Source organism: Cupriavidus sp. GW823-FHT07A04, from assembly GCF_058794615.1.
Genome location: NZ_JBXAHA010000010.1, coordinates 185,737 through 241,274 on the forward strand (window position 1 = coordinate 185,737; position 55,538 = coordinate 241,274).

A 55,538-nucleotide genomic window follows, 5' to 3' on the forward strand; every position below is an offset into this window, starting at 1 on the left:
GGATTCGCGTGACGCGAATCCGGGCCCGGCGTCTATCACGATGCGCAGCGCACTGCGGGGCATGGCAAAGCTGCTCTCCGCGCCCAATGCCCAATGCATGCAGGAGGGGTGATCATGAATATTTCGCTTCCCCAGCTCAAGGCCTTCGCGGCTGTCGCGCGACAGAAGAGCTTCACCCGCGCCGCGGCTGAGCTCGGGCTGACGCAGTCCGCCATCAGCCGCAGCGTGCGCGAGCTGGAGGACGAGATCGACCAGCGGCTGTTTGACCGCACCACGCGCCAGGTCGAGCTCACCGACGCCGGCGAGCACCTGTCGCAGCGCATCTGCCACCTGATCGAGGAAGTCGAGCAGACGCTGCGCGAGAGCCAGGGCGCGGCCAGGCCGTGCCAGGGCGCGGTGCAGATCGCGTCCGATCCGGTGCTGTCGTCGATGTCGCTGCCGGGCTGGCTCGCGGGTTGCCGTGCGGCCTGGCCGGGCATCGGCATCAGCCTGAAAGACCGCTCGCATGAGGCGGTGCTGCAGTGCGTGCGCAGCGGCGAGGTGGACTTCGGCATCGCTACGAACCCGCAATCCGGGGACGATCTCTACTGCGAGGGCCTGTGCGTCGATCCGTTCCATGCCGTGTTGCCATCGCAGCATCCGCTGGCCACGCGCGAGACGGTAGGGTGGGGCGACCTGAACGATGCCAATGTGCTGATGCTGGACCAGCACTCGGGCATCCAGCCGGCCGTAGAGCAGGCCTTTGGCGTGTATCACGTGCGCGCCGGCTCGCTGCAGGTGCTTGGCCACTTCGCCGCGATCTTCGGCATGGTGGCGCTGGGGCTGGGCATCGGCATCGTGCCATCGCGCGCCCAGGCAGCCGGGCTGGGCCCCGCCGCCGTCATGCGGCCATTGCGGCCACAGGTCACGTCCTCGGTGATGCTGGTACGGCGCAAGAGCCGGTCGCTCAAGCCCAATGCTGCTGCCATCTGGGACGCGCTGCGCGGCATGGAGCCGGACCAGACGTTGCTGGCGCGCGTAGGGTAGGGGAATGGCGTTGCGAACGACTGTTGCGTCAGCGCCCAAAATCTCATGATATATTACATACAGGATATTTACACATAGTGCGCCGCAGCATATAATGAAAACTCCTACTCACCATCCCTACCGGAGTTTTCTGATGGACAGCGCACTTCTTCTCGGTCTTGCCTTTGGTCTGATTGCCCTCGGCGTTGGTGTTACCTTCCTGATTGCTACCCGTGTGCCGACCCCTGTGCTCGCCCGTGCCCAGGAACATGGCCGCTTTGCCGGCCTTGGCGCCTCGCAGGAAACCGCCGGCATTGGCCGCGCCAGCCCGGCTCCGTCTGGCGTGAGCGCGCAACCCAACCTGGCCCGCGCCTGATGCTCGCGTGGTGCGGTTGGCGGGCCGCATGGCCGCCAATCGCTGCCGCTGCGCTGGAATAGGGGCCATCCCCCGCCAGATTCCCTTGGTTTGATCGCTGGGTTCGCTTGCGCCAAGCCTTCCCAGGCACCTTTTTGCTGTTCTGCGGATCGCAAGTTCCTTGTTCGCTCCCTCCGCTCTTCTGTCCTGAAGGGCCAGACATTTAGTACATTGATGCCCCAGTCTGCCTGACTTAATCTAGGGACTTTCCCGAGGATCGTCTTTGAGGCGCTGCGCCGGCCGGTTCCCCGGACCCATTTGTACTGGCAGATAGCCGCTTGTCCACGTGCGCCATTAATGAAGCGGGACGCCCTAAGTCCTTGATCCATCAGCAAGCCGGCTTGCACTGCTCGCCCGCTTTGATGCGCGTGGCGCACGAGTAACCTTCGTGCCGCTTTCCGGTGCATTGCCATCGCCATTTCCGGGCGGTTTCATGGTCCGCTAAGTGGGCTAAAAGCGTCTTGACTATATTGATATATCACATACTGTATAGCACTGAAGCGACGGCAGTATCTGGGATGCAGCACAAGCGGTGCCGTCCCAAAAGAGGTGTCCGAAGACGCCCTTTCCACATAAGGCGGCCCCGCCCGCCATAAGGAGACACCATGGAACATCAGCAAAACGCGCCCGAGTCACGCTTTGCCTCACCCTGGGTTCAACTCGCCTTTGGCGTGATCTGCATGGCGATGATCGCCAACATGCAATATGGCTGGACACTGTTCGTTAACCCGATTGACGACAAGTACCACTGGGGCCGCACGGCGATCCAGGTGGCGTTCACCATCTTCGTCGTTACGGAAACCTGGCTGGTGCCGATCGAGGGTTACCTCGTGGACAAGTACGGCCCGCGTCCGGTCGTGGTGGGTGGCGGCCTGCTGTGCGCGATTGCCTGGGCCTTGAACTCCGTGGCCTCGTCTCTGCCGATGCTCTACTTCGCGGCAGCCGTGGGTGGGGTGGGGGCGGGCGCGGTGTATGGCACCTGCGTGGGCAATGCGTTGAAGTGGTTCCCAAACCGGCGCGGGCTGGCGGCAGGCATCACCGCCGCCGGCTTTGGCGCGGGCTCGGCGCTGACCGTGGTGCCGATTGCCAACATGATCAAGACCAGCGGCTACGAGGCCACGTTCTTGTGGTTCGGCCTGGGCCAGGGCCTGATCGTCTTCTTCCTGGGCATGGCGCTCTATCCCCCTTCGGCCAAGGTGCTGAACCAGGTCACGTCCGCGGTCAAGACGGCTGCCTACAACGCCTCGCCGCGCCAGGTCCTGTCCTCGCCGATCTTCTGGGTGATGTACGCCATGTTCGTGATGATGGCGGCCGGCGGCCTGATGGCGACCGCCCAGCTGGGCCCGATCGCCAAGGATTTCGGCCTCGATGGCGTGCCGGTATCGCTGCTCGGCCTGACGTTGCCCGCGCTGACTTTCGCCCTCACCATCGACCGCGTGCTCAATGGGCTGACGCGTCCCTTCTTTGGCTGGATCTCGGACAACATCGGCCGGGAGAACACGATGTTCCTGGCCTTTGCGATCGAGGCGGTGGGCATTCTGCTGCTGGCTAAGTACGGGCAGGATCCTATCGCTTTCGTGGTGCTGACCGGTGTCGTGTTCTTCGCCTGGGGGGAGATCTACAGCCTGTTCCCGGCAACCTGCGGCGACACCTTCGGGCCCAGGTTCGCCGCCACCAATGCTGGCCTGTTGTATACGGCCAAGGGCACGGCTGCGCTGCTGGTGCCGTTCTCCAGCGTCATCACCGCCGCCACCGGCGACTGGCACGCGGTCTTCATGCTCGCCTCGGGCATGGCGGCGCTGTCCGCCTTCCTGGCCCTGTTCGTGCTCAAGCCAATGCGCGAAGCCCACGCCAAGAAGTATGTGCATGCCAGTACCACGCCGCCGATGGGATATCGCGCGGTGCCGGAGGACCTGACCTGACGGGCTTGCCGGCGTGGATCGGCGCGGTCAATGCGCCGCGGGAATAGGGATATGATCGAAGGCGAAAGCAAAAACGAAACCCCTCCCGCGACTCCCGCTGCATGTTGCGAGGCGCGTGCAGTGCAAGATAAGACCAGAGCGGCGGGCAAGCACTTGTAGCGCGTGCCCCGTTCCATCCGGCCCCCCCAAGAGACAGCTTTTCGAGATTGCCATGAACCAGGTCGTCATTCCCATCGCGGTCCAGGATATCGGCAAGGCGCGCAAGCGCCGCCAGCCAAAGGGGCGGCAGCCTGACCCGGCAGCCTTGGCCGAAGTCCAGGCCGTCCTGGGCGACGTACCGCGCCGGCGCGACCTTCTGATCGAGCACCTGCATGCCATCAACGACCACTTCGGCCAGTTGGCGATCCCGCACCTGGTGGCGCTGGCGCAGGAGATGGGATTGTCGATGGTGGAGGTCTATGAAGTCGCCACTTTCTACCATCATTTCGATGTCGTGCGCGAGGGTGGGGACGGCGCCATCCGGCCCCCGGCCGCGGTGACGGTGCGCGTGTGCGAAGGCATCGCCTGCGAGCTGGGCGGGGCGCGCGACCTGCTCGCCCGGCTGCCGGCCCTGCTGGGCAGCGAAGTCAAGGTGGTGGCAGCGCCCTGCATCGGCCGCTGCGAGCGCGCGCCCGCCGCGCTGGTCGGGCAGAACCCGGTGGATCTTGCGAGCGCGCAGACCATTGTGGACACGGTTGCCGCACGCGCCGTGCATCACGCGCCCGAAGCCCATCTGGGCTATGACGACTATCGCGCGCAAGGCGGGTATCAGTTGCTCCGCGCAGTGGCCTCGGGTGAGCGTGATTCCGAATCCTTGCTGCGCACGATGGAGGATTCCGGCTTGCGCGGGCTGGGTGGCGCGGGTTTCCCCACCGGGCGCAAATGGCGGATCGTGATGGCCGAGCCGGCGCCGCGCCTGATGGCAGTCAACCTGGATGAGGGCGAGCCCGGTACCTTCAAGGATCGCGTCTACCTGGAGCGCGATCCGCATCGCTTCCTCGAAGGCATGCTGATTGCCGCCGCGGTGACCCAGGTCGGCGCGATCTACATCTACCTGCGCGACGAATACGCAGGCTGCCGTGCCGTGCTTGGCGAAGCGCTGCGCCGTCTGCAGGCCGACCCACCGATCCCGGGCATGCCGGAGATCCAGTTGCGGCGTGGCGCCGGCGCGTATATCTGCGGCGAAGAGTCCGCCATGATCGAATCGATCGAAGGCAAGCGCGGCATGCCCAGGCTGCGCCCGCCCTATGTGGCGCAGGTCGGCTTGTTCGGCCGGCCCACGCTGGAGCATAACTTCGAGACCCTTTACTGGGTCCGCGAGATCCTTGAAAAAGGCGCGGGCTGGTTCGCCGCGCAGGGACGCCATGGCCGGCACGGGCTGCGCTCGTTCTCGGTGTCGGGGCGCGTGAAGCTGCCCGGCGTGCACGTGGCGCCGGCGGGGATCACCGTGAGTGAGCTGATCGAGGAATACTGCGGCGGCATGCAGGACGGCCATCGCTTCTATGGCTACCTGCCGGGCGGCGCTTCGGGTGGCATCCTGCCGGCGTCCCTGGGCGATGTTCCGCTGGATTTCGATACGCTGCAGCCCTACGGTTGCTTTATCGGATCGGCCGCCATCGTGGTGTTTTCGGAGCAGGACAGTGCGGTGGCCGTGGCGCGCAACCTGATGCACTTCTTCAAGCATGAGTCCTGTGGGCAATGCACACCATGCCGCGTGGGCACGGCCAAGGCGCTGGACGTGATCGCTCAGCCGGCATGGGACCTGGCCGCGCTGGCGGACTTGTCTGCGGTGATGCGGGATGCGTCGATCTGCGGGCTGGGGCAGGCCGCGCCCAACCCGGTGGATTGCGTGATCAAGTACTTTCCCCAGGAGCTGGCCTGAGCCGCGAGGACGATATGAGTGCACTGACCCGCGCCGAGCGCGCGCAAGTGGAGGCCTCCTCGGATACCACGGTGACGTTCCGCCTGAATGGCCGGGACGTGTGCGCCGGGCCGGGCGAGAGCTTGCTCAAGGTGGCGCAGCGCGAGGGGTTCGACATCCCGCACCTGTGCTACAAGGACGGCCTGGACACCGCCGGCAACTGCCGCGCCTGCATGGTGGAGATCAAGGGCGAGCGCGTGCTGGCGCCGTCGTGCTGCCGCTACCCTGCACAGGGCATGGAGGTGCAGACCGCCTCCGAGCGCGCGCTGCGCGCGCAGCGCATGGTGCTGGCGCTGCTGCAGTCCGATATGCCTGAGGCGCGTTACACGCGCAACAATGAGCTGGACCAGTGGTCCGCCCGGCTGGACGTCGGCAAGCCGCGCTTTGCGCCGCGCGCCGCCGTGCCAGCCGATTTGTCCCATCCGGCCATCGCCGTCAATCTCGATGCCTGCATCCAGTGCACCCGCTGCGTGCGCGCTTGCCGCGAGGAGCAGGTGAACGATGTGATCGGGCTGGCCTTTCGCGGCGACCAGGCCGCGATCGTCTTCGACATGGGCGACCCGATGGGCGCCTCCACCTGCGTCGCCTGCGGCGAGTGCGTGCAGGCCTGCCCGACCGGCGCGCTGATGCCGGCCCGCGACGCCGCGTTGCCGGTGCCGGATCGCCAGGTGGAATCGGTCTGCCCGTACTGCGGGGTGGGCTGCCAGCTCACCTACAACGTCAAGGACAACCGCATCCTGTTTGTCGAAGGGCGTTTTGGGCCGGCCAACCAGATGCGCCTGTGCGTGAAGGGCCGCTATGGCTTCGATTACGCCCAGCATCCGCACCGGCTGACGGTACCGCTGGTGCGGCGCGAAGGCGCCCCCAAGCGTGGCGATTTCGTGATGGATCCCGCGCGCGTGATGGATGTGTTCCGCGAAGCCAGCTGGGATGAGGCCCTTGCGCTTGCGGGCACCAGCCTGTCGGCCATCCGCGACACGTACGGCAAGCGCGCGCTGGCCGGCTTTGGCTCCGCCAAGGGGAGCAATGAAGAGGCCTACCTGTTTCAAAAGCTCGTGCGCACCGGCTTCGGCAGCAATAACGTGGACCATTGCACGCGGCTTTGCCACGCGTCGTCGGTGGCGGCGCTGCTCGAAGGCATCGGTTCGGGCGCGGTTTCCAACCCGGTGATGGATGTGGCACGCGCGCAGGTGGTGATCGTGATCGGCGCCAATCCAACGGTGAACCATCCGGTGGCGGCAACCTGGATCAAGAACGCGGTAAAAAATGGCACCAAGCTGATCGTGGCCGATCCACGCCGCTCCGACCTGGCGCGCTTCGCCCATCGCTTCCTGCAGTTCGAGCCCGATACCGATGTGGCGCTGCTCAACGCCATGATGCATGTGATCGTGGCCGAAGGACTGGTCGATCAGGATTTCATCGCCAGCCGCACCATCGGCTATGAGGAACTGCAGCGCAATGTGGCGGCCTACAGCCCGGAGCTGATGGCGCCGGTTTGCGGCATCGATGCCGACACCATCCGCTATGTGGCCCGGCTATATGCCAGTTCCAAAGCCTCGATGATCCTTTGGGGCATGGGGATCTCCCAGCATATCCACGGCACCGACAATGCCCGCTGCCTGATCGCCCTGGCGCTGATGACGGGGCAGATCGGCCGGCCGGGCACGGGGCTGCACCCACTGCGCGGCCAGAACAATGTGCAGGGCGCCTCCGACGCCGGACTGATCCCGATGATGTATCCGGACTACCATCGTGTCGACGATCCCGAGGCTGTTGCGCGCTTCGAGTCGTTGTGGGGCATGCCGCTGGATCGCCAGCCGGGGCTGACCGTGGTCGAAGTGATGCAGGCCATCGAGCGGGGCGAAGTGCGCGGGATGTACATCATGGGCGAGAACCCGGCCATGTCGGATCCCGATGCCCAGCACGCGCGCGAGGCGCTGGCGGCGCTGGACCACCTGGTGGTGCAGGATATCTTCCTGACGGAGACCGCCTACCTCGCCGATGTGGTGCTGCCGGCGTCGGCGTTCCCTGAGAAGACGGGCACCTTTACCAACACCGACCGCACGGTGCAGCTTGGCCGCCAGGCGATCGATCCGCCCGGGCAAGCGCGGCAGGACCTGTGGATCATCCAGCAGATGGCCGCCAGGCTGGGGCTGGACTGGTCGTACGCGAGCGTGGCCGACGTGTTCGACGAGATGCGCCATGCCATGCCCAGCATCGGCGGCATTACCTGGGAGCGCTTGCAGCGGGAGGACGCGGTGACCTATCCTTGCCGCGCTGAGGGCGACCCGGGGGAGCCGGTCATCTTTACGGACGCGTTTCCGACGGCTTCGGGCCGGGCCCGATTCGTCCCGGCCGACATCATTCCCGCGGCCGAGCGGCCCGACCAGGAGTACCCGGTCGTGCTCATCACCGGCCGGCAGCTCGAGCACTGGCATACCGGCAGCATGACCCGGCGCGCGGGCGTGCTGGATGCCATCGAACCGGAGCCGGTGGCGCTGGTGCATCCGCTCGACCTTGCCGCCATCGGTGGCCAGCCGGGCGACGTGGTGACGCTCGCATCGCGCCGGGGCCAGGTATCGCTGTTTGCCCGGGTGGACGACGGCACGCCGCGCGGCGCGGCGTTCGTGCCGTTCTGCTACTACGAGGCCGCCATCAACAAGCTGACGAACGCGGCGCTGGACCCCTTTGGCAAGATCCCGGAATTCAAGTACTGCGCGATCCGCATCACGCTGGGTGGCGAGGTGCCGCGGCAGTCTAGTTTTGGGGGCGGACTGATCCTTGCGGCTGGCAGCAAACAAGGAGACGGCTAGATTTTCCGGGAAATCGGGAAATTGATTGTTGGATTTTCCGGCTAATCAATGCACGGCAGTGGGGCTACGCTGTGGCCATGGCGCGATCCCGTGCCGCAGAACCTGCTTGATTGACTTGGTGGAACCCGCAATGAAAGCCGTTGGCCTGACCCGTTACCTGCCGATCGACGACCCGCAATCCCTGGTCGACGTGGACATCGCCACCCCCGTGCCCGAAGGCCGCGACCTGCTGGTCAAGGTGGCGGCCATCTCGGTCAATCCCGTGGATGCCAAGGTGCGCGCGCCCAAGGATAAGGTCGAGCCTGTCACGCGCGTGCTCGGATGGGATGCAGCTGGCACAGTGGCCGCGGTGGGCCCGGATGTCACCCTGTTCAAGGTGGGCGACCCGGTTTTCTACGCTGGCAGCATTACCCGGCCTGGCGCCAATAGCGAGTTCCACCTGGTGGATGAGCGCATTGTTGGCCATAAGCCTGCATTGCTCGATTTCGCCCAGGCCGCCGCGTTGCCGCTGACCGCCATTACGGCGTGGGAAGCCTTGTTCGATCGCCTGGGCGTCTCGCCGCAGGGCAAGCATGCCGGGCGCTCTGTGCTGGTTATCGGCGGAGCAGGGGGCGTGGGTTCCATCGGCATCCAGCTGGCCAAGACGCTGGCGGGGCTGACGGTCATCGCCACCGCGTCGCGGCCGGAGTCCGCTGCCTGGTGCCGCGAGCTGGGCGCTGACCACACCATCGATCACCGTGGCGACATGCCGGCCCAGTTGCGCAAGCTCGGCTTTGCCGAGGTCGACTACATCCTGTGTTTTAACGACACGGACCGCCACTTTGCTGCCATGGCGACCGTGATTGCGCCGCAAGGCAAGATCTGCTCGATCGTGGAGAACAGCGGCCCGCTGGCCGTGGGCGACCTGAAGAGCAAGAGCGCCACCTTTGTGTGGGAGTTCATGTTCACCCGCTCGATGTTCGGCACGCCGGACATGATCGAGCAGTATCTCTTGCTCAACGAGGTGGCACGGCTGGTCGATGCCGGCCGGCTGCGGACCACGCTGGGCGAGAACCTCGGGCGGATCGATGCGGCCAACCTGCGCCGCGCCCATGCCATGCTGGAGAGCGGGCGGACCATCGGCAAGCTGGTGCTGGAAGGGTTCTGACGCAGGGTTCTGACAGGTCTCCAAGGAGGAGGCCGGCTGGCGAGGTGCCAGCCGGTCTTCTTTTTTCGTTTAATCAGCAATTAACCGCCAAGCTCGGACCCACACCGCCAGCGGCGATTATGTGGCATGCCACATAATCGCTGCCGCAAGCAGGGTTTGGGAGTGATTCAGGCATCGGCCTGGGCCTGCATCCTGCGAGTTGCCTCGGCAAGCCCGGGCGCGTCCGCGGCGCCGCGGATGAACGATACCGCCCGTGTGATGACCTGTGCGTCGTGCAGGACACGGCGATGGCCCAGTCCGTCCGTGGCCATCAACTGCGCGCCAGGCCATGCACCGGCAATGGCAGCGCCGCTCTCCCAGCCCACTTCCTTGTCTTGCCGGTCGTGGATCACCAGCGTGGGCGGCACCGGGCGGGCGCGCCCGATGGCCGGGACGTTGAAGGCAGACCACGGCATGCCCAGCCAGCGCTCGCTGTTGCGCTGCATGCGGGCCAGTGCGCCGGGCCCAATGCCGAGCCGCCAGGCCAATGCCGCGGCGGCAGTGTGCATGTCGGCCGGCGGGCCGATCATCACGGCAGCCTGCAGATGCAAGCCTTCGCGCACGGCCAGCGCCAGCGCGGCGCTGCCGAGCGAATGCGCAATCACCGCGTGGACCGGGCCGGCGTGCCACGCCGTGGCCAACAGCGAATGTGACATTTCCACAACAGAAGTCTGGCCCGCGCCGCGTGCACCCGCGTCGGAGCCGCCGTGCGAGAGCGCGTCAAAGGCGACCACGCGCATGCCAGCCGCCAGCAGCGGTGCAACCAGCGGTTGCCACTGGGCGGCATGGCCACCCCAGCCGTGGGCCAGCAAGACGGTCGGCCCGGTATTGCCCCATCGATAGACGCGCACGCGCCGGCTCGCTCCCTGGCCGGTCACGAGCGCCCAGTCCGCGCGCGCACGGTCAAGCAGTTCACGGCCAGCGCCATCCGGGCCGTTGCCATGGGGCGGACGGAACCATGCGTGCTCGAGCGCGCGCGCTACGCCGGCCGGATAAAGCAGCTCGGCCAATTGCCAGCCAAGGCGCCCCAAGCGCATTGGCGCCCCGGATATCGGCGCGGCCTGGCGGGTTTTGGTGGATGAGTAAATCGCTTGCGTCACGGCGGTCACCTCTAGCGAAGACTTCTGGCATTCCTGGCCGGGGCATCGGGGAGAGGCAATACCCCTCCGGTAAGACCGACCAGTCGTGCTATTTTTTATTTCAAAAAAAGACGACATCCCGCCGTCTTGAAATTTATCCCGATCTGTCTCGCGGAAGGCGTCTCGCGCAAGTGCCTCCGTGCCCTTGGCTACTTGCGCACGGGCTGCGCAAGCTCGGCCCGGCGGAGCAATGCCTCGAACGCCCGGCGGGCCATGGTCTCGGCGTCTTCGCGGCCCAGCAGCTTGTAAGACTGTTGAAAGGACATGCCGATGCCGACCATCTCGAAGGCGAACTGCCGCGCGTCTTGTGCCGGCGAAAGATCGCCTTCCTCGATCGCGTCGGTCACGGCCCTGGCGATGAGGCTATGCCAGTCTTTCAGCGATTGCACCACCTGATCCCTGACGGCACCGGGGCGGTCGCGGTATTCCTGGCCTAGCGCCATGAACAGGCAGCGGCCTTTATTGACGGATCCACCGAGCCAGAGCATGTACCCTTCGAAGAGAGCTTGCACCCGACGCGTGCCGCGCGGCAGGCGCATGGCCGGCCTGAAGACGACGTCCGAAAAGCGCTCCAGGGCGAGCGCCAAAACTGCTTGCTGCAAGGCTTCTTTTGACTTGAAGTGCGCATAGAGCCCGCTCTTGGACATGCTGGTGTCGGCGGCCAATGTGGCGAGCGACAACTGCTCGAACCCGATCTGGGCGGCGGTGTCCAGGGCCTGCTCGATGATGGCTGCGCGGGTAAGTTGTCCTTTCTGCATGTCGAAAGAATAGCACGACCGGTCGTATTGTCAACTTCGCGCTTGTGCGTTTTCGTCAACCTATTTCACTGCCGCCCGTTATGTCACCACGGAGGCAGATAATTGTGCTGTATCGGACCTATTGACAGGCTAGGATTAGCCTGCGCAGGGTGCCAACAAGAAATCTGCACAAAGTGTTGCCCTGATTACATACGGAACGCTTTGCGTGCTCTATACTCGAATGCACGTCCGCGCACTTTTTTTTCATTGGTGACTGGAGACCGACATGAACAGTACAGCCGTGCCTAGAGGCGCTAGCGAACCGTTCCGGCAACTGCGGGCGTTGCGCCGAGCGCGAAAGCTCAAGCAGGAAGACGTCGCCCGTAAGGCCGGGATCTCCCGGGAAGCTTACTTGCGGGCAGAATCGGGTCAGGCCGACCCCCGCATGTCGACTTTCCTAGCGGCTTGCGAGGCGCTTGGCCTGGAAGTGGTGCTGGCACCCCAGCATCTTGCTGCCGACGTCAACGCGTTTATTGCCAGCCGCAATGGCGGCGTCACGGCCGCTTCCATGGCCGGGCAGGCGCCTGCCGCAACGCCTACCGCCGCAAGCCCTGCACCGGCCACCCCGGTCAGCACAGGCTTCGCGTCGAGCCCGGGCGAAGGTCACAAGCCAGCCTGAGCACTCGCGCTGGTTCCGGCCGGGTCTGCGGCCGGATTGGCGCGCGCTTGTCATACCAGCAGCGGGCACGCCCCCACGTGCCTGCTGCTGGGGTTTTGCCTGCTTTACATGGATGGCCGGATGCCGCGCCTGGCGGCATCCGTCTGTCTTTGACGACCTCGGCCCCGCGCCGAGGCCGGGTCGTGCGTTTGCCTGTCGAGCCTGTCGCTTTCTCCCTGTCGTACTTGTTTCTCTTCTCCGCCTGACATTGCTCGGGCTGCCTGCGCTTGTGCGCCGTCTGGCGTCACGTCTTTGTCTCACCCTGTCCTTCGCGCCTAACCTACAAACGTGGTGTCCGCCGGTTTTCGCCGTCCGCGGAGAAATAAGGGCCGATACTGGTTTGACACGTCCGAGGCCTGAGATTACGATATAGTAAATCAATTACGGATTGTTAAATTCACGATCCGGCGTTCGAAAGACACCGCCAGTGTGATCACTCGTCCACTATGCCCGCTGCGGCAGTGGCCTGAGTAGGGAGACAAGCCAATGCCGCTGAGTACCGAACCCAACCTTGCCCGTCCGGACGACTTCTACGAGGCGCTGATCGACATGCATCGCGATCTCTCCGACGCGCAGAGCCAGGCCGCCAACGCGCAACTGATCCTGCTGCTGGCCAATCACATCGGCGATCTTGCTGTTCTGCAGGAAGCCATGGAGCTAGCCCGCGCGGGCGTGCTCGATTCATCGAAAGCGAAATCGCAAGCGTAAGAGGAAGACCCAAGATATGACGCAGACGCCATTGAACCTTGTGAACGTGAAAGGGCAGGCGCCCGACCACGGCACGCCCGGCTACCAATCCGGTTTTGCCAACGAGTTCGCCACCGAGGCACTGCCCGGTGCGTTGCCGGTGGGGCAGAACTCGCCCCAGCGCGCGCCGTATGGGCTGTATGCCGAGCAGATTTCCGGTACGGCGTTTACCGCGCCGCGCGCGCACAACCGGCGCAGCTGGTGCTATCGCATTCGCCCGGCGGCGATGCATGAGCCGTTCACGCGGGTCGAGCAGTCGCGCATCGTCAGTCATTTCGATGCGGTGCCGCCATCGCCCAACCAGATGCGCTGGAGCCCGCCGGCGATGGCCAAGGAGCCCACCGACTTTGTCGACGGCATCATCACCATGGCCGGCAACGGCGGCCCGGAGGCCATGTCGGGTTGCGGGATCCATCTGTACCTGGCCAACCGGTCGATGACGGATCGCTTCTTCTACAATGCAGACGGCGAGATGCTGATCGTGCCGCAGCAGGGCAGGCTGCGCCTGGCGACCGAGATGGGCCTGCTGGACGTCGAGCCGCAGGAGATTGTGGTGATCCCGCGCGGCGTGCGTTTTCGCGTGGAGCTGCCGGATGGCGAGGCGCGCGGCTATATCTGCGAAAACTATGGCGCCTTGTTCCGCCTGCCCGACCTGGGCGTCATCGGCTCCAATGGCCTGGCCAATCCGCGCGACTTCCTCACGCCGCATGCTTGGTATGAGGATCGTGAGGGCGATTTCGAGCTGGTGGCGAAGTTCCAGGGCAACCTGTGGCGCGCCGCGATCGGGCACTCGCCGCTGGATGTGGTGGCCTGGCATGGCAATTACGCGCCGTACAAGTACGACCTGCGCCGCTTCAACACCATTGGCTCGATCAGCTTCGATCACCCGGACCCCTCGATCTTCCTGGTGCTGCAAAGCCCGTCCGACACCCCGGGCGTGGACAGCATCGATTTCGTCATCTTTGGCCCGCGCTGGCTGGCGATGCAGAACACCTTCCGCCCGCCCTGGTTCCACCGCAACATCGCCAGTGAGTTCATGGGCCTGATCGAGGGTGTCTACGATGCCAAGGCCGATGGCTTCTCGCCTGGCGGCGCCAGCCTGCACAATTGCATGAGCGGCCACGGCCCGGATGCCGAGACGTTTGCCAAGGCCACCGCCGCGGATACCTCGCAGCCGCATCGCATCGGCGATACCATGGCGTTCATGTTCGAGACGCCGGCCGTGATCCGGCCGACGCCGTATGCAGCGGAGTCGGCGCAGTTGCAGGACGATTACTACAGGTGCTGGCAAGGCCTGAAGAAGCATTTCAACCCCAGCGAGCGCTGATCCTCAAGTCCCAAGACCGGTTTCACCCGGCCGACCATCATGAATCCAGGGTGCCCGCGCGGCGCATGTCGCCGGCACCCTTGTCATTGCCCTCCGGAGCCCCCGATGACCACTGTCCAGCAGAGTTGGATCGAATCCGCCAATGATGGCGTTACGCATTTCCCGCTGCAGAACCTGCCCTACGGCATCTTTTCCCCGAACGGGCAGGGCCCGCGCGTAGGCGTCGCCATCGGCGACTTCATTCTCGACCTGTCCGTGCTGGACGAGGCGGGCCTGCTGCCTGCCTCCGTCAAAGGCGTGTTTAGCGGCGCCACGCTCAACGCCTTCATCGCGCTCGGCAAGCCGGCATGGACTGAAACCCGCCAGCGCCTGACGTCCATGCTGGCGGCGGACGACACCACCTTGCATCCCAAGTCGGCCCTGCATGAGCAGGCCCTGGTGCCGATGGCCTGGGCTACCTTGCACCTGCCGGTGGACATCCCCGGCTACACCGATTTCTACTCCTCGCGCGAGCACGCCACCAACGTCGGCCGCATGTTCCGCGATCCGGACAATGCGCTGCTGCCCAACTGGCTGGAGATTCCCATCGGCTACAACGGCCGCGCCAGCTCTGTGGTGGTGAGCGGCACGGAACTGCGCCGCCCGAAGGGGCAGATCAAGCCGCCGAACGCGCCGCGCCCGGTCTTTACGGCTTGCCAGAAGCTCGACTACGAACTGGAAATGGCCTTCATCGTCGGCAAGCCGTCGACCCTGGGCGAGCCGGTCAGCACCGCTGCGGCCGCCGGACACATGTTCGGCATGGTGATCCTCAACGACTGGAGCGCGCGCGATATCCAGCAGTGGGAGTACGTGCCGCTGGGCCCATTCAACAGCAAGGGCTTTGGCACCTCGATCTCCCCATGGGTGGTCACCATGGACGCGCTCGAGCCGTTCCGCCGCGACAATCCGGTGCAATCGCCCGAGCCGCTGGCGTATCTGCAGCAGCCCGAGCGCAATGCCTATGACATCGCACTGGAAGTCTCGCTGCGCCCCGAAGGCGCGGAGCAAGCCACCACCGTCTGCCGCACCAACTTCAAGGCCATGTACTGGACCATGGTCCAGCAACTGGCGCACCACACCGTGTCCGGCTGCAATGTCCGTGTGGGCGACCTGATGGGCTCCGGCACCATCAGCGGCACCACGCCGGATTCCTATGGCAGCCTGCTGGAACTGACCCGTAACGGCGCCGAGCCCTTGACGCTGGCGGACGGCAGCAAGCGCGGTTTCCTGGAAGATGGCGACGAAGTGGTCATGGCCGGCTGGTGCCAGGGCGACGGCTATCGCGTCGGCTTTGGCGAGGTGGCAGGGAAGATCCTGCCCGCGCTGTAAGCCGCATCACGCTCGTTTTGCCACGGGCCCCCGCCGCGCTACGCCGGGCGGGGGATAACCCGCTCACACTCCCTCCCGCTCTCATCCCCCCGTTTCCCTCCCGGCCTTGACAGGCATGGCTACGCCACCGCATGGCCGGCAGGCGCGCGCCGTTACAATTGACAACCTTCTTAACCTTCTTGCATCCCCTGTTGCCGCGCCTTTGTGCGAGAATTCGGCCCTGACAAAAAGGGCGAGTCAAAGTTCGGCATTCCTGCCAAAAATGATGTTTTGATTGTCCCGCGGCTGATGCCGATGGGTCGCCTGGGGTCAGTTTTGCGGGTTTTCGGTCGTTAACACCTATTTAACACCGATTTAATACCGACTCGCTGACGGGCAACGTCATTTGCCAGCAGGCAGCCATGTCCGCCACGGCAGCGGCCCCGGAGTCAGTGCAAAAAAAAGTATTCAAGTAGCAATCGAGCGGAAAATCAGGGCAAACAGGCGGTATCTGCCCACAAAATTCGGCAACGGGCGTGATTCGTGATGTGTGCGAAACGCCTGCGTGTCTGCTGGCGCCGGCGTGCATCACCCGCGGGCCGGCAGCGACCCGCCTTTTCATCCACCCTACGCGAACGGCACGGCAATGGAATTTGGTATTCGCGCATGGGCGGCATGTGCAGCACAACTAGAAACGCAGCAAGCCTGGCAGGCCTGGAGCCGCGCGCCCTGGCTGCCCAAAGGCGACGCATTGCCCACGCTGGCCGCCATGGCCCCGATGCTGCGCCGCAGGATCACCGCGCTGGGCCGCGCTGCCTTGCATCCCGCCTATGCCTGCCAGCCGGGCGTGGACGGCATTCCCGTCATCTTTGCATCGCGCCACGGTGACACCCTGCGCCCGCTGCAAATGCTTGGCGACCTTGCCGACGGCGAGCCCTTGTCGCCCACAGCCTTCGGCCTGTCCGTGCATAACGCCATCGGCGCGCTGTATTCGATCGACCGGGGCGATCCGGGCAACCTGCAAGCCCTGGCCGCGGGCCGCGATACGGTGGAAGCGGCGGTGGTGGAAGCGTGCGGTTTGCTGGCCGACGGCGCCCCGGAAGTCTTGCTGGTGCATTACGAGGCGCCGCTGCCCGAGGCCTATGCCGTCTTCGCGGACGAACCGGAGTGCCTGTTCGGGTGGGCGTGGCGGGTCGGCATGCCGCAGGCGGGGCAACCGGTGCTCAGCCTTGAGGTGGTGGGGGAGACCCTGCCGGCCGGCGCCGGCGTGACGCTGCCGCATGGGCTGGAGGTGCTGCGCTTCATGCTCTCCGGCGACGCCGAGTTGCGCCACGCCGGCGAGCGTGCCGGCTGGAGGTGGCAACGACATGGTTGAGCGCCTGGACCGGGCCTGGCGCGTCTGCGCGACCGGGCTGTGCTTTTCCAGCTTCGGCGTCGGCGGGCTCGTGCTGCGGGTGCTGGTGTTCCCGTTGCTTGCCGTCTTGCTGTGGTCTTCGGCGCGCCGGCAGCGGGTCTGCAAGAACGTGGTGCATTACGCATTCCGGCTTTTCCTGTGGCTGATGCGCTCGGTCGGGGTGATCCGCTACGAGGTGCTGCATCCTGAGCGGCTGCGCCGCCAGGGCTTGCTGATCGTGGCCAACCATCCGTCGCTGATCGATGTCGTCTTTCTGATCGCGCTGACGCGCCAGGCCGATTGCGTGGTGCGCTCCGGCCTGGCCCGCAACCCGTTTACCCGTGGCCCGGTGCGCGCCACCGGTTACGTCTGCAATGACTCCGGCGCGGGCATGGTGGATGACTGCATTGCCTCGCTGCGCACGGGCAATAATCTCGTCATCTTCCCCGAGGGCACGCGCACGCCGTTGCATGGCCCGCTGCGCCTGCAACGGGGTGCGGCCAATGTCGCGGTGCGCGGCGGCTTTGCGCTGACGCCTGTGGTGATCCGGTGCGAGCCGCCCACGCTCACCAAGGGTGAGAAGTGGTACCGCGTGCCGGCCCGCAGGCCTCGTTACATCATTGACGTGCGAGAGGATGTCAGTGTCGCCCAGATGGTGCCGTCCGGACTGGACGACGCGCTGGCGGTACGGCACCTGACCCAATCGCTATCCGAGTTTTTTTCCAGGGAGGTCCGCCGTGAAGGCGCTTGAGCAAGAAATCAAGGAACTGATCATTTCATCGTTGTCGCTGGAGGATATCGGCGTGGACGATATCGACGCCGACGCACCGTTGTTCATCGAAGGGCTGGGCCTGGATTCGATCGATGCGCTCGAACTCGGGCTGGCGCTGCAAAAGCGCTACGGCGTGACCATGAACGGCGACAAGGAAGACATGCGTGCGCGCTTTGCCAGCGTGACAGCGCTGGCCACGTTCGTCGCATCTCAGCGTGCTGGCCAGGCTTCTGCCTGAACCCGCCCACGACACACCAAGGATCCACATACCACTTGCCAGGCCGGCAACCACGGCCGGTCATAGCCGAACAGGGGGAAGCCCATCATGACCCATGACGAAATCTTTGCGCGGGTGGCCGCGGTGCTCGAGGAAACCTTCGAGATCGACCCGGCCCGCATTCGTCCCGAAGCCCGTCTCTACGACGACCTGGACATCGACAGCATCGACGCGGTCGACCTGCTGGTGAAGCTCAAGCCGATGCTGAACAAGCCGATCAAGCCGGAGCAGTTCAAGGCCGTGCGCACCGTGCAGGACGTGGTGCAGGCGCTGGCCTTGCTGATCGACTCGCCCGCCACGGCCTGAGCGCGCATGCCCGTGCGCAAATTGCTGCTCGGCGTGTTGACGCTGTGCTATCCGGTGGCGATCTACTTTGGCCTGCAGCATTGGTCGCCGCGCGTGATGGCGCTGGCGCTGGTGGCACTGGCGCTGCTGCGCGCCCTGACCAGCCGCCAGGCCGGCTGGCGCCTGCTTGCCGTGGCCGCCGCCGTGCTGGCCGCGATCGTGGCCGCGTCCAATCACGCGCTGCCCCTCAAGCTGTATCCCGTGCTGGTCAATGCCGCGATGCTGGGCTTGTTCGGCTGGAGCCTGCGGCACCCGCCCAGCCTGGTGGAGCGGCTGGCGCGGCTGCGCGAGCCGGACTTGCCGCCGTCGGGCGTTGCGTACACGCGCCGCGTGACGCAAGCCTGGTGCGTGTTCTTCGTGTGCAACGGCACGGTAGCCGCACTGACCGCCGTGCTGGCCAGCGACCGCATCTGGGCGCTTTACAACGGCGGCATCGCCTACGGATTGATCGGCGCCATGTTCGCCGGCGAATGGCTGGTGCGCCAGCGTGTGATGGCAAGGGGGCGGCATGGCTGAGTGGCTGGGCGTAAGCGGGTTGATGGCGGCGCTGGCGCAGCGCTCGCACGTGGTCGCGCATGGCGCGGCCGGCGCGACCACTGCACCGGAGTTCGTGCGGCGCGTGGCCGCCTGGCGGCAAGCGTTTACCGCCGCGCCGGGGAAGTCCTGGGCGCTCTACATCGAATCGACCTCCGAGTTCGCGGCGGCGCTGTTCGGCGCCTGGCACGCGGGCAAGCACGTGGTGCTGCCCGGCGACACGCGCGCCGAAACGCTGGCGGCATTGCGCGAGCGCGCCGATGGCTGCGCCGGCGAGTTGCCCGATGGCCTGTGGCCGCAAGCATCGATCGAGCCGGCCAACGGCAGCATGGACTGGCCTGCGCTGGCGCCAAGCGACACGCTGGTGACGATGTTCACCTCGGGTTCCACCGGCGTGCCCGGCGCCATCGTCAAGCACCTGTCGCAGCTCGACGCGGAAGTGCAGGCGCTGCAGGCCGCGTTCGGCGCGGAGCTGCCGGCGCAGGTGAGGGTGCTGGCAACGGTGTCGCACCAGCATATCTACGGCCTGCTGTTCTGCGTGTTGTGGCCGCTCGCGGCGGCGCGCGCCATGCCGGCGGATCGTCTCGCGTTCCATGAGGAAATCGTGCGCGCTTGCGGTGATGCCCCGGCGCTGCTGGTCACCAGCCCGGCGCACCTGCGGCGCATGCCGCAAGCGCTCGACTGGTCTGCCGCCCGCGGCGTGCTGCGCGCCGTGTTCTCGTCCGGCGGGCCTTTGCCGCCGGAGGCCGCGACCGATGCGTTGCGCCATCTGGGACAAGCGCCCATCGAAGTGTTCGGGAGCTCGGAAACCGGCGGCATCGCCTGGCGGCAGCGTGCCCGCCACGAAGACCGCTGGACTCCGCTGCCGGGCGTGCAATGGCGCTTGCAGGACGGCTTCCTGGCGGTGCGCTCCGCGCACCTTCCGGACGACGGCTGGTTTCTGTGCGCGGACCATGTGCTGCCCGCCGCGGATGGCGGCTTCACCCTGGCGGGCCGCGCCGACCGCATCGTCAAGATCGAGGAAAAGCGCGTATCGCTGACCCAGGTCGAGCAGGCGCTGGCCGCGTCGCCGCTGGTGCGCGAGGCGCGCGTGGTGTTGCTGGAGCTGGATGTCGGCACGCGCCTTGGCGCCGTGGTGGTGCCCAGCGAGAGCGGCGCGGCCATGCTGGCCGGGCAGGGCCGCGCGGCCCTGCTTGCCGCGCTGCGCGCCCGCCTTGCGGATGCCGTGGACGCGGTGGCCTTGCCGCGGCGCTGGAGCTTTGCCGAGGCGCTGCCCTGCAACGCGCAGGGCAAGACCACGCAAGCCATGCTGCGCGACGTGTTCCGCCGCGTGCTGCCGGCCGTGCGCTGGCAGGCCGCGGAGGATGCGCTGTCGGCCGCCGCCGAGCTGGAGGTCAGCGAGGACCTGGCCGTGTTCGACGGGCATTTCCCGGGCAGCCCCATCGTGCCGGGCGTGGCGCAGGTCGACTGGGTGATGGCGCTGGCGCCCGAGCGGCTGCCGGTGCCGCCGCGCGCGCGTTTTCGCCGGATCGAGATTCTGAAGTTCCAGGCCGTGATCACGCCCGGCACCCTGGTGCACATGACGCTGGCGTGGCAGCCCGAGCGCGGCGCGCTGGCCTTTCGCCTGAGCTCGGCGCGCGGCCCGCACGCCAGCGGGCGCATCATCTTTGGAGAGGCGGATGTTTAAGCCCGTGGCGCTCGTCCCGGTCTACAACCACGAACGTGCCATCGGCGCGATGGTGCAGGCCATTCTCGCGCATCCGTTGCCGTGCCTGCTGGTGGACGACGGCAGCAGCCCGGCCTGCGAGCGTGTGCTGCGCGAGCTTGCCGCAAGCCATGCCGACCGGGTCCAGCTGATCCGCCTGGCGCAGAACCAGGGCAAGGGCGGGGCCATCATGGCGGGCTTCGAGGAGGCCGCGCGCATGGGATTTACGCATGCGCTGCAGATCGATGCCGACGGGCAGCATGATGCCGGCTGCATCCCCCAGTTCCTGGCCCTGGCGCAGGCCAGCCCGCACGCCATGATCTGCGGCTGCCCGGTCTACGACGAATCGGTGCCGCGCGTGCGGCTGCTGGCGCGTTACCTGACCCACGTCTGGGTCTGGATCAACACGCTGTCGTTCGCCGTGCGCGATTCGATGTGCGGCCTGCGCGTCTATCCTCTCGCGCACGTCCTCCCGCTGGTGCGCCAGGTCAAGCTGGGCCGGCGCATGCAGTTCGATACCGAGGTGCTGGTGCACCTGGTCTGGCGCGGCGTGCGCATCGTCAACGTACCCACGCGCGTGACGTATCCCACCGACGGCGTTTCCCATTTCCAGGTCTGGCGCGACAACGTGCTGATCTCTTCCATGCATACACGGCTCTTCTTCGGCATGCTCAAGCGCTTGCCGGTACTGCTGTGGCGCAAGGTGCGGCCGGCATGAGCACGCCCCAAGCCACCCAAGGCACCCAAGCGACGCAACCCGGACGCATGGCCCGTCACTGGAGCCAGATCCGCGAATCCACTTGCGTATGGGGCGTGTGGAGCCTGTACTGGCTGTATCGCCTGTGCGGCCGCGTGCTGTTCCGCGCGGTGCTGTACCCGGTGGTGACCTACTACTGGCTTGCCAAGCCGCTGGCGCGCCATGCGTCGCTCGACTATCTGCGCCGCATCCAGGCCGCCACGGGCGCGGTCGGCCCGGCGGGCATGATGCCGGGGCTGCGCCATAGCCTGCGCCACCTGTTCTCGTTTGCCGACACGCTGCTGGACAAGCTGCTTGCCATCGGCGGCGGCTACCGCTACGGCGCGGTGCGGCGCGAAGGCGCCGAGGTGATGCTGGCGCAGATCGCCAGCGGGCAGGGCGGCATCATCGTGACCGCCCACATGGGCTGCCTGGAGCTGTGCCGGGTGCTGGCCAACCAGCGCGCCGGCCTGCGCCTGACGGTGCTGGTGCATACCGCGCACGCGGCGCAGTTCAACCGCATCCTGTCGCGGCTGGACCCGCGCTCCGGGCTGCAGCTGTTCCAGGTCGACGATATTTCGCCGGCCACCGCCTTGCTGCTGGCCGAGAAGGTCCGCGCGGGCGAGTTCGTGGCGATTGCGGGCGACCGGGTTCCGGTGCATGGCGGCCGCGCCGTGACGGTGCCGTTCCTGGGCGCGCCCGCGCGCTTTCCCGTGGGGCCTTATGTGCTGGCGGCGTTGCTGGAATGCCCGCTGTTCGCCATGGGCTGCGTGCGTTCGGGCAAGGGCCACCTGCTGCGTCTTACCGAACTGGCCCGCGAAGTGCGCCTGCCGCGCGCGCGGCGCGACGCGATCCTGACCGAGCATGCGGCCGGCTATGCGCAATGGCTTTCGCAACTGCTGGTGGAGTCGCCCTACGACTGGTTCAACTTTTACGATTTCTGGGGGCAGGGCGGCGCCGTGCCGGACGCGGCGCGCGCCAGCGCCGCGCCCATTGAAAGCTGACCTGAATCCGGATATCGCGATACCCAACCTTATGCCCCAAGCCTCCCAGGACTTCAGCTTTGAGATCACGCTCAGCGCGGCCTTCCACGACCTCGACCCGATGAACGTGGTCTGGCACGGCAACTACGTGCGCTATTTCGAGCAGGCGCGCTGCGCGCTGCTGGCGCGCTACCACTACGACTACCCCGCCATGCGGGACTCGGGCTATGCGTGGCCGGTGGTGGACATGCGCGTCAAGTATGTCGGGCCGCTTACCTATGGCCAGTCGTTCATCGTCCGCGCCACCATCGTCGAGTGGGAGAACCGGCTCAAGATCGAGTATGTGGTCCGCGATGCCGCCAGCGGCCGGCGCCTGACCAAGGGCTACACCATTCAGGTGGCGGTGGACATGGCCAATGGCGAGATGCAGTACGTCTGCCCGCCGGTCCTGCTGGCGTGCCTTGGTGTGCAAGACGGGGCGCAGCCGGAGCGCCAGGCATGATGCGCCGCCGCCTGTTGCAGGCGCTTTGCTGCGCCGTGCTGGCTGGCCCGGGCCTCGCCGCCGCGGCCGCGCCGGATTTGCTGGCCTCGGTGGCTGCGCGCTTGTCCGATGCCCCGGTCATCCACGGACGCTTCGAGCAGATCCGCCGCCTGTCCGGCTTTGCCAATCCGCTGGTCTCACGCGGCGACTTCGTGCTCGCGCGCGAGCGTGGCGTGGTGTGGAGCACGCGTGAGCCGTTTGCGTCCAGCCTGCTGGTCACCCCGGACCGGCTGGTCATGCGCGGTGCCGATGGCCGCGTGCAGCAACAGTTGCAGGCAGACGCCCAGCCCGCCATGCGGGTCGTGGGCGAATCGGTGATTGCCGTGCTGCGCGGCGACCTGCGCGCGTTGTCCACACGTTTCGAGGTGGCCGGCGAGCTGGTTGGCAAGAGCGGCTGGACGCTGACGCTGACGCCGACCGATGCCGGCATGCGGCGCGTATTCACCCGCATCGAGCTGGCCGGGGATCGCTTTGTGCGCAACGTGCGCCTGGAAGAAGGCAGCGGCGACAGCACCACCGTCAAGATGATCGACCCGAGTGCGGCCGCCAAACTCGGTGCGGATGAGGAGAAGCGCTTTGAGTAAGGCGGCAAAGGTGGCTAAGGCCGCCGCGGCCACTGGCAAGCCCGCGCACGGGCTCAGCACCCTGGAGCGGGTGCTGGCCGTGGCGTGGCTGTTGCTGGTGATCGCGCTGACGGCGCACCAGTTGCAGTTCTGGCGCGCCTCGCGGCTCGACACCGATGTGATGGCCTTGCTGCCCACCAGCCAGCGCACCGCCACCGCCGACCGCGTGCTGCGCCGGCTGGCCGACGGCGTCTCGCGCGAGATCGTGGTGCTGGTCGGCGCGCCCGACTGGGCCCGCGCCCGTGCCGCCGCCGATCGCTTCAGCACGGCCGCGAAACCGCAGGCGAGCTTGCTGCAGCCAGTGGACCGCATCGCCAGTTTCGACCTCGACGCCGCGCTGGCCTTCTACCGGCCTTACCGCGACCGCCTGCTTACCGACAGCCAGCGCGCCATGCTGCGCCAGGCGGATCCCGATGTACTGTCCCAGCAGGCGCTGACCCGGCTCTACCAGCTTTCCACCGGCCCGCGCCTGACCGACTGGGCGGCTGACCCGATCGGGCTCTGGCAGGACTGGTGGCTGTCGCGCGCGGCCATCACGCGCGTGCATGAGCGTGATGGCCGCGCGGCGCTCAGCGCCGAGGGCAAGGAGTGGGTGCTGCTGACGTATCGCATCACCAAGCCTGCGTTCTCGGTAAGCGGCAATACGGACTACGGCGATGTGCTGCAGCTGGGCGAGCGCGCCGCCGCGCAGGGCGACGACGGCGTGCACGTGGTGGCCGCCGGCATTCCCTTGCACGCGGAAGCCGCCGCATCCCAGGCCAACCTGGAGATGAACGTGATCGGCTGGGGCTCGCTGGCGGCGGTCTTGCTGCTGGTCTGGCTGGCCTTCCGTTCGCTGCGCCCGATCATCTTGGTGGGGCTGTCGCTGCTGATCGGCACGGCTGCCGCGGTGTCCGCCACCGCGCTGGTGTTTGACCGCGTCCACCTGATCACCCTGGTGTTCGGGGCCAGCCTGGTGGGCGTGGCCGAGGACTTCGGCATTCACTATTTCGTGTCGCGGCAGGCCAGCCCTGGCCTGTCGCCGCCGCAGGTGATGCGCAGGCTGCTGCCGGGCATGGCGCTGGCGCTGTCGACCAGCGTGGTGGCCTACCTGGCGCTGGGCATCGCGCCGTTCCCGGGGCTGCGGCAAATGGCGCTGTTCTCGGCCGTGGGGCTGGTGGCGGCTTTTCTGACCGTGGTGTTCTGGTTCCCGCTGCTCGATCGCGGCCAGCTGCGCCAGACGCGCCTGTCGAGTTGGCTGACCGCCAGCCTGGCCCGCTGGCCGCGCGTGGGCATGGATCGCGCTTCGATGCTGCTGCTGGGCGCCCTGGCCTTGTTCATCGTGCCGGGGCTATGGCAGGTCAAGGTGGCGGATGACGTGCGCCAGCTGCAAAGCTCGCCGCCGGCGCTGATCGAGGCGCAGCGCACCGCCGGGCGCTTGCTGGGCACACCTAGCCCCGCCCAGTTCCTGCTGGTGCGCGGCGACTCGCCGGACCAGGTGCTGGCGCGCGAGGAAGCGGTCAAGGCGGCGCTGGCGGGCGTGGTGGCGCGCGGCGAGCTGGAGGGCTTCCTGGCCATCTCCGATTGGGTGCCATCGGCGTCCCGCCAGCATGCCGATGCCACGCTGACGGACGGCCTGGAGGCCGCCGTGCGCGAGCGCGTGGCGCGTGCGGTGGGCGGCACCGTGGGCGCGCCCAATGCCGCTGCGCCTGACCGCGTGCTGACGTTGCCGGCGTGGCTTGCGAGCCCGGTTTCCGAGACGTTGCGTCACCTCTGGCTGGATCGCGAGGGCCAGGGCTACGCCAGCGTCATGCTGCTGCGCGGGCTGGACAAGCCCACCACCATTGCGCTGATCGAGGCGGCGGCGGCCATGGTGCCGGGCGTCGAGTGGGTGGACCGCGTGGCCGACCTGTCCTCGCTGCTCAAGCATTACCGCGTGCTGATGACCTGGCTGCTGGGCGCCGGCGCGCTGGGCGTGGCGCTGTTGCTGGCATGGCGCTATGGCAGGGCCTCGTGGCGGGCGCTGGTGCCGACCTTGCTGGCGGGGGTATTCAGCGTGGCGCTGCTGGGCTGGCTGCATGTGCCGCTGCAGCTGTTCTCCGTGCTTGCGCTGGCGTTGCTGCTTGGCGTGGGCGTGGACTACGGCATCTTCCTGCTGGAGCATCCCGGCGATGGCGAGTCATGGACGGCGATCGTGCTTGGCGCGGCCAGCACGCTGCTGGCCTTTGGCCTGCTGGCGCTGTCGTCCACGCCGGCGCTGCATGCCTTTGGCATGACCATGCTGTCCGGCGTGGGGGCGGTATGGGTGCTGTCGCCATGGTTCCGGCCCCACGCGCCGCATGGGCATGCGCACTAGCTTCATGTTGAAGTCGCAGCAAGACAAATAGCAAGACAAATAAAACCAACAAGATCAACGAGTCAAACAGGGTTGCAAATGAATACCGAACAGGTGGATGTCCTTATCATCGGCGCCGGCCCGGCGGGCTCCGTGGCGGCGGGCCTTTTACGCAAGCGCGGCATTGATGTGCTGGTGATCGAGAAAGAGACCTTTCCGCGCTTCTCGATCGGGGAAAGCCTGCTGCCGCAGAGCATGGCCTACATCGAAGAGGCGGGCATGCTGCAGGCGGTGGTCGAAGCCGGCTTCCAGTACAAGAACGGCGCTGCCTTCGTGCGTGGCGACCGCTATACGGATTTCGATTTCCGCGACAAGTTCTCCGCCGGCTGGGGTACCACCTACCAGGTCCAGCGCGCGCGCTTCGACGACGTGCTGATCCGCGAGGCGCAGAAGCAGGGCGCCGAGGTCCGTTTCAAGCACCAGGTGAGCGCCGTCGACCTGGAGGGCGAGCAGCCTTGCGTCACCGTGCGCGACCCGGATGGCAAGGCGTACCAGGTGCGGGCGCGTTTCCTGCTGGATGCCTCGGGTTTCGGCCGCGTACTGCCGCGCCTGCTGGACCTGGAGTCGCCGTCGCACTTCCCCGTGCGCAGCGCCATCTTCACCCACGTGGAAGACCGCATCCCGCTGGGCACCTTCGATCGCAACAAGATCCGCGTCAGCGTGCATCCGGAGCATGTCGATGTCTGGTACTGGACCATTCCGTTCTCGGACGGCCGCTGCTCGCAGGGCGTGGTGGCGGAAAAGCGCTTCCTCGACCAGTACAAAGGGACCGAGACCGAGCGGCTGCAGGCGCTGGTGGGCGAGGAGCCCGGCCTTGCCAAGCTGTTGGCCAACGCCGGCTGGGACACCCCGGCCCGACAGATCGTCGGCTACTCGGCCAACGTGAAATCGCTGTGGGGCAAGGGCTATGCGTTGCTGGGCAATGCGGGCGAATTCCTCGACCCGGTGTTCTCGTCCGGCGTCACCATTGCCTTCAAGTCCGCCAGCCTGGCCACGGCCTGCCTGGCGCGCCAGTTGAATGGCGAGACGGTGGACTGGCAGGCCGACTACGGCCGCCCGCTCAAGGACGGCGTGGATTGCTTCCGCACCTTTGTGGAAGCGTGGTACGAAGGCCGCTTCCAGAAGCTGATTTTCCATCCCAATGCCACGCCGGAAATCCGCCGCATGATTTCGGCCATCCTGGCGGGCTATGCCTGGGACCGCACCAACCCGTTCGTCACCGAGTCGCGGCGCCGCCTTGGCGTGCTGGAGCAGCTTTGCGAAGCCTGATCGCCAGGCATCCCTCCATTGGCGCCGTGCCGGCGCGGATGCTGCTGGGTGTTGCCGCGTGTGCCTTGCTGTTAGCGGGCTGCGCCGGCCCGGGAGCGGGGGCAGGTTCCGCTTCGCCGCCTGCCTCGCCCACCCTGCCCGCCGAGCAGCAGCCCGTGCCGTTGCTGCGCCTGCCGCCGGCATCGCTGGGCCGCGAGCTGGCGCTGCAGCAGCAGATCACCGTGGTGTACCGGACCCCGCGCGGGGAGGAGCGCCGCGAGATCCAGGCCTTGCTGGAAGCCGATGCCACCCACACGCGGCTGGCCGCGCTGGCCGGCGGGCAGGTGCTGGCGCGGCTCGACTGGGATGGGCAGGACCTGCGCGTGGTGCGCTCGCCCTGGGCGCCGGCCGAGCTGGTGCCGGAGCGTATCCTGAGTGAAATGCAGTTGTCGTTGTGGCCGGTCGAGGCGATTGCCGCGGCCTTGCCGGCGGGCTGGCGCCTGGAGGTCGAGGCCGGCCGGCGCGTGCTGCGCGCGGGTGGCGAGGTGGTGGCGCAGGTGCGCTATCCGGACCCGCAAACGATCGAGTTCGAGCAATACCGCGATGGATATCGGCTGACCATCCGCACCCTGCCGCCGGCAGGGCAAGGAGGGACGAAATGAATGTCTTTATTAATGCACTGGGCATGACCTGCGCGCTGGGCGACGGCGCGGATGCGGTGCGCGCGGCGCTCTGGCGCGGCGACGCCCCGCAGGGCGGCGAGGTGACCGAGCTTTACAGCCCGGGCCGCCCGCTGCAGCTCGGCACGGTCAACGCCGCGCTCAGCCTGCCGGACGACACGCCACAGGTGCACCGTACCCGCAACAATGCGCTGCTGTATCACGCCGCGCTCCAGTTCATTGCGCAGGCGCAGGCCGCCATCGCCCGGGTTGGCCCGGCGCGGGTGGCGGTGGTGCTGGGCACCAGTACCTCCGGCATTGCCGAGGGCGGCGTGGCCGTGCGCGCGCGCGCTGCCACCGGCGCGTGGCCGGAGGGTTTCCACTACGGGCAGCAGGAGCTGGGTTCGCCGGCGCAGTTCCTGGCCGGCGTGCTGGGCGTGACTGGCGTGGCCTACACGCTGTCCACCGCCTGCTCGTCGAGCGCCAAGGCGCTAGGGGCTGCCGCGCGCCTGCTGCGCAGCGGCATGGCGGACGTGGTGATCGCGGGCGGCGCGGACACCCTGTGCTCCTTCACCGTCGCCGGCTTCAGTGCACTGGATTCCGTCTCGGCGTCGCGCTGCAACCCGCTGTCGGCCAACCGTTGCGGCATCAACCTGGGCGAAGGCGCCGGCTTGTTCCTGCTGTCCGCCGAGCCGGGGCCGGTGCGCCTGGCCGGCTGCGGCGAGACCTCCGACGCGCATCACATGTCGGCGCCGGACCCCAGCGGCGCCGGTGCCCGGGCCGCCATGCTGCAGGCGCTGGAGCGCGCCGGGCTTGCGCCTGCGGACATCGATTACCTTAACCTGCACGGCACCGCCACGCCGCAGAACGACGCCATGGAAGCGCTGGCATGCGCCGCGGTGTTCGGCGCCGATCTGCCGCTCAGCTCGACCAAGCCGATGACCGGGCACGCGCTCGGCGCGGCCGGTGCCATCGAGGCCGCGCTGATGTGGCTGACGCTGGTCGACAATCCGGACGGCCGCCTGCCCCCGCACTGGTGGGATGGCGTGCCCGATCCGGCCTTGCCGGCGCTGCGCGTGGTGGCCCCCGGCGAAACGCTGGGCCGCGCGCCGCGCTACGTGATGAGCAATTCCTTCGCTTTCGGCGGTAGCAACAGCGCCGTGATACTGGGAGCCGGCTGACCATGACCACGACGTCCCTTGCCGCGTTGCCGGCAATCGCCGAGGTGCTGCCGCACGCCGGCGGGATGCGCTTGCTGGATGAACTGTTGCGCGCCGATGAGGAACACGCGGCAGCGCGCACCACGGTGCGCGCCACCCAGCTGTTTGTCGATGAGTCCGGCATGCCGGGCTGGGTCGGCATCGAGTACATGGCGCAGACCATCGCCGCCTGGGCCGGCGCGCAGGACTGGCGCGCCGGGCGGGCGCCTGGCATCGGCTTCCTGCTCGGCTCACGGCGCTACGAATGCGATGTGCCGGCGTTCCCGGTGGGCAGCGTGCTGACCATACAAGTGCGCGCCGAGCTGGTCGGCGACAACGGGCTCGGCATGTTTGCCTGCTCACTGTCGCTGGGCGAGCACGAAGTGGCGCGCGCCAACGTTTCCGTTTTCCAGCCTGCCGACGCGCAGGCTTTCTTGCAAGGACAACAACCATGACGAACCGAACCGTGCTCGTCACAGGGTCTTCGCGCGGCATTGGCCGCGCCATCGCGCTGCGCATGGCGCGCGAGGGCTACGATGTGGTGGTGCATTGCCGTGCCCGGCGCGATGAAGCCGAATCGGTGGCCGATGCGATCCGTGCCCTGGGCCGCACCGCGCGCGTGCTTTGTTTCGACGTCAGCCAGCGGGAACAGGCCGCGGCCGCGCTGCTGGCCGATATCGAAGCCCACGGTTGCTACTACGGCGTGGTCTGCAACGCGGGCATCGCGCGCGATGCGGCGTTCCCGGCCATGACCGGGGCAGAGTGGGACGAGGTGATCCACACCAACCTGGACGCCTTCTACAACGTGCTCAACCCGGTGGTGATGCCCATGGTGCAGCGGCGCAAGCCGGGCCGCATCGTCACGCTGTCCTCGGTGTCGGGGCTGGTGGGTAACCGGGGCCAGACCAACTACAGCGCGGCCAAGGCCGGCGTGATCGGCGCGACCAAGGCGCTGGCCATCGAGCTGGCCAAGCGCGCCATTACCGTCAATTGCGTGGCCCCTGGCCTGATCGATACGGAGATGGTGGAGGAACACGTGCTGGAGGAAGCCTTGCGCATGATCCCGGCACGCCGCACGGGTACCCCGGACGAGGTGGCCGCCACCGTGGCGTTCCTGATGTCCGCCGATGCGGGCTATATCACCCGGCAGGTGATTTCGGTCAACGGGGGGATGTTCGGATGAAGCGAGTCGTCATTACCGGAGCCGGCGCAGTCTGCTCGCTGGGCAACGACTGGGCGAGCGTGCGCGAGCGCCTGGCCAGCGGCCGCAACGCGGTCGTGCAGATGCCGGAGTGGGCCGTCTACAAGGGCCTCAACACGCAGCTTGCGGCACCTGTGCCGCCGTTCACGCTGCCGGCGCATTACACCCGCAAGGTCACGCGCGCCATGGGCCGCGTGGCGGTGATGTCGGTGCTGGCCAGCGAGGCCGCCTTGCGCGATGCGGGGCTGCTTGGCGATCCGCTGGTCGCGAGCGGCAAGCTTGGCATAGCCTACGGCTCGTCCACCGGCACGCCGTCGGCCGTGGCCGATTTTGGCCGCATGATGATGGATCGCACCACCGAGGACGTCAGCGCTACCACCTACATCCGCATGATGCCGCATACCACGGCGGTGAACATCGGCGTGTTCTTCGGCATTACCGGGCGCATCCTCACCACCTCCAGTGCCTGCACCTCGGGCAGCCAGGGCATCGGCTACGCTTACGAAACCATCCGCAGCGGCCGGCAGGTGGCCATGCTGGCGGGCGGCGCCGAGGAACTGGATCCCACCGAGGCCGCCGTGTTCGATACCCTGTTCGCCACCAGCACCTGCAACGATGCGCCGCATGGCACGCCGCGCCCGTTCGACAGCGAGCGCGACGGCCTGGTGCTGGGCGAGGGTGCCGGCACACTGGTGCTGGAGGAGCTGGAGCACGCGCTGGCGCGCGGCGCGCGCATCCTGGCCGAGATTGTCGGCTTTGGCACCAACAGCGACGGCGCCCACGTGACCCAGCCCAAGGCGGACACGATGGCGCAGGCCATGCGCCTGGCGCTGGAGGATGCCGGCCTGCCGGCCTCGGCGATCGGCTACGTCAATGCCCACGGCACTGCCACGGACCAGGGCGATATCGCCGAGTCCCATGCCACCCGCGAGGTGCTGGGTGACGCGGTGCCGGTGAGTTCGCTGAAAAGCTATATGGGCCATACGCTAGGCGCCTGCGGCGCGCTCGAGGCATGGATGACGGTCGAGATGATGCGCGACGGCTGGTTTGCGCCCACCATCAACCTGTCCAACCCAGACCCGCGCTGTGCCTGCCTTGACTACATCATGGGCGAGGGCAGGCGGCTCGACATCGATCATGCGATGAGCAACAATTTTGCCTTTGGCGGCATCAACACGTCGCTGGTGTTCCGCCGCTGGCGTTGATCTGCCAGTACTACCGCGCATTTTCCTCATCAATAAAATCAACAACACCAACAACACCAAGAAAGGAAGGTCAATGAAGCACGCTCTCTCCATCCTGGCCGCTACCGCCTCGGCCGCCATGCTGTTGTCCACGCCCGCCGCGGCGCGCGATACCAAGTACATGCTGCCGTTCCAGGAAGTGCTGGATATGCCGGAAGCCCAGGAAAAGCTCGATGGCTCGGTCAAGTTCTTCCTGGCGGGGCAGAAGAAGCCCAAGGTCCTTGAGACCAAGGAGAGCGATGTGTCCAACCGCAAGACCAACAGCTTCGGCAAGAGCGATGAAGACGCCTGCCGCTGGGCCGCGCTGTCCGCGCTGATCGCGTTCCAGGACAAGGCCAAGACGCTCGGCGCCAATGCCGTGGTCGACGTGGTGAGCTACTACAAGAAGGACTCGGTCGCCAGCCCGACCGAGTACGAATGCCATGCCGGCGCGGTGGTGGCCGGTGTGGCGCTCAAGGGCACGTACGCCAAGGTGGCGGGCAAGTAAGGCCGCGCGCCACGCCATGCCGGCCTCCCCGATCCACGTTCGCGTTGCGTCGGTAGCTGGCCTGGCGGGACAGGTTCCGCCCGCCAGGCAATGGCTGGGCGCGGACGAAGCGCGGCGCCTGGACGCCCTGCAGGCCGGCCAGCGCGCCGCCCAGTTCGTGGCTGGGCGCTGGATTGCGCGCCAATTGCTGGCGCAAGCTTACGGCGGCGGCTGGCAGGACTGGACGCTGAGCGCCGCGCCGGACAGCCCGCCGCAGGCCATTGGGCCTGTGTCCGCTTTTCTCTCCCTCTCCCATTCCGGCGACCACGTTGCCTGTGCCGTCGGGCTGGAACCGCTCGGCCTGGACATCGAGCGCGTGCTGCCGCGCAAGGGGCTGGACGCGCTGGTGCTCGCAGTCAGCAGCGAAGCCGAACGCGCCGCCTTGCCGGCATTGCGCCCGGGCGGCGATCCGGCGGCGCAACGCGAGGCCTTCTTCCAGCTCTGGACCTTGAAGGAAGCCTGGCTCAAGCGTGGCGGCGGGGGCTTGTTCCAGACCATGCTCGGGCAGGCGGTGGCGGTGTCGCCGGCGGCCAGCCTGGCCACCGCCAATGCTTGCAGCTGGCGCCACGGCGACGCTGTGCTGGCGATCCACGCCGCGCCCGCTATCTCGTTGTCGGATACCGTGCCTGCGGGCCTGCGCTACTGGTGCCTGGCGCCAGCGGCGGATGCGCCCTGAGCATCACGTCATCGAGGGCGCTATCCACGCCACTACCGGTACGTTCGGCCTGTGTCGGGGTAAGCCCGGATACCCGTCATTACCCCGCGGCGGGCAACACATCTCTTGGCAAGCCTTCGGTTAGACTTAGCCCTTGGTTTCGTCCTCCCGCCCATGCAGTCGGCTAATCGAGATACCAGTCTTGCAAGGAGAAGTCCCCCATGCATGCAGTTCCGTTGCTAGATAGCAGTGCCAACGATAGCGATAGCCCTACCGAAGTCCCGCTGCGCGACCTGCGCCGCGTCACCATTCATCCCGATCACTGGTATCCCCTGGCCTGGTCGCGCGAGGTCAAGCGCGGCAAGGCGCATGGCGTGCGCTTTGCCGGAGAGCCGATCGTGCTGGTGCGCACGGCGTCCGGCGCGGTGTTCGCGCTCGAGGATCGTTGCGCGCACCGGCAGGTGCCGCTGCACGCGGGCGTGGTCGAGGGCGAATCGATCCGTTGCTGCTATCACGGCTGGACCTATGATTGCACCGGCCGCTGCATCGACGTGCCTTACCTGGGCCGCGAGCGCTTGCCCAACGGCGTGCGCTCCTACCCCTGCCGCGAGGTGGAAGGGCTGATCTTCGTGTTCCCCGGCAGCGCGGTGCTGGCCGACGAAACCCCGTTGCCCAGCCTGGGCTCGGTGGCCAACAAGGCGTACAAGACGCGGCGTTTTGGCCGCGAGGTCAAATGCCATTACTCGTTCATGCACGAGAACCTGATGGACATGAACCATCAGTTCCTGCACCGGCGGCAGATGGGGCAGATGCGCGCCAGCTCGCTGGGCCGCCGGCGCGGCGACGGATGGGTCGAGGTGGACTACACCTTCGCTCGCGAGCAAGGCAAGCAGCCGGTGGGCGAAGCGCTGGTGTTCGGTGGCGGCAACAAGGGCAACAAGGGCGGGCAAGGCGGCAAGGACGTGATGACGGTCCGCACCCTGTATCCCTACCAGACCCTGCAGATCCGCACTTCGGATGCCACGCTGGTGATGGACCTGTGGATCGTCTACGTGCCGCTCGACGCCGAGCAGCGCACCAACCGCACGTTCGGGCTGCTGTCGATCAAGAAGCCCGGCATTCCCGGCATACTGGATCTGGCCTGGCCGCTGCTGGTGTGGTTTACGGAGCGGATCTTCAAGGAGGACCGCTGGATTGTCGAGAGCGAGCAGGCGGCGCACGACGAGCAGGGCGCCGACTGGAACCAGGAGGTGTTCCCGGTCATCAACGAACTGCGCGACCTGCTGCGCGAATGCGGCATGCCGGAAGCGTCGGCCGGGAGTTGACGGCGGTTTGGCGGCGGTTTGGCGGCGAATTGACGACGAGCAGGCAGATGGCTATTGCGCGAACCGGCTGCGCTCGTCGCGCTCGAGCGCGGAGCAGGCCGTCCTGAGGATGGCCGAGAACCGCGTCAGCGCGGGCTCGATGCGGTACGCCGGCCCGGCAATGGAAATGCCGTAGCATTCTCCCGACAGCCGCACCGGCCAGGCCAGCGCGCCAACGTCGGGCAGCGACTCGCCCAGGTTGATGAAGCAGCCTTGCTCGGCGGACTTCTTCAGCTCGGCTTCCAGCTGCGCCGCGTTGGCTACCGTGCGTGGCGTGAAGCGCTCGAAGCTGAGCTGCGCGATCAGCGCGCTGCGCTCGTCCTCGGGCATGACGGACAGCAAGGCTTTGCCGATCGAGTTCGCATGGAGCTCTCGCCGCTCGCCTGCGGTGGCGATATAGCGGATCGCATGCGGGGATTCGAGCACGTCCAGGTACACCACCCACCGGCCTTCATGCAGCTTGCCGATCACCACGGTCTCGCCGGTGGCCGCACGCAGCTCGTTCATGGTGCCGTGCACCCGGTCCAGCACCGGGTCGTGCCGCGCGATCTGCTGCGCCATGGCCAGCAGGCGGCCCGTGGGGTAATAGCCTTGGCGGCGGCCGGTCTCGTACAGGTAACCCAGCGAAGTCAGGGTGCGGATCAGCGCCAGGCAACTCGATGCCGGCACCGCCAGCAACCGGGCCAGCTCCGATAGCGACAGCGCGCGCCGCTCGCGCGCGAAGGTTTCGATGATCTCGAGCACGCGCAACGCCGTCTTCACGTTCATCGGCGGCGCTTTGTTGTCGTTGGCGGTCATGAGTGGGGCAGGCCCGGATTGGTCGGAAGAGAAGCACTTATCTTAGTCGATCGTTCCTGCCGAACACCCATTCCGGCGCACCAGAATATTTCTCAAGAAATATTTTGTTTAAATATTTATCTGTAGATTGTGTTTATGACGGTATACCGGAGCATCCTGGTACGGAATCCGTTACAGGGTATGGCTCTGCTGGACATGGTTATTTTCATGGGGATAAAATAACTTTCACAAACATGAAAAACAGCCGGGTATCACAGCCGCCCTCATGGGGGCGCGGCGTAGCCGGCATGGAGACTGCAATGACCCCCTCGTCGTCCTCACCGATCTACTTTGTCCGTGCCGAAGACGTGCCCGGCTACCACCCGGCCAATCACGTCGGCACGCTGAACCGCCGCATCATCGGCCGCGAGAACGTCGGCGCCACCCAGCTAGAAGTCATTCACGGCACCATCGAGCGCGGCAAAGGTGCCTTGCCGCACGCGCATCCCGGCATCGAGCAGGTCTGCTATGTGCTGGAGGGCAGGGCGCGCGCCGAGGTGAACGGGCAATCGCGCGAGCTTGGCCCCGGCGATTGCTGCTTCTTCCCGGCCGAGGCCATGCATGTGTTCACGGTAATCAGCGACGAGCCCGTGAAACTGCTGGTGATCTACGCCCCGCCTTACGAGGAATCCCCGGAGCGCGTGATCCGTCCCGCCTGAGGACTGCTGCCGAGTTCTGCTGAACGCCGCAGAACGCTGCCATTTCGCCTGGGTGCCCGCACCCGATACCCGATACGACGTTTGTTGTTCAAGCCTGGTAGGAGATTCCGATGACACTGTCTTCCCGACGCCGTTTGCTCGTTTGCGCTGCCATCTGGAGCGCCATGCCCGCATTGGCGTGGAGCAGCACCTATCCCACCAAGCCGATCCGCATGGTGGTGCCTTTTGCGCCGGGCGGCGCCTCCGACGTGGTAGCGCGGCTGGTGTCGCAGAAGCTGGCGGAGGCCTTGAAGCAGCCGGTGGTGGTTGAGAACCGCCCCGGCGCCAATGGCATCATCGGCACCGATATGGTCGCGCGTGCCGCCCCCGACGGCTATACGCTGCTGCTCAACACCGCTGGCGCGCAGACGCTCAGCCCCGTGCTGTACAAGGCAGGTTACGAGCCACTGAAGAGCTTTGCGCCGATCAGCCTGATCAGCAGCATCGGCTTTGTGATGGTGGTCCACCCGTCGGTGCCGGCCAAGACCGTGCAGGAGTTCGTCGGGCTGGCCCGCGCCAAGAGCCGTCCGCTGAGCTTGTCGGCCGGCAGCAGCATGATCGAGCTGATCGGGGAGACATTCAAATCCACCGCCGGCACCCCGGACGTGGTCAGTGTGTCGTACCGGGGCACCGGCCCGCAGATGCAGGCCGTGGTGGCGGGCGAGGTCGACATGACCATCGATCCCTTCAACTCGATGGCGATGATCCGGGCCGGCAGGCTGCGCCCGCTGGCCGTGCTGTCGCCCAAGCGCTCGCCGGCCCTGCCCGATGTGCCGACCATGCAGGAGGCCGGGATCCAGGGCATGAACTTCAATTCCTGGGCCGGGCTGCTGGCGCCGGCAGGCACGCCGAAGGAAATCGTCACGCGTCTGAACCAGGAAATCGTGCGGATCGTCGCGATGCCGGATATCAGGGAACGCCTTGCCGCCATCGACTATGAAGCCGTCGGCAGCACGCCCGAGCAGTTTGCCACCATCATTGCCGACGACGCTGCGCGCTGGGCCAAGCTCGTCAAGGACACGAACTACAAAGAGAAGACCGCGCGGTGAGGCGGCATGGTGCCCGCGGGCATCGCAACGACAAAGCTGACAAAGCTGACAAGGCTAATCCACGACAACGAGATAGCTAGCCAAAAAACAGGAGACAAGACTATGCCAAGCCTCATCACGCTGCTGCGCGCCGCGCTGCCATTGCTGAGCCTCGCCGCGGCGCCGTTCGTGGCGGCGGCCGACGCTTATCCCAGCAAGCCGATCCGCATGGTGGTGCCGTTCGCTGCCGGCAGCGGCACCGACGCGGTGGCCCGCATCACCGCCAAGGAACTCGGCGACGCGCTCAAGACCAATGTGGTGGTGGACAACCGCCCCGGTGCAAATGGCGCGATTGCCGCCGAGATCGTCGCGCAGGCCGCACCGGACGGCTACACGCTGTTCATGACCACCAACACGACCCATTCGGCCAATCCTTCGCTGATGAAGAAGCTGCCGTATGACCCGATCCGCGACTTCACGCCGGTGGCGCGCATGGGCAACCTTCCGTTCATGCTGGTGGTCAACCCGAAATTGCCGGTCAAGACCGTGGCGGACCTGATCGCCTACGCGCGCACGCATCCGGGCATGTCTTACGCCAGCGGCAACAGCACCGGCATCGTGTCGGGCGCTACGCTCGGGCGCATGGCCGGGCTGGACCTGCTGCACGTGCCGTACAAGAGCACGCCGCCGGCCATGACCGATGTGATCGCGGGGCAGGTGCCGATGATGTTTGTCGACGTGGCGGCCGGCATTGCCAACGTGAAGGCGGGCAAGCTGCGGGCACTGGCGGTGACCACCGCGCAGCGCAGCCGGCTGCTGCCGGAGCTGCCGCCCCTGGCCGACACGCCTGAGCTCAAAGGCTTCGATATTACGTCCTGGAATGGCGTGTTCGCGCCAGCGAAGGCGCCCGCGGAGGTGGTCGAGCGGCTCAACCGCGAGCTGTCGCGCATCGCCGCGAGCAAGGAAGTCGCCCCGCGCTTCGAGGCGCTGGGCTTTGAGGCATTCGGGCAATCGCCCAAGCAGTTCTCCGGCTTCGTGGCCGGCGAGCTGGTCAAGTGGACCAAGCTGGTCAAGGACGCAGGCATCCAGCCGGAATGAGGTAGGCATGAACTTTGAAAGAACCCCCGAGCAGCGCGCCATCGTCGAAGCGGTGACGCAGCTATGCAGTGACTTCGGCGCCGACTACTGGTCGGGGCTGGACGACGAAGGCAAGTTTCCCCATGCCTTCCACCAGGCCATGGCGCAGGCGGGCTGGCTCGGCATCGCGATGCCGGAAGCGTACGGTGGCGCCGGCCTGGGCATTACCGAGGCGGCGCTGATCATGCAGACGGTGTCGGCGTCCGGCGCGGGTTTTTCCGGCGCGTCGGCCATCCATATGAATGTGTTTGGCCTCAACCCGGTGGTGGTGTTCGGCAACGACCGGCAGAAGGAGGCAGCGCTGGCGCCGCTGATCGCCGGGGCCGAGAAGGCCTGCTTCGCCGTGACGGAACCCGACGCCGGGCTGGACACCACCCATCTCAAGACCCAGGCCGTGCTGTCGGCGGATGGCGCCAGCTATCGCGTGGACGGCCGCAAGATCTGGATCTCCACCGCGCAGGTGGCCGACCGCATGCTGTTGCTGGCCCGCACCACGCCGCTGGACAAGGTGGCCAAGCCGACGCAGGGCCTGAGCCTGTACTACACGGCGCTGGACCGCAAGCACATCGAGGTGCGCGAGATCCACAAGATGGGGCGCGCCGCGGTGGACTCGAACATGCTCTTTATCGACGGGCTGACGGTGCCGGTGGCCGACCGCATCGGGGAAGAAGGGCGCGGGTTCGAGTACATCCTGCATGGCCTCAACCCCGAGCGCATCCTGATTGCCGCCGAAGCCGTCGGCCTTGGCCGTGTCGCACTGGAAGCGGCAACGCGCTATGCCAAGGAGCGCACCGTGTTCGGGCGCCCGATTGGCCAGAACCAGGGCATCCAGCATCCGCTGGCGCAAGCGTGGATGGCGCTGGAGGCCGCCGACATGATGGTGTGGAAGGCGGCCTGGCTGTACGACAACGGCAAGCCCTGCGGGGCCGAGGCCAATACCGCCAAGTACCTCGCGGCGGAGGCCGCGCACCAGGCCTGCCAGACCGCGGTCCTGACGTTGGGCGGCATGGGCTATGCGCGTGAGTACCAGGTGGAGCGTTACCTGCGCGAGTCGTATATCCCGCGCATTGCCCCGGTCAGCGCGCAGCTCATCATGTGCCATATCGCCGAGCGCGTGCTGGGTTTGCCGAAGTCGTATTGAACTCGCTCTTGATGCATTGCCCGCCAATCCGTGCGGCGGCGCTGCCATTCTTTCAGCGATGAAAATAATAAAAAACACGCGCCGCATGAAGATGCGGCGCGTTTTTTTATCTTAGGAAGTCAGCTTGCGCTACAGCCGGCCCATGACCACCAGGATCACGACGATCAGCACGACCAGGCCTAGGCCGCCGCTGGGGTAGTAGCCCCATCCCGTGCTGTACGGCCACGTGGGCAGTGCGCCGACCAGCAGCAGGATAAGAAGGATAAGCAGGATCGTACCGATGGCCATGATTGGCTCCTTGACGGGTGGATCAGCGCGAGGCGCGCGCTATCTCGTTCGTGTTTTGGTTCGCATTCTGGGTCGTCGCTGATCTCGTTGTTAACTGTTGTTAACTGTTGTTTACTTGCCCAGTTCGTGACCGATGACGCCGCCTGCCACCGCACCGCCGATGGTGCCCGCGGTGCTGCCGTGCGACAGTTCATGACCCGCCACACCGCCAGCCACGGCGCCGGTAAGCGGTACAACCGTTCAATCCGAACAGAAGCGCTGCGCTCGCGATGAGCGCGCTTGCCAGTCTCAACATAGTGGTCTCCTACGTGAATGATGCTGCTGACGGCGCTAACGGGCGCGCCTGCCATGCTTACAAGATAGCCGGGCACGCAGTCCGGCCCAGCGGGATGGCCTCTGATACGGATGTAGGAATTGGATGACGCCGCGAGCGCGGCGTCAGGAAAGGGGGCAACTGGGAAAAGGGCGGCAGAACGGCCGGCGGCGCGGGCAGCACACGTGCCCGGCAGCCATTCGGTCAGCGCAGGATCAACGCAGGCGCTTGATCAGCGAGGAGGTATCGGCACGGCCGCAGCCGTCTTGCTGCAGGTCGGCGTAGAACTGGTCTACCACGGCGGTGACCGGCAGGCTGGCGCCGTTGCGGCGCGCCTCGTCCAGGCACAGGCCCAGATCCTTGCGCATCCAGTCCACCGCGAAGCCGAAATCGAACTTGTCTTCGATCATGGTGGGGCCGCGGTTTTCCAACTGCCAGGAGCCGGCGGCGCCCTTGCTGATCACATCCAGCACTACCTTCATGTCCAGTCCCGCGCGCTCGCCAAAGGCGATGGCTTCGGACAGGCCCTGCAGCAGGCCGGCGATGCAGATCTGGTTGACCATCTTGGCCAGCTGGCCCGCGCCGGAGCCACCAATGCGGGTGACGGCGCGCCCATAGGCGCCCAGCACTGCCTCGACGCGACCGAACACGGCCTCGTCGGCGCCGCACATGATGGTCAAGATGCCCTTTTGCGCGCCGACTTCGCCGCCCGAGACGGGCGCGTCGACAAAGTGCAGGCCCTGCTCATTAGCCGCGGCATACAATTCGCGCGCCACATTGGCGCTGGCGGTGGTGTGGTCCACGAACACGCAGCCTGCCGGTGCGTTGCTGTAGGCGCCGTCCTTGCCAGTGAGGACCGAGCGCAGGTCATCGTCGTTGCCCACGCAGGAGCAGACCACTTCGGCGTCTTGCGCGGCCAGCGCCGGCGTGGCGGCCGACTTGCCGCCGAACGCGGCGACCCACTGCTCGGCTTTGGCAGCCGTGCGGTTGTAGACGGTGACCTGATGGCCCTTGGCGGCCAGATGGCCCGCCATGTGATAGCCCATGACACCCAGGCCGATAAATGCAACGCGCATGACTTGAATACTCCGAAGCCCGCGTTGGCGGCGGGCGAGTGGTTGGGCAGGTGGGCAGCCTACCGAAGCCGGGAATGCTGCCATTCTTGCACTGCAACGTCAACAAGCGTTGCCGCGGGAAATTGTTGCGCGCACGCGCATGTCGAGGGCGGCGAGGCGCTCAACAAGCCTCAGCGCACGCTGCGCTCGCTCACCGCTGCGCTTGCCCGGCCCACCGCCCGCCTGCCCGGCACGGCTGCCAGCAAGGCCTGCGTGTACGGATGGCGGGGCGCGCCGAACAGCGTGGCGGTATCCGCTTCTTCCACCACGCGCCCGTCCTTCATGACCGCCACCCGGTCGCAGACCTGGGCCGCCACGCGCAAATCGTGCGTGATCAGGATCAGCGACAAGCCGGTGCGCGCGCGCAGTTCGTCAAGCAGCGCCAGCACCTGTGCCTGCACGGAGACATCCAGCGCGGACACCGGCTCGTCCGCCACCAGCACGTCGGGCGACAGGGCCAGCGCCCGGGCCAGGCCGATGCGCTGGCGCTGGCCGCCGGAGAACTCGTGCGGATAACGGTCGAGCGCGCTGGGATCCAGCCCTATCAGTTCGAACAGCTCGGCGGCGCGAAGGCGTGCCCGCAGCGGATGTTCTCCGTGGATCAGCGGCCCCTGCGCGACCAGCTCGCCCACGCGGCGGCGCGGGTTGAGCGAGCCAAACGGGTCCTGGAACACCATCTGGATGCGCCGGGCGCGCTGCCGGCGCTGGCCCGAGCCGCTGGCCAGCAGATCGGCGCCATCGAGCCGCAGGCTGCCGCGATCCGGGTCGAGCAGGCCCACGAGGCAACGCGCAAGCGTGCTCTTGCCGGAGCCGCTCTCGCCCACGATGCCAAGCGCGCCGCCGCGCGGCAGCGCGAGCGATACCTGGTCGAGCGCCTGCACCTGGCGCCGTCCCCGGCCGAGCCAGCCGCCGCCGCGGTAGGTTTTGCCGATGCCGTCGATGGCGAGCAGCGTGTCACCCGTCTGCACGCGCGGCGGCGGTGGCTCCAGCGCGGGCACGGCGGCCAGAAGCGCTTGGGTGTAGGGATGTTGCGGCCGCGCCAGGATCTCGGCGGCCGGCCCGGTCTCCACCACCTCGCCTTGGCGCATGACCGCGATGCGGTCGGCAATCTCCGCCACCACGCCGAAGTCGTGTGTGATGAACAGCACCGCCGTGCCCTTGCGTTGCTGCAATTCGCGGATCAGCCGCAGGATCTGGGCCTGGGTGGTGACGTCGAGCGCGGTGGTGGGCTCATCGGCAATCAGCAAGCTGGGCTCGAGCGCCAGCGCCATGGCAATCATGGCGCGCTGGCGCTGCCCGCCGGACAGCTCATGCGGATAGGCGCCAGCGGCGGCAAGCGGCTGCGGGATCTGCACGTCTTCCAGCAGGCTGCGCACCTTGCGCGCGACTTCCGCCTTGGGCAACCGGGTATGGGTGCGGAACACCTCGCCGATCTGGTCGCCGATGGTGCGTAGCGGATTGAGCGCCGTCATCGGTTCCTGGAAGATCATGCCGATGCGGGCGCCGCGTATGCGCCGCAGATCCGCCTCGGACAGCGCCGTCAGCTCGCGGCCTTCAAACAGGATGCGCCCGGCGCTGCGGCGCACGCCATCGGGCAGCAGCCCAAGCACGGCGCCGGCGGTCATGGACTTGCCGGAGCCGCTTTCGCCAACCACGCACAGGATTTCGCCCGGCGCCAGCGCCAGCGAGACGCCATCCAGCGCGAGCGGGCGGTCGGCGCCGGCGGGCAAGGCGACGCTGAGCGCGTCGATACTGAGAAGGAAGGGCAACGGTCCGCTCATGCGCGTTTCAGCCTGGGGTTGAGTGCGTCGTTCAGGCCCTGTCCCACCAGCGATACAGCCAGCACGGTGAGCAGGATGGCGACGCCGGGAATGGCCGAGACATACCACTGCGAACGCAGCACGCTGCGCCCGCCTCCGATCAGGTTGCCCCATGAGGCCACGTTCGGGTCCGACAGGTTGAGAAAGGCCAGCGCGCTTTCCAGCAGGATGGCCAGCGCCATCACCACGCTGGCGTACACCACCACCGGCGGCAGCGCGTTAGGCAGGATCTCGCGAAAGATGATCTGCAGGTCGCGCACGCCCAGCGCGCGGCAGGAGTGGACGAAGTCGCGGTTGCGCAGGGTCAGGAACTCGGCGCGCGTCAGCCGCGCGGTGGCAGGCCAGGACACCACCCCGATGGCCAGCGTCACAGTGGTGATGCCGGAGCCGAACACCGACACCAGCACCAGCAGCAGCAAGAAGCTGGGCAGCGTCTGGAAGCCTTCGGTCAGCCGCATCAGCAGGTTGTCGGCCCAGCCGCCGTAGTAGCCCGCGAACGCGCCGGTCAGGATGCCGATGGACACAGCAATCAGCGTGGCCACGAAGCCGATCAGCAACGAGACGCGCGCGCCGTGAAAGATCTGGGCGGCGATGTCGCGCCCGGTCTGGTCGGTGCCTAGCCAGAAATGCGGATCCTCCAGCGGCCATTGCAACGGGCGGCCGGCAAGGGAAAGGGGATCGGCGGGAAACACGGCCGAGGCGCAGGCCGCCATGGCAATGACCGCCAGCAACACCAGCAGGCCGAACGCCGCGGCCGGGTTGCGCAGGTAACGTCGGAGCAGCTTCATGCCTTGCGTTCGTGAAGGATGCGGGGGTCGAGCAGCGCATACAGCATGTCGACGATGAAATTGATGGCGATCACCAGCAGCGCGCTGACGAAGACGATGCCGAGCAGGGTGTTCAGGTCGCGCTGGACCACCGAGTCATAGGCCAGCCGGCCCAGCCCCGGCAGCGCGAACACGCTTTCGATCACCACCGAGCCCCCCAGCATGGTGCCGAACTGCAGCCCGGCCAGCGTGAGCAGCGGCAGCAGCGCGTTGCGCAGCACATGGCGCACCAGCACGGCATACTCGGACAGGCCCTTGGCGCGCGCGCTGCGCACGAAGTCCAGCGTGAGCACCTCCAGCATCGACGCGCGCATGATGCGCAGGTAGATAGCCAGGTAGATCAGCGCCAGGGTCACGGTGGGCAGCACCAGGTGCCAGGCGATGTCGGCCAGGCGTGCCAGGCCCGTGTAACCCGCGGCGACGTCCTGGTAGCCACCGGGCGGCAGCCACCCCAGGTGGATGGCGAACACCACGATGCCCATCAGCCCGAACCAGAACGACGGCGTGGCATAGAACACCAGCCCGAGCATGGACACCAGCGTATCCGGCCAGCGATCCACCCGATGCGCCGCAGCCACGCCCAGCGCAATGCCGCACACGGCGGCCAGCACCTGCGCGCAGCCCATCAGCAGCAGCGTGACGGGCAGGCGCTCCAGGATGACGGTGGCCACCGGTTTGCCATAGATGGCGGAGTAGCCCAGGTCCAGATGCACCAGACGCCACAGGTAGCGGCCAAGCTGCACCGTGGTGGAGGCGTCGAGCCCGTAGAACTGCCGCAGCTGGCCGATGACGGCGGCATCCGCTCCCCCCATTTCGGCGACCAGGGCATCGACGGTGTCTCCCGGGGCGAATTGCAGCAGCAGGAACAGGCCGCACAGGATCAGCAGCAGCGAGGGCAGGCTGGCTGCCAGCCTGCGCAGGGCAAGTGACAAGATGCGCATGGCCGGCTCAGGCCGACAGCCAGGTGTCGTACCAGCTGCTGGACGGCCAGCGCGGCGTGTTGTGGTCGTTGTGCACGCGCTTGCTGGTGATCGAGTAGAACTCGCGCTCGGTCACCATCCAGACCGGCAGCTCGTCGTTGACCTCCTTGACCCACTCGGCATAGAGCGCCTTGCGCTTGGCCGGGTTGATCTCCGAGCCGGCGTCGTCGATCAGCTTGTCGACCTTGGCGGACTGCCAGCCGTACTGGTTGGTCCAGGGCGCGCCCTTGGGGCTGCCGGAGCGGTACCAGACGGTAGTCGAGACAGCGGGGTCGCCGCGGTACTGGTGCCAGCCGGTGGCAAGGTCGAAATTCCAGTCGCGGTACACGGTCGACAACGCACCGGCGATGTCGAGTTGCTGCACGGTGACCTTGATGCCCACCTGCGCCAGCGACTGCTGCACGTAAGTGGCGAACAGTGGCACGTCCTCGCCGTTCTGGATCGGCACCAGCTTGAGCGTGAAGCGGTTGCCGTCGGCGCCACGCTTGAAGCCGGCTTCGTCGAGCAGGGCTTCGGCGCGCTTGCGGTCGAACGGGTAGGGCTGCTTGCCGCCCGGATAGAACGACGAGGTTGAGGGAATCGGGCCGGTGGCCGGCTTGGCGGTGCCGTACAGGAAGTTCTTGATGAAGAAGTCGACATCGATAGCGTGCGCGATGGCGCGGCGCACGCGCACGTCCGACAGCTCCTTGCGGCGCACGTTGAACTCCAGCGTGTTGTTGTAGGAGTTGGCCTCCAGCCCCTTGGTGGACACCTTGAAGCGCCCATCCTTCTTGAATCGCTCAAGATCCGCCAGGCCGACATGCGAATAGGTGGTCAGCTGCGCCTCGCCGGTTTCGAGCGCGGCAGCCGCGGCGGACTTGTCGGTGATGATGCGCCACACCACGCGGTCCAGGTACGGCGCGGTCTTGCGCCAATATGCGGCATTGCGCTCGGCGATCACGAACTGGCCCCGTTCGTACTGGGTGAAGCGAAACGGCCCCGTGCCAATCGGCGCGGTGTTGGCGGGGTTCTCCAGCACGTTGGTGCCTTCGAACTTGTGGCGCGGCACCACGTAGCCAAGGTCGCACAGCGCGCGCAGCAGCAGCTCGATCGGCATCGGGCGCGAATAGCGGAATACCGCGGTCTGTGCGTTGGGCGTATCGACGGCATCGAGGTACAGGTGCAGCGCGGTGCCGTAGTTCAGGTGCTTCTTCCACAGCGCCATCGCGTTGTACTGCACGTCGGCCGAGGTGAAGGGCTTGCCGTCATGCCAGGTCACGCCCTCGCGCAGCTTGAAGGTGATGGTCTTACCGTCCGGTGAGCTGCTCCAACTGGTGGCCAGCACGGGAGCGGGCTTGCCGCTGGCGTCCAAGTCCACCAGCGACTCGATGATCTTGCTGGACACCACGTAGACGCCAGTGGACGCGCGCAGCGCGGGGTTGAGGATGCGCTGCTCGCCGCCCAGCAGGACCGTCAGCACGCCGCCCTTGCGCGGCGTGTCGGCAGCCTGTGCCAGCAGCGTGCCCGGGAGGGAGGCGCCAGCGGCAAGGGCACCGGATTGAATCAGGAAGTCGCGTCGCGTCAGGGACATGGCAGGGGTTCCACAATAACCGAAGGAATGCAGGAAGCAGGGAGCACGAAGGCTGGACAGCCAGCGAGTGTAGGGGGCGCCGCTGCGCGAGGGAAACGCGCTTTTCGTCTATGCAAAGACGTTGGCTGCGCGGCGCGCTGCGCAGCCGGCGGGCGGGCGCGGCGCGCATATGCAAAGACGAAACGCGCAGTTGGGGATCGCGCCGTGCTCGCGTACGCTCGCCCATCGCTCGGTTATTCCAACGGAACCCCTCTCATGCCAAACCTGATCCCGCTGCTCGACCATGTCGTCGTCAATGTCCACGAAGGCCTGGACGACGCCGCCAGCCGCTATCGCCGCCTGGGTTTCCAACTGACGCCGCGCGGCCATCATTCGCTCGGGTCCAGCAACCACCTCGCGATCTTCGATACGGATTACCTGGAGCTGCTCGGCTTCGAAGCAGGCAAGGCGGTGACCGGCCGCGCGGACTTGCTGGCCGAGCCGGCTGGCCTGACCGGGCTCGTCTTCAAGAGCGCCGACTCCACCGGCCTGCACCGGGAGATCCTGGCGCGCGGGCTGGAAGTGGAAGGGCCGCCGCGTGAGTTCACGCGCCCGGTCGAGCTGCCCGGCGCCACCGGCGAAGCGCGCTTTCGCACGGTGCGGCTGGCCGCGCACCTGGTGCCAAACGGGCGCCTCTACTTCTGCCACCACTTCACGCCGGAACTGGTCTGGCGCGGGCACTGGCAGGCCCATCCCAACGGCGTGACCGGCGTGGCGCAATACGTGATCGCGGCCGCGGACCCGGCGCGCACCATCGGCCTGCTGTCGCGCTTGTTCGGCGCCGAGCACGTGGGCAGGGGTGCGCATGGCGAGCTGCTGCGCGCCGGCGGTGCGTCGGTGGTGGTGCTGACGCCGGAGGCGGCGGCGCGGCGCTTCGGCGCGAGCGTGCCACCGCTGATTGATGGCCGCGACCGCATGGTGGCGCTGGTGCTGCGCACCACAGCGCTGGCAACAGCGCGCGCCGCACTGGCGGCAGGCGAGATCCGCGGCGTCGAGGAGATTGACGGCATGCTGGTGGTGCCGCCTGCCGAGGCGGCGGGCGTCACCCTTGCCTTTACTGAATAAGCGCGGACGGTATCCCGATGGATTTCACGGATTTCTACGCGCTGGACTACACCGGCGCCCGCGACAAGTTCCGCGCGGCGGCCGATGCCGTGGGCGCTGCGCTCAGCGTCTACCCGCACCCCCATGCAACCGGCCCGGCCGGCGAGCCGCTGGCCATTGACGTCGCGCACCTTGGCGACGCGCGCGCGCCGCGCCAGCTGGTGCTGATCAGCGGCACCCACGGGCAGGAAGGCTACGCCGGCTCGGCGGCCCAGGTAGCGTGGCTGGCGAGCGGGCCGGCCAGCCGGTTGCCGGCAGGCCTGGGCGTGCTGCTGGTGCACGGGCTGAACCCCTACGGTTTTGCGCATGGCACCCGCACCACCGAGAACAATGTCGACCTGAACCGCAACTTTGCCGCTCACTTGTTCGATGCGACGCAGCCGGTGCCGGCCAACCCCGGCTATGCGGAACTGCACGCCGACCTGATCCCGCAGGCATGGAGCTGGGATAGCATTGCCGCCGCGGATGCAGCGGCGCGCGCCTACGGGGCCACGCACGGTGCCGATGCCCTGTTCGACACGCGCGCTCGTGGGCAGTACAGCCATCCGGATGGCCTGGTGTTTGGTGGCCACCACCGGGAGTGGTCAAACCTGACGCTGGAGGCGATCGTGCGGGAGCACCTGGCGAGCGCCGAGCGGATCGGGCTGATCGACTGGCATACCGGCATCGGCGAGTACGGCGAGCCGTTCTTCCTGTGCTTCAACCCGGACGGCAGCGAGCAGCAGGCCCGCGCGGCCAGCTGGTGGGGCGAGCAACGCGTGCTTGGCGTGCGTCCGCATGGCCTGGCGCGTCCCGCTTACACCGGCCTGGTGTTTCACGGCATCGAGCGCTTCCTTGGTGGGCGGCCGCTGGTGGGGGCGGTGGTCGAGTTCGGTACCCGGGGCGCCAATATGGGCCATGCCCTGCGGCTGGACCAGTGGCTGCGGTTCAAGGCCGAGCGTGGCACGGCGCGTTATGCGCACTTGCGTGCCGACATGCTCGACGCCTTCATCCCGGTGGCCCAGCCGTGGCGCGACGCCACGGTACGGCATGGCGTTGCCATCACCCAGCAGGCGGTGGACGGGCTGGCCGCCTGGTAGGTCCGGCGCGGCTGGCTATTCGAAAGATACCTGGCCGGAACCGGTCCGGCTGACGGCGCGCTGGTGCGGCTTGCCGGCAACGATGATGTCGCCAGAGCCCGTCAGCGCCACGCTGGCCGCATCCGACGCGTAGCCGAGGATGCGGCCCGAGCCGCTGACCTGCGCGTCAAGCCTCTGCGCGCGCAAGGCGCTGGCATCCACCTCGCCGGAGCCGGAGATCGCGGCGCGCACGCTGCCCACGGTACCCTCGGCAACGATTGAGCCGGAACCGGACAGGCGCAGGTCGATGGATGCTTCGTGCAGGCCGGACGCACGCAGGGTGCCGGCGCCGGGAATGCTGACCGCCTGGAGCGAGGGCCCGGTAATGGCCACCTTGAGCGGTGCCGCGAGCACGACTGGCGCGCTCAGGCCGATCGTCAGCCTGCCGTTGTCCAGGCTGGTGAGCACCAGCGGCAGGATGTCCGCGGGCCCGGTGATGGAAACGGAGTACGCGAGCGCAACCGAGAACACCACATCGGCCGGGGCATTGAGCTGCACGCTGGAGAACGCGCCAACCATGCGCTGCTCGGTCTTCTCGGGGCCGCCTCCCTTAATGGCGTCATGGGAAGCCACTACCTGGCCATTGACGATGACGACACTGCTCCCGGACGTGCCCGAGGCAGAAATGCCGCTCTGGTTGATAACCACGGTGCTTGACTGAGCCAGCGCCGTGCCGGCAAGGCAGGCGGATGCCAGCCAGGCAGCGCAAAGCAGGTTGATATGGGTCATGGCGATCCTTCGGGCTGGCGGGGCTCCTGGTGGAACGTGTACTTGTCCTTGCCGGCCCTCTTTGAATCATAGAGCGCTTCATCGGCTTTGATGAGCGCCTTGGTGAGCGTGTCGCCGCTGATCATGCGGGTGACGCCAATGCTGATGGTCACAGGGGGCTCCGATGGCGCATCCCGGATGCTGCGGCACAGCATGCCGATGCGGATTTCCGCCTCGGCGCGCGTCATCCCCTTGAGATAAATGCCGAATTCCTCTCCGCCCAGGCGCGCATACTGGCAGTCCCCCATCACCAGCTTGATCCCCGCGGCCACGTGCTTGAGCACTGCGTCGCCAATGTCGTGGCCGTAGCGGTCATTGACCGTCTTGAAGTCGTCGATGTCCACCATCGCCAGGTAGTGGTCTTGCTCCGCGGTGGCGCGCGGCACCAGGCTGCCAACGTTGAGCATGAAGGCCCGGCGGTTGGGAATCTCAGTCAGCGCGTCCACATAAGCCTGCTGCAGCAAGGTCTTCGCCATGACAAAGTTCTGCAGCTTCGCGCGCCGCAGCGTGATGAATGTGTACACCGTGATGCCGGTGAAATAGAGCGCGTAGCAGACGGCCAGGATGCCCTTGAGTTCCAGCAGGTCCTGCGCCGCCATCATGGGAAAGAGCAGGACCCAGGCCAGCGCGATGACGCCGAAAAACGCCCTGGGGCTCAGTGGCAGCGTGGAGGCGCAGAACAGCACGCTGGCCGCCACCAGCATGGACCAGATCGGACGGGTGTCGTCCGGCGTGCCGTCCAGCACCAGGCGGGCACCCACGCAGAAGGCCAGCACAAAGGCAAAGTTGAGGATCTGGAATTGTTGCGCGCGCCGCACGAAGGGCACGGCCGTGGTCAGTGCCGACAACAGGGCAAGGTGGAGGATCGAGTTGATCGTGAAACCCTGGCCTCCCTTGAAGCTGACCAGCAGATCGAACACGAGCCAGATCCCCACGCTGGCCGCGAAGGTCATGAGGCAAAAGCGCTGCAGCCTCTCGAATTCATGCTGGGCAAACTCCGCTTGCACCGGCGCCGGCACCGGCTTGTTCAGCAACTCTGACTCAACGGTGCGAAACATCATTCGACTTGCCTCTGGAAGGGTCGGATGGTGTGGGGCAGGGTAGTGCAATGAATCCAGCGGCAATCATACAAGGACTTGAAGTGTGCGGGCGCAGGTCGCAAGCGGGTTCACACGGGCGTTTGCACGCCCTGGCCGGGCACGGCGCGCAGCGCTCTTTTGTCGTCGCCGCCCTTGGTGGTGCGGCGCTCACACGCTTGCATGGCGGGGTTCCCTGTGTCGGGTCCCGATGCCTATGCTAGAGGTGGCGGTGGATCGCTTCGGCTGACGTGGCGGTTGACGCCGGAGTCGGGTATCCCGTGCAAAACAGCGCGGTGCCCGGCGCTCGCCAGTGCCGGAACATACGATCCGGCGCGGGCGGTTCGTACGATTCGAGCTGGCAGTCGAGTAGGAGGAAACATGAGAACGCTGGGCTTGCTGTTCGCCACCACGTTGGCGATGGCTTCGCCGCTGCACGCATACGCAGCGGGTTGCCAATACGACATGCAGTGCAAAGGGGAGCGGATCTGCCAGAAGGGCCAGTGCGTGTCTCCAGATGACGACGAACAGAGCGTCGACCAGCCCGCCAAGCCGCCAGTCTCTCGTATTGCTCCCGCGCCGACCCCCGCCGCCAGTCAGGTGCCTGCGTCCTCCCGCATGGCGAAGAGCGCGCCGCCGGCAACGCCCGTCCCGGGCGAGCCGCGCTTTTGCTGCACGGTAGCGGGCAGGCTCAAGCCATATAACAACGCCGCCTTCGATTCCGACACCATTGTCGGCGACGCCTGCCAGGGCATGACCAATTCGGGCAAGCCTGTGCCCGGCACCGCCTGCCAATGACCTAGCCAAGCGCGCTGTGCAAGCGCTGATTCAGACGCATCGGATCAGCGCTTTCTTGCTACGCGCGTAGGACGACGCAGCCGGGGAATCCCACTTCAGGCCGGTTGCCATTGAAACTTCGCCACACCAGTTCGCGCCACCCGCTCAAGGCGGGCACCGCAGTTGCTACTGGCGGACGTGACCGGCAAGGGTCACCTGAGCCGGGTTTATTCGGCTGGCTTGGCCGGCTCCACGACTGGCTCCACGACTGGCTCCACAATCGGCTCCGCGACCGCCTCCACTACGTCGGCCGGTGCCGCCAGCAGCGCAGTCTTGCGCGGCGCGTTTTCGACGGTTGCTTCCGGCAGCAGCTTGCCGCCTGGCAGGTAGGCCGCGACCCATCCCGTCATCGCCGCGCCCATGGTGGGCAGCCCGCTGCCGTACTCCGGCAGGAAATCCCGGCCCATCAGGCACCATTGAAACGGATCCTGGCCGCCGATCGTAGCGAAATGGCGTTGGACGTTGTCGGAAAAATCGGCGTTCGCGCCAAACACGATCTCGATCAGGCTGTGGGTGTAGGCGGCAATGTGCTGCGCCATCACGTCGGCCAGCTCGGGCCGGAACGTGGTGAAGCTGAACGGTTGCGCGGCCGCCTCGCGCAAGTAGTCGGTGCCTTCGGCAATAAGCGTCTTTGCCGTTTGCAGGTTCAGCGCGCCGATCTTCTGCGCCACCTGCGCCCAGGGGCTTGCCAGGCCAAAATCGATGACGGGGTAAGGCAGAGGCGCCTCGACGTGTTCAGCGTGAGATAGGGTAGCCATGAGCGTCTCCGATAGATCATGACGAGGCAACGCGTCCGAAGGGATTTCGCCGGTGGCAATCGTCACTTGCTGCGCCGCAGCATTGCGCTAGTCATCATAGGCGCAATCGTCAGGGTGTCAAGGCGCGCGACGGCAGGCGCCCACCCCGTCACATCAGGGCGGGGCGGGCAACCTGCGTTCCGGGATCCGGCTGCGGGGCGGCTTACTCTGGCTTGACGCCCGCTTCCCGGATCACCGCGGTCCACTTCGCCAGCTCGGACTTGATGCGGGCCTGGGTCTGCGCTGGCGTGGTCCAGGTGGCGATGGCGCCCTGCTTGAGCAGGGAGGCCTTCACGTCGGGCTCGGCCAGGATCTTCTTGAGCTCGGCGTTGAGCCGGTCCACCACTGGTGCCGGGGTGCCGGCCGGGGCCACGATGCCGAACATGGAGTTGACCTCGAAGTCCTTCAGGCCCGCTTCATTGGCAGTTGGCACGTCGGGCAGCGCCGCTACGCGCTCGCTGGTGGTAACGGCCAGCGCGCGGATCTTGCCACCCTTCACGTAGGACTGCGCCGCCGGCACGGTCTCGACCATGCTGAGCACCTGCCCGCCGATCAGGTCGGTCATGGCGGGGCCGCTGCCTTTGTAAGGCACGTGCAGCATGTCCACGCCGGCCATGCGCTTGAACATCTCGCCGGCCAGATGCTGGGGCGAGCCGTTGCCGGCGGAGGCAAAGGTGATCGCGCCAGGGGTGGTTTTTGCCAGCGCGATCAACTGCGGCAGGCTGTTGGCCTTGACGCTGGGATTGACCACGAACACAAGCGGCACCGTACCCACGATGGCCACCGGCGCAAAGCTCTTCTCGATGTCGTAGGAGACGCGGTTCTTGTACAGCGCCGCGTTGATCGCGTGGCTGGTTAAAGCACCCATCAGCAGGGTATAGCCGTCGGCCGGCGACTTGGCGACCAGCTCCGCGCCGATATTGCCGGCGGCGCCGGCCCGGTTGTCGACCACGACCTGCTGGCCCAACGCGGTGGACAGGTGCTGCGCCAGGGTGCGGCCGATGACGTCGGTGGCGCCACCCGGCGGGTAGGGCACGACCAGGCGGATCGGCTTGGTGGGATAGTCGGCGGCAGCGGCCAGGCCAGGCAAGGCGGCTGTGCCTGCCAGCATGGCGCCCGCTAGCGCGCAGAGAATCAGATGGCGCCTGGGCGCGGAAACGCGCGTTCGCGCGTGGCGTCGAATGCCGGTCATAGGGGAATCTCCTGCGCCGGGTTGGTATGGATGGGAAGGCACAGCAAGGCTGTGCGGCGCGGGACGCCCGGCTCGTCGCTACGGCAGAGTGTAGGGGGCGTCGCTTGATAGAAGAATCAGAAGTTTTCTATCGACTGATCTGAATCTTCAATTAAAGGTGCAGGGCTGAATTTTCCATTGCGGCTGAGTGGCAAGGCCAGATATGATGCCTTCCTCGATTATCAATAATATTATTGGAGATGTGCATGGCCGGCTCCCACGATTCCCGCAAGGACCCTTCCGCTTCGGCACAGGCCGGCCAGGACCCCTTCGAGCCAGCGCAAGACGCCGAGAGCGGCTTGGGCAAGGGCCTGACCAACTATGGCGACAAAGGCTTCTCGCTGTTCCTGCGCAAGGCCTTTATCAAGGGCGCGGGCTATACCGACGACGCGTTGTCGCGCCCGGTGATCGGTATCGTCAACACCAACAGCAGCTACAACCCCTGCCACGGCAACGCGCCGCAACTGGTGGAAGCCGTCAAGCGCGGCGTCATGCTGGCGGGCGGCCTGCCGGTGGACTTTCCCACCATCTCCGTGCATGAGAGCTTCTCGGCGCCTACCAGCATGTACCTGCGCAACCTCATGTCGATGGACACCGAGGAAATGATCCGCGCGCAGCCCATGGACGCCGTGGTGCTGATCGGAGGCTGCGACAAGACCGTGCCCGCGCAGTTGATGGGCGCGGCCTCGGCCGGCGTGCCGGCGATCCAGCTGGTCACCGGCTCCATGCTCACCGGCTCGCATCGCGGCGAGCGCGTGGGCGCCTGCACCGATTGCCGCCGCTACTGGGGCCGCTACCGCGCCGAGGAGATCGATGCGCCCGAGATTGCTGACGTGAATAACCAACTGGTTGCCAGCGTGGGCACCTGCTCGGTGATGGGCACGGCCAGCACCATGGCCTGCCTGACCGAAGCGCTCGGCATGATGGTGGCCGGCGGTGCGTCGGCCCCGGCGGTCACCGCCGACCGCGTGCGGGTGGCCGAGCGCACTGGCACCACTGCCGTGGCCATGGCCCGCTGCGGCCTGACGCCGGACCGCATCCTCACCGGCCGCGCGATCGAGAACGCCATCCGCGTGTTGCTGGCTATCGGTGGCTCCACCAACGGCATCGTGCACCTGACCGCCATCGCCGGGCGCCTGGGCATCGACATTGACCTGGCCGGGCTGGACCGCATGAGCCGCGAGACCCCCGTGCTGGTGGACCTGAAGCCCTCCGGCCAGCACTACATGGAAGACTTCCACGCGGCAGGCGGCATGCCCGCGCTGCTGCGCGAGCTGCGCCCGCTGCTGCACCTGGACACGCTGACGGTGTCGGGCCGCACGCTGGGCGAGGAGCTCGACGCCGCGCCCGCACCGTTCGCGCAGGAGGTGATTCGCCCGTTCGACGCGCCGATCTATCCGGTGGGTGGCCTGGCCGTGCTGCGCGGCAACCTGGCTCCGGGCGGCGCCATCATCAAGCAATCCGCCGCCGATCCTGTGCTGATGGAGCATGAAGGACGCGCCGTGGTGTTCGAAGATGCCGAGGACATGGCGCTGCGCATCGACGACGACGCGCTGGACGTGAAAGCCGACGATATCCTGGTGCTCAAGCGCATCGGGCCGACCGGCGCGCCCGGCATGCCCGAGGCCGGCTATATGCCGATTCCCAGGAAGCTGGCGCGTGCCGGCGTGAAGGACATGGTGCGCATCTCGGACGGCCGGATGAGCGGGACCGCGGCTGGCACCATCGTGTTGCACGTGACGCCGGAAGCCGCCATCGGCGGCCCGCTGGCGCACGTGCGCAACGGCGACCGCATCCGCCTGTCGGTGGCGCGGCGCGAAATTTCCCTGCTGATCGACGACGCGGAACTGGCCCGCCGCGCGGCCGAACACGAAGTGGTGCGGCCTACCGCCGAGCGCGGCTATCGCAAGCTGTTCCTGGCCACGGTGACGCAGGCCGACCAGGGCGTGGACTTCGATTTCCTGCGTGCCGCGCGGACCAGCGAAACCGTGCCGCGCAAGTCCTGAGCGTCCTGTCATGGATCGACCAACCCGTGCAGGAACGCGCGCACAAGCGGCGCATAGCATGCAGGACGATACCGCCGGCGGTGCCCAAGCCATGCTGGCCGCCGCCGCGATCCTTGAGGAAGACATCGTCTTTGGCTTGCTAAGTCCGCGCGAGCGGCTGGTCGAAGACGACCTGATGGCGCGTTTCAACCTGAAGCGCCATGTGGTGCGCCAGCTGCTCGTCACGCTGGAAGGCATGGGCGTGGTCGAGCGCAAGCGCAATGTTGGCGCGGTGGTGCGCGCCTTTCCGGCGCGCGAGGTGATGGAGCTGTACGCACTGCGCGACGTGCTGGAAACGCACGCCGCCGGCCTGATCGCGCTGCCGGTGCCCGCGGTGCGGTTGCAGGCGCTGGTGGCCGTGCAGCAGGAGCACGACGTTGCGGTGGCCGCGGGCGATGCGCGTGCGGTGTTCCGCATCAACCAGCGCTTTCACCGGGAGTTGTTCGCCCTGGTCGACAATGCGGTGCTGCGGCAGGCCATCGAGGAATACGCGCGCCGCGCCCATCCGATCCGCTTTGGGTCGCTGGCTGCAGCGGGCTATCGCGAGCGTGCCAGACAGGAACACTGGGCCATGATCGAGGCCCTGCGCGAGGGCCGGCGCGAGGATCTTGTCGCGCTATGCCGTAGCCATCTGCTGCCCTCGCGCGACGCTTACCTCGCAGCAGAACGAGAGCGTGCCGGAGGGCCTGCTTAGTACATTAACATTACATTATTTGTCTCCCGGGCATGGTTAATGGAAATATTGGGGAAAATCAATACGCCAGTCGAGGGGAAACTTGAAATCCATTTCCCAATCTTAACCGCGAGGGCTGGCATTTGCGCGTTGTGGCAGGAATATTAGCCAGCGGACCGTGCTAAAATCGGTCCCTTCTGAAGATTCTGAAGATTGTCGGCCTGCAAAAGAGATGTCAGCGCAACCGTGTAAGCCGCCTCCGGAGCGCTCGCCCAAAATAGGGCTAGGTGGTCTGATCCTGCTCCTGGCCCTGGGATCGGTCCTGCTGACCATGGCCAATGCGCTGTACTCCAGTTACCGCGTGCAGCGCGACCTGCTGATCCGGAATACGCTGGAAGCCA

Annotated in this window: 53 protein-coding genes and 1 pseudogene (1 of these 54 running past the window's edge); 40 read left to right on the forward strand and 14 right to left on the reverse strand. The window is 66.8% G+C overall.

The genetic code is table 11. From position 1 onward, the window contains the following. Positions 1–114: 114 nt before the first annotated feature. From AC1Q7Q_RS19020 to AC1Q7Q_RS19045, 6 genes are all read left to right on the forward strand, one after another. A complete protein-coding gene (locus AC1Q7Q_RS19020; RefSeq protein ID WP_492373109.1) occupies positions 115–1,026 on the forward strand; it encodes a LysR family transcriptional regulator in 912 nt (303 codons plus the stop codon). Positions 1,027–1,159: 133 nt separating this feature from the next. Continuing rightward, the gene (locus AC1Q7Q_RS19025) at positions 1,160–1,381 is read left to right on the forward strand and encodes a hypothetical protein (protein ID WP_492373108.1); all 222 of its coding nucleotides are present in this window, start codon (positions 1,160–1,162) and stop codon (positions 1,379–1,381) included. A gap of 644 nt (positions 1,382–2,025) precedes the next feature. Beyond that, positions 2,026–3,342, forward strand: a complete 1,317-nt coding sequence (gene oxlT / locus AC1Q7Q_RS19030; protein WP_492387197.1) for an oxalate/formate MFS antiporter — start codon at positions 2,026–2,028, stop codon at positions 3,340–3,342. Between the two features lie 211 nt (positions 3,343–3,553). Further along, positions 3,554–5,263: an NADH-ubiquinone oxidoreductase-F iron-sulfur binding region domain-containing protein gene (locus tag AC1Q7Q_RS19035; protein WP_492373684.1), complete on the forward strand. Its 1,710-nt coding sequence runs from the start codon at positions 3,554–3,556 to the stop codon at positions 5,261–5,263. A 14-nt stretch (positions 5,264–5,277) separates the two neighbouring features. Beyond that, positions 5,278–8,115, forward strand: coding sequence for a formate dehydrogenase subunit alpha (gene fdhF, locus AC1Q7Q_RS19040; protein WP_492373683.1), 2,838 nt, complete (start codon positions 5,278–5,280; stop codon positions 8,113–8,115). A 130-nt stretch (positions 8,116–8,245) separates the two neighbouring features. Further along, a complete protein-coding gene (locus AC1Q7Q_RS19045; protein ID WP_492373682.1) occupies positions 8,246–9,262 on the forward strand; it encodes a zinc-binding alcohol dehydrogenase family protein in 1,017 nt (338 codons plus the stop codon). A gap of 167 nt (positions 9,263–9,429) precedes the next feature. Here AC1Q7Q_RS19045 and AC1Q7Q_RS19050 read toward each other — a convergent pair whose 3' ends face one another. Both AC1Q7Q_RS19050 and AC1Q7Q_RS19055 read right to left on the reverse strand, forming a co-directional pair. Next, on the reverse strand, positions 9,430–10,401 hold the full coding sequence (locus tag AC1Q7Q_RS19050) for an alpha/beta fold hydrolase (RefSeq protein WP_492373681.1): 972 nt from the start codon (positions 10,399–10,401) through the stop codon (positions 9,430–9,432). Between the two features lie 188 nt (positions 10,402–10,589). After that, positions 10,590–11,198, reverse strand: coding sequence for a TetR/AcrR family transcriptional regulator (locus AC1Q7Q_RS19055; protein WP_492373680.1), 609 nt, complete (start codon positions 11,196–11,198; stop codon positions 10,590–10,592). A gap of 265 nt (positions 11,199–11,463) precedes the next feature. On the opposite strand from AC1Q7Q_RS19055, the gene AC1Q7Q_RS19060 reads away from it, so the two are divergent. The 24 genes from AC1Q7Q_RS19060 to AC1Q7Q_RS19175 all read left to right on the forward strand — a co-directional run bounded on the left by AC1Q7Q_RS19060 (position 11,464) and on the right by AC1Q7Q_RS19175 (position 33,656). After that, the gene (locus tag AC1Q7Q_RS19060) at positions 11,464–11,856 is read left to right on the forward strand and encodes a helix-turn-helix domain-containing protein (protein WP_150986631.1); all 393 of its coding nucleotides are present in this window, start codon (positions 11,464–11,466) and stop codon (positions 11,854–11,856) included. Positions 11,857–12,381: 525 nt separating this feature from the next. Next, on the forward strand, positions 12,382–12,603 hold the full coding sequence (locus tag AC1Q7Q_RS19065) for a DUF2783 domain-containing protein (RefSeq protein ID WP_441637595.1): 222 nt from the start codon (positions 12,382–12,384) through the stop codon (positions 12,601–12,603). 16 nt (positions 12,604–12,619) lie between these two features. Beyond that, positions 12,620–13,969 carry a homogentisate 1,2-dioxygenase gene (gene hmgA / locus AC1Q7Q_RS19070; RefSeq protein ID WP_492373679.1) on the forward strand — a complete coding sequence of 450 codons (1,350 nt, stop codon included), beginning with the start codon at positions 12,620–12,622 and terminating at the stop codon, positions 13,967–13,969. Positions 13,970–14,074: 105 nt separating this feature from the next. Further along, positions 14,075–15,337: a fumarylacetoacetase gene (gene fahA / locus AC1Q7Q_RS19075; protein WP_492373678.1), complete on the forward strand. Its 1,263-nt coding sequence runs from the start codon at positions 14,075–14,077 to the stop codon at positions 15,335–15,337. Positions 15,338–15,962: 625 nt separating this feature from the next. After that, positions 15,963–16,691, forward strand: a complete 729-nt coding sequence (locus AC1Q7Q_RS19080; protein ID WP_492373677.1) for a beta-ketoacyl synthase chain length factor — start codon at positions 15,963–15,965, stop codon at positions 16,689–16,691. After that, on the forward strand, positions 16,684–17,460 hold the full coding sequence (locus tag AC1Q7Q_RS19085) for a lysophospholipid acyltransferase family protein (RefSeq protein ID WP_492373676.1): 777 nt from the start codon (positions 16,684–16,686) through the stop codon (positions 17,458–17,460). Before AC1Q7Q_RS19080 ends, AC1Q7Q_RS19085 begins: the two co-directional genes overlap by 8 nt. Then, entirely contained in the window at positions 17,447–17,719 is a 273-nt protein-coding gene (locus tag AC1Q7Q_RS19090) for a phosphopantetheine-binding protein (RefSeq protein ID WP_150986626.1), read from the forward strand. The genes AC1Q7Q_RS19085 and AC1Q7Q_RS19090 overlap by 14 nt, the downstream gene beginning before the upstream one ends. Before the next feature lie 87 nt (positions 17,720–17,806). Then, a complete protein-coding gene (locus AC1Q7Q_RS19095; protein ID WP_043355719.1) occupies positions 17,807–18,064 on the forward strand; it encodes an acyl carrier protein in 258 nt (85 codons plus the stop codon). A gap of 6 nt (positions 18,065–18,070) precedes the next feature. After that, a complete protein-coding gene (locus AC1Q7Q_RS19100) occupies positions 18,071–18,619 on the forward strand; it encodes a COG4648 family protein (RefSeq protein ID WP_043355718.1) in 549 nt (182 codons plus the stop codon). After that, positions 18,612–20,324 (forward strand): ApeI family dehydratase, encoded by a 1,713-nt coding sequence (locus tag AC1Q7Q_RS19105; protein ID WP_492373675.1) that lies wholly within the window; start codon positions 18,612–18,614, stop codon positions 20,322–20,324. Before AC1Q7Q_RS19100 ends, AC1Q7Q_RS19105 begins: the two co-directional genes overlap by 8 nt. Further along, complete coding sequence (locus tag AC1Q7Q_RS19110; protein ID WP_492373674.1) at positions 20,317–21,060, forward strand: glycosyltransferase family 2 protein; 744 nt, start codon at positions 20,317–20,319, stop codon at positions 21,058–21,060. The genes AC1Q7Q_RS19105 and AC1Q7Q_RS19110 overlap by 8 nt, the downstream gene beginning before the upstream one ends. Then, positions 21,057–22,082 (forward strand): lysophospholipid acyltransferase family protein, encoded by a 1,026-nt coding sequence (locus tag AC1Q7Q_RS19115; protein WP_492373673.1) that lies wholly within the window; start codon positions 21,057–21,059, stop codon positions 22,080–22,082. Before AC1Q7Q_RS19110 ends, AC1Q7Q_RS19115 begins: the two co-directional genes overlap by 4 nt. Before the next feature lie 31 nt (positions 22,083–22,113). Next, the gene (locus AC1Q7Q_RS19120; RefSeq protein ID WP_416052876.1) at positions 22,114–22,563 is read left to right on the forward strand and encodes an acyl-CoA thioesterase; all 450 of its coding nucleotides are present in this window, start codon (positions 22,114–22,116) and stop codon (positions 22,561–22,563) included. Next, positions 22,560–23,186: a LolA family protein gene (locus AC1Q7Q_RS19125; RefSeq protein ID WP_492373672.1), complete on the forward strand. Its 627-nt coding sequence runs from the start codon at positions 22,560–22,562 to the stop codon at positions 23,184–23,186. The genes AC1Q7Q_RS19120 and AC1Q7Q_RS19125 overlap by 4 nt, the downstream gene beginning before the upstream one ends. Next, complete coding sequence (locus AC1Q7Q_RS19130) at positions 23,179–25,560, forward strand: MMPL family transporter (RefSeq protein ID WP_492373671.1); 2,382 nt, start codon at positions 23,179–23,181, stop codon at positions 25,558–25,560. The genes AC1Q7Q_RS19125 and AC1Q7Q_RS19130 overlap by 8 nt, the downstream gene beginning before the upstream one ends. A 78-nt stretch (positions 25,561–25,638) precedes the next feature. Continuing rightward, a complete protein-coding gene (locus tag AC1Q7Q_RS19135) occupies positions 25,639–26,868 on the forward strand; it encodes an NAD(P)/FAD-dependent oxidoreductase (protein ID WP_492373670.1) in 1,230 nt (409 codons plus the stop codon). Continuing rightward, positions 26,856–27,509, forward strand: a complete 654-nt coding sequence (locus AC1Q7Q_RS19140; protein ID WP_492373669.1) for a DUF3261 domain-containing protein — start codon at positions 26,856–26,858, stop codon at positions 27,507–27,509. The genes AC1Q7Q_RS19135 and AC1Q7Q_RS19140 overlap by 13 nt, the downstream gene beginning before the upstream one ends. Then, positions 27,506–28,687 carry a beta-ketoacyl-ACP synthase gene (locus AC1Q7Q_RS19145; RefSeq protein WP_492373668.1) on the forward strand — a complete coding sequence of 394 codons (1,182 nt, stop codon included), beginning with the start codon at positions 27,506–27,508 and terminating at the stop codon, positions 28,685–28,687. Before AC1Q7Q_RS19140 ends, AC1Q7Q_RS19145 begins: the two co-directional genes overlap by 4 nt. A gap of 2 nt (positions 28,688–28,689) precedes the next feature. After that, a complete protein-coding gene (locus tag AC1Q7Q_RS19150; RefSeq protein ID WP_492373667.1) occupies positions 28,690–29,160 on the forward strand; it encodes a hotdog family protein in 471 nt (156 codons plus the stop codon). Beyond that, positions 29,157–29,888 (forward strand): 3-oxoacyl-ACP reductase FabG, encoded by a 732-nt coding sequence (fabG, locus tag AC1Q7Q_RS19155; RefSeq protein WP_492373666.1) that lies wholly within the window; start codon positions 29,157–29,159, stop codon positions 29,886–29,888. The genes AC1Q7Q_RS19150 and fabG overlap by 4 nt, the downstream gene beginning before the upstream one ends. After that, positions 29,885–31,111, forward strand: a complete 1,227-nt coding sequence (locus tag AC1Q7Q_RS19160) for a beta-ketoacyl-ACP synthase (protein ID WP_492373665.1) — start codon at positions 29,885–29,887, stop codon at positions 31,109–31,111. Before fabG ends, AC1Q7Q_RS19160 begins: the two co-directional genes overlap by 4 nt. A gap of 73 nt (positions 31,112–31,184) precedes the next feature. Then, positions 31,185–31,637, forward strand: a complete 453-nt coding sequence (locus tag AC1Q7Q_RS19165; protein ID WP_174427567.1) for an excinuclease ATPase subunit — start codon at positions 31,185–31,187, stop codon at positions 31,635–31,637. Positions 31,638–31,653: 16 nt separating this feature from the next. After that, a complete protein-coding gene (locus AC1Q7Q_RS19170) occupies positions 31,654–32,352 on the forward strand; it encodes a 4'-phosphopantetheinyl transferase family protein (protein ID WP_492373664.1) in 699 nt (232 codons plus the stop codon). A 200-nt stretch (positions 32,353–32,552) separates the two neighbouring features. After that, positions 32,553–33,656, forward strand: a complete 1,104-nt coding sequence (locus AC1Q7Q_RS19175) for a Rieske 2Fe-2S domain-containing protein (protein ID WP_492373663.1) — start codon at positions 32,553–32,555, stop codon at positions 33,654–33,656. Between the two features lie 51 nt (positions 33,657–33,707). Here the strand turns inward: AC1Q7Q_RS19175 and AC1Q7Q_RS19180 are convergent, their stop codons facing one another. Continuing rightward, on the reverse strand, positions 33,708–34,463 hold the full coding sequence (locus AC1Q7Q_RS19180; RefSeq protein WP_492373689.1) for an IclR family transcriptional regulator: 756 nt from the start codon (positions 34,461–34,463) through the stop codon (positions 33,708–33,710). A 329-nt stretch (positions 34,464–34,792) separates the two neighbouring features. Here AC1Q7Q_RS19180 and AC1Q7Q_RS19185 point away from each other — a divergent pair, with 329 nt between their 5' ends. From AC1Q7Q_RS19185 to AC1Q7Q_RS19200, 4 genes are all read left to right on the forward strand, one after another. Continuing rightward, positions 34,793–35,191 (forward strand): cupin domain-containing protein, encoded by a 399-nt coding sequence (locus AC1Q7Q_RS19185; protein ID WP_043355682.1) that lies wholly within the window; start codon positions 34,793–34,795, stop codon positions 35,189–35,191. Positions 35,192–35,301: 110 nt separating this feature from the next. Next, positions 35,302–36,279, forward strand: coding sequence for a Bug family tripartite tricarboxylate transporter substrate binding protein (locus tag AC1Q7Q_RS19190; RefSeq protein WP_492373662.1), 978 nt, complete (start codon positions 35,302–35,304; stop codon positions 36,277–36,279). A 102-nt stretch (positions 36,280–36,381) separates the two neighbouring features. Next, on the forward strand, positions 36,382–37,356 hold the full coding sequence (locus tag AC1Q7Q_RS19195) for a Bug family tripartite tricarboxylate transporter substrate binding protein (RefSeq protein ID WP_492373661.1): 975 nt from the start codon (positions 36,382–36,384) through the stop codon (positions 37,354–37,356). Positions 37,357–37,363: 7 nt separating this feature from the next. Beyond that, a complete protein-coding gene (locus AC1Q7Q_RS19200; protein ID WP_492373660.1) occupies positions 37,364–38,536 on the forward strand; it encodes an acyl-CoA dehydrogenase family protein in 1,173 nt (390 codons plus the stop codon). A 129-nt stretch (positions 38,537–38,665) separates the two neighbouring features. Here AC1Q7Q_RS19200 and AC1Q7Q_RS19205 read toward each other — a convergent pair whose 3' ends face one another. The 7 genes and pseudogenes from AC1Q7Q_RS19205 to AC1Q7Q_RS19235 form a co-directional block, all read right to left on the reverse strand. Then, complete coding sequence (locus AC1Q7Q_RS19205) at positions 38,666–38,824, reverse strand: DUF3309 family protein (protein WP_150986605.1); 159 nt, start codon at positions 38,822–38,824, stop codon at positions 38,666–38,668. Positions 38,825–38,935: 111 nt separating this feature from the next. Continuing rightward, positions 38,936–39,119 (reverse strand): annotated as a pseudogene (locus AC1Q7Q_RS19210) (glycine zipper 2TM domain-containing protein). A gap of 233 nt (positions 39,120–39,352) precedes the next feature. Next, the gene (locus AC1Q7Q_RS19215) at positions 39,353–40,297 is read right to left on the reverse strand and encodes an NAD(P)-dependent oxidoreductase (RefSeq protein WP_492373659.1); all 945 of its coding nucleotides are present in this window, start codon (positions 40,295–40,297) and stop codon (positions 39,353–39,355) included. Between the two features lie 86 nt (positions 40,298–40,383). Then, positions 40,384–42,033 carry an ABC transporter ATP-binding protein gene (locus AC1Q7Q_RS19220; protein ID WP_492373658.1) on the reverse strand — a complete coding sequence of 550 codons (1,650 nt, stop codon included), beginning with the start codon at positions 42,031–42,033 and terminating at the stop codon, positions 40,384–40,386. Next, positions 42,030–42,860: an ABC transporter permease gene (locus tag AC1Q7Q_RS19225; protein ID WP_492373657.1), complete on the reverse strand. Its 831-nt coding sequence runs from the start codon at positions 42,858–42,860 to the stop codon at positions 42,030–42,032. Before AC1Q7Q_RS19225 ends, AC1Q7Q_RS19220 begins: the two co-directional genes overlap by 4 nt. After that, positions 42,857–43,840, reverse strand: coding sequence for an ABC transporter permease (locus tag AC1Q7Q_RS19230; protein ID WP_492373656.1), 984 nt, complete (start codon positions 43,838–43,840; stop codon positions 42,857–42,859). Before AC1Q7Q_RS19230 ends, AC1Q7Q_RS19225 begins: the two co-directional genes overlap by 4 nt. A 7-nt stretch (positions 43,841–43,847) precedes the next feature. After that, complete coding sequence (locus AC1Q7Q_RS19235; RefSeq protein WP_309403549.1) at positions 43,848–45,449, reverse strand: ABC transporter substrate-binding protein; 1,602 nt, start codon at positions 45,447–45,449, stop codon at positions 43,848–43,850. Between the two features lie 255 nt (positions 45,450–45,704). Here AC1Q7Q_RS19235 and AC1Q7Q_RS19240 point away from each other — a divergent pair, with 255 nt between their 5' ends. Continuing rightward, a complete protein-coding gene (locus tag AC1Q7Q_RS19240) occupies positions 45,705–46,553 on the forward strand; it encodes a VOC family protein (protein ID WP_492373655.1) in 849 nt (282 codons plus the stop codon). A 17-nt stretch (positions 46,554–46,570) separates the two neighbouring features. Beyond that, positions 46,571–47,671: a M14 family metallopeptidase gene (locus tag AC1Q7Q_RS19245; RefSeq protein ID WP_492373654.1), complete on the forward strand. Its 1,101-nt coding sequence runs from the start codon at positions 46,571–46,573 to the stop codon at positions 47,669–47,671. A 15-nt stretch (positions 47,672–47,686) separates the two neighbouring features. Here the strand turns inward: AC1Q7Q_RS19245 and AC1Q7Q_RS19250 are convergent, their stop codons facing one another. Beyond that, on the reverse strand, positions 47,687–48,439 hold the full coding sequence (locus AC1Q7Q_RS19250) for a GIN domain-containing protein (RefSeq protein WP_492373653.1): 753 nt from the start codon (positions 48,437–48,439) through the stop codon (positions 47,687–47,689). Further along, positions 48,436–49,539 carry a GGDEF domain-containing protein gene (locus tag AC1Q7Q_RS19255; protein ID WP_492373652.1) on the reverse strand — a complete coding sequence of 368 codons (1,104 nt, stop codon included), beginning with the start codon at positions 49,537–49,539 and terminating at the stop codon, positions 48,436–48,438. The genes AC1Q7Q_RS19250 and AC1Q7Q_RS19255 overlap by 4 nt, the downstream gene beginning before the upstream one ends. Before the next feature lie 396 nt (positions 49,540–49,935). Between AC1Q7Q_RS19255 and AC1Q7Q_RS19260 the strand changes: the two genes are divergently transcribed. After that, positions 49,936–50,352 carry a hypothetical protein gene (locus tag AC1Q7Q_RS19260; RefSeq protein ID WP_492373651.1) on the forward strand — a complete coding sequence of 139 codons (417 nt, stop codon included), beginning with the start codon at positions 49,936–49,938 and terminating at the stop codon, positions 50,350–50,352. A 206-nt stretch (positions 50,353–50,558) separates the two neighbouring features. On the opposite strand, the gene AC1Q7Q_RS19265 is transcribed toward AC1Q7Q_RS19260, so the two are convergent. Both AC1Q7Q_RS19265 and AC1Q7Q_RS19270 read right to left on the reverse strand, forming a co-directional pair. Further along, positions 50,559–51,149, reverse strand: a complete 591-nt coding sequence (locus AC1Q7Q_RS19265; RefSeq protein ID WP_492373650.1) for a phasin family protein — start codon at positions 51,147–51,149, stop codon at positions 50,559–50,561. Between the two features lie 202 nt (positions 51,150–51,351). Beyond that, the gene (locus tag AC1Q7Q_RS19270; RefSeq protein WP_492373649.1) at positions 51,352–52,380 is read right to left on the reverse strand and encodes a Bug family tripartite tricarboxylate transporter substrate binding protein; all 1,029 of its coding nucleotides are present in this window, start codon (positions 52,378–52,380) and stop codon (positions 51,352–51,354) included. Between the two features lie 245 nt (positions 52,381–52,625). Here AC1Q7Q_RS19270 and AC1Q7Q_RS19275 point away from each other — a divergent pair, with 245 nt between their 5' ends. The 3 genes from AC1Q7Q_RS19275 to AC1Q7Q_RS19285 form a co-directional block, all read left to right on the forward strand. Beyond that, the gene (locus tag AC1Q7Q_RS19275; RefSeq protein WP_492373648.1) at positions 52,626–54,425 is read left to right on the forward strand and encodes an IlvD/Edd family dehydratase; all 1,800 of its coding nucleotides are present in this window, start codon (positions 52,626–52,628) and stop codon (positions 54,423–54,425) included. 58 nt (positions 54,426–54,483) lie between these two features. Further along, positions 54,484–55,158, forward strand: a complete 675-nt coding sequence (locus AC1Q7Q_RS19280) for a GntR family transcriptional regulator (RefSeq protein ID WP_492373647.1) — start codon at positions 54,484–54,486, stop codon at positions 55,156–55,158. A gap of 256 nt (positions 55,159–55,414) precedes the next feature. Further along, positions 55,415–55,538: the 5' end (the start) of a sensor domain-containing diguanylate cyclase gene (locus AC1Q7Q_RS19285; RefSeq protein ID WP_492373688.1), read on the forward strand. Its footprint extends 1,448 nt past the window's final position; the window shows 124 of its 1,572 coding nt (coding positions 1–124); it begins with the start codon at positions 55,415–55,417; its stop codon lies off the right edge, out of view.

Excerpts from the sequence above, each read along its gene's own strand:
- AC1Q7Q_RS19020 (WP_492373109.1), top strand. The coding sequence starts at position 115 with ATGAATATTTCGCTTCCCCAGCTCAAGGCCTTCGCGGCTGTCGCGCGA.
- AC1Q7Q_RS19025 (WP_492373108.1), top strand. The coding sequence starts at position 1,160 with ATGGACAGCGCACTTCTTCTCGGTCTTGCCTTTGGTCTGATTGCCCTC.
- oxlT (WP_492387197.1), top strand. The coding sequence starts at position 2,026 with ATGGAACATCAGCAAAACGCGCCCGAGTCACGCTTTGCCTCACCCTGG.
- AC1Q7Q_RS19035 (WP_492373684.1), top strand. The coding sequence starts at position 3,554 with ATGAACCAGGTCGTCATTCCCATCGCGGTCCAGGATATCGGCAAGGCG.
- fdhF (WP_492373683.1), top strand. The coding sequence starts at position 5,278 with ATGAGTGCACTGACCCGCGCCGAGCGCGCGCAAGTGGAGGCCTCCTCG.
- AC1Q7Q_RS19045 (WP_492373682.1), top strand. The coding sequence starts at position 8,246 with ATGAAAGCCGTTGGCCTGACCCGTTACCTGCCGATCGACGACCCGCAA.
- AC1Q7Q_RS19055 (WP_492373680.1), bottom strand. The coding sequence starts at position 11,198 with ATGCAGAAAGGACAACTTACCCGCGCAGCCATCATCGAGCAGGCCCTG.
- AC1Q7Q_RS19060 (WP_150986631.1), top strand. The coding sequence starts at position 11,464 with ATGAACAGTACAGCCGTGCCTAGAGGCGCTAGCGAACCGTTCCGGCAA.
- AC1Q7Q_RS19065 (WP_441637595.1), top strand. The coding sequence starts at position 12,382 with ATGCCGCTGAGTACCGAACCCAACCTTGCCCGTCCGGACGACTTCTAC.
- hmgA (WP_492373679.1), top strand. The coding sequence starts at position 12,620 with ATGACGCAGACGCCATTGAACCTTGTGAACGTGAAAGGGCAGGCGCCC.
- fahA (WP_492373678.1), top strand. The coding sequence starts at position 14,075 with ATGACCACTGTCCAGCAGAGTTGGATCGAATCCGCCAATGATGGCGTT.
- AC1Q7Q_RS19080 (WP_492373677.1), top strand. The coding sequence starts at position 15,963 with ATGGAATTTGGTATTCGCGCATGGGCGGCATGTGCAGCACAACTAGAA.
- AC1Q7Q_RS19085 (WP_492373676.1), top strand. The coding sequence starts at position 16,684 with ATGGTTGAGCGCCTGGACCGGGCCTGGCGCGTCTGCGCGACCGGGCTG.
- AC1Q7Q_RS19095 (WP_043355719.1), top strand. The coding sequence starts at position 17,807 with ATGACCCATGACGAAATCTTTGCGCGGGTGGCCGCGGTGCTCGAGGAA.
- AC1Q7Q_RS19100 (WP_043355718.1), top strand. The coding sequence starts at position 18,071 with ATGCCCGTGCGCAAATTGCTGCTCGGCGTGTTGACGCTGTGCTATCCG.
- AC1Q7Q_RS19105 (WP_492373675.1), top strand. The coding sequence starts at position 18,612 with ATGGCTGAGTGGCTGGGCGTAAGCGGGTTGATGGCGGCGCTGGCGCAG.
- AC1Q7Q_RS19110 (WP_492373674.1), top strand. The coding sequence starts at position 20,317 with ATGTTTAAGCCCGTGGCGCTCGTCCCGGTCTACAACCACGAACGTGCC.
- AC1Q7Q_RS19115 (WP_492373673.1), top strand. The coding sequence starts at position 21,057 with ATGAGCACGCCCCAAGCCACCCAAGGCACCCAAGCGACGCAACCCGGA.
- AC1Q7Q_RS19120 (WP_416052876.1), top strand. The coding sequence starts at position 22,114 with ATGCCCCAAGCCTCCCAGGACTTCAGCTTTGAGATCACGCTCAGCGCG.
- AC1Q7Q_RS19125 (WP_492373672.1), top strand. The coding sequence starts at position 22,560 with ATGATGCGCCGCCGCCTGTTGCAGGCGCTTTGCTGCGCCGTGCTGGCT.
- AC1Q7Q_RS19135 (WP_492373670.1), top strand. The coding sequence starts at position 25,639 with ATGAATACCGAACAGGTGGATGTCCTTATCATCGGCGCCGGCCCGGCG.
- AC1Q7Q_RS19145 (WP_492373668.1), top strand. The coding sequence starts at position 27,506 with ATGAATGTCTTTATTAATGCACTGGGCATGACCTGCGCGCTGGGCGAC.
- AC1Q7Q_RS19150 (WP_492373667.1), top strand. The coding sequence starts at position 28,690 with ATGACCACGACGTCCCTTGCCGCGTTGCCGGCAATCGCCGAGGTGCTG.
- fabG (WP_492373666.1), top strand. The coding sequence starts at position 29,157 with ATGACGAACCGAACCGTGCTCGTCACAGGGTCTTCGCGCGGCATTGGC.
- AC1Q7Q_RS19160 (WP_492373665.1), top strand. The coding sequence starts at position 29,885 with ATGAAGCGAGTCGTCATTACCGGAGCCGGCGCAGTCTGCTCGCTGGGC.
- AC1Q7Q_RS19165 (WP_174427567.1), top strand. The coding sequence starts at position 31,185 with ATGAAGCACGCTCTCTCCATCCTGGCCGCTACCGCCTCGGCCGCCATG.
- AC1Q7Q_RS19170 (WP_492373664.1), top strand. The coding sequence starts at position 31,654 with ATGCCGGCCTCCCCGATCCACGTTCGCGTTGCGTCGGTAGCTGGCCTG.
- AC1Q7Q_RS19175 (WP_492373663.1), top strand. The coding sequence starts at position 32,553 with ATGCATGCAGTTCCGTTGCTAGATAGCAGTGCCAACGATAGCGATAGC.
- AC1Q7Q_RS19180 (WP_492373689.1), bottom strand. The coding sequence starts at position 34,463 with ATGAACGTGAAGACGGCGTTGCGCGTGCTCGAGATCATCGAAACCTTC.
- AC1Q7Q_RS19185 (WP_043355682.1), top strand. The coding sequence starts at position 34,793 with ATGACCCCCTCGTCGTCCTCACCGATCTACTTTGTCCGTGCCGAAGAC.
- AC1Q7Q_RS19190 (WP_492373662.1), top strand. The coding sequence starts at position 35,302 with ATGACACTGTCTTCCCGACGCCGTTTGCTCGTTTGCGCTGCCATCTGG.
- AC1Q7Q_RS19195 (WP_492373661.1), top strand. The coding sequence starts at position 36,382 with ATGCCAAGCCTCATCACGCTGCTGCGCGCCGCGCTGCCATTGCTGAGC.
- AC1Q7Q_RS19200 (WP_492373660.1), top strand. The coding sequence starts at position 37,364 with ATGAACTTTGAAAGAACCCCCGAGCAGCGCGCCATCGTCGAAGCGGTG.
- AC1Q7Q_RS19205 (WP_150986605.1), bottom strand. The coding sequence starts at position 38,824 with ATGGCCATCGGTACGATCCTGCTTATCCTTCTTATCCTGCTGCTGGTC.
- AC1Q7Q_RS19215 (WP_492373659.1), bottom strand. The coding sequence starts at position 40,297 with ATGGCAGCATTCCCGGCTTCGGTAGGCTGCCCACCTGCCCAACCACTC.
- AC1Q7Q_RS19220 (WP_492373658.1), bottom strand. The coding sequence starts at position 42,033 with ATGAGCGGACCGTTGCCCTTCCTTCTCAGTATCGACGCGCTCAGCGTC.
- AC1Q7Q_RS19225 (WP_492373657.1), bottom strand. The coding sequence starts at position 42,860 with ATGAAGCTGCTCCGACGTTACCTGCGCAACCCGGCCGCGGCGTTCGGC.
- AC1Q7Q_RS19230 (WP_492373656.1), bottom strand. The coding sequence starts at position 43,840 with ATGCGCATCTTGTCACTTGCCCTGCGCAGGCTGGCAGCCAGCCTGCCC.
- AC1Q7Q_RS19235 (WP_309403549.1), bottom strand. The coding sequence starts at position 45,449 with ATGTCCCTGACGCGACGCGACTTCCTGATTCAATCCGGTGCCCTTGCC.
- AC1Q7Q_RS19240 (WP_492373655.1), top strand. The coding sequence starts at position 45,705 with ATGCCAAACCTGATCCCGCTGCTCGACCATGTCGTCGTCAATGTCCAC.
- AC1Q7Q_RS19245 (WP_492373654.1), top strand. The coding sequence starts at position 46,571 with ATGGATTTCACGGATTTCTACGCGCTGGACTACACCGGCGCCCGCGAC.
- AC1Q7Q_RS19250 (WP_492373653.1), bottom strand. The coding sequence starts at position 48,439 with ATGACCCATATCAACCTGCTTTGCGCTGCCTGGCTGGCATCCGCCTGC.
- AC1Q7Q_RS19255 (WP_492373652.1), bottom strand. The coding sequence starts at position 49,539 with ATGATGTTTCGCACCGTTGAGTCAGAGTTGCTGAACAAGCCGGTGCCG.
- AC1Q7Q_RS19260 (WP_492373651.1), top strand. The coding sequence starts at position 49,936 with ATGAGAACGCTGGGCTTGCTGTTCGCCACCACGTTGGCGATGGCTTCG.
- AC1Q7Q_RS19265 (WP_492373650.1), bottom strand. The coding sequence starts at position 51,149 with ATGGCTACCCTATCTCACGCTGAACACGTCGAGGCGCCTCTGCCTTAC.
- AC1Q7Q_RS19270 (WP_492373649.1), bottom strand. The coding sequence starts at position 52,380 with ATGACCGGCATTCGACGCCACGCGCGAACGCGCGTTTCCGCGCCCAGG.
- AC1Q7Q_RS19275 (WP_492373648.1), top strand. The coding sequence starts at position 52,626 with ATGGCCGGCTCCCACGATTCCCGCAAGGACCCTTCCGCTTCGGCACAG.
- AC1Q7Q_RS19280 (WP_492373647.1), top strand. The coding sequence starts at position 54,484 with ATGCAGGACGATACCGCCGGCGGTGCCCAAGCCATGCTGGCCGCCGCC.